This is a genomic window from Streptomyces sp. NPDC058691 (assembly GCF_042714775.1).
Taxonomy (GTDB): Bacteria; Actinomycetota; Actinomycetes; order Streptomycetales; family Streptomycetaceae; genus Actinacidiphila.
On the sequence record NZ_JBHXSO010000009.1, the window covers coordinates 96,603 to 150,219 of the forward strand.

61 protein-coding genes, 1 tRNA gene and 1 pseudogene (1 of these 63 running past the window's edge) are annotated in these 53,617 nt (G+C 72.1%); 34 read left to right on the plus strand and 29 right to left on the minus strand.

From position 1 onward, the window contains the following. From ACFWVC_RS08985 to ACFWVC_RS08995, 3 genes are all read right to left on the minus strand, one after another. Nucleotides 1-235, minus strand: a 235-nt coding sequence (locus tag ACFWVC_RS08985) for a hypothetical protein (RefSeq protein ID WP_384280714.1), incomplete at its 3' end; no start/stop codon positions are given. Between the two features lie 258 nt (nt 236-493). Further along, entirely contained in the window at nt 494-976 is a 483-nt protein-coding gene (locus ACFWVC_RS08990) for a hypothetical protein (RefSeq protein WP_384280716.1), read from the minus strand. Between the two features lie 93 nt (nt 977-1,069). Continuing rightward, nucleotides 1,070-3,136: a putative Ig domain-containing protein gene (locus tag ACFWVC_RS08995; protein WP_384280718.1), complete on the minus strand. Its 2,067-nt coding sequence runs from the start codon at nt 3,134-3,136 to the stop codon at nt 1,070-1,072. A gap of 391 nt (nt 3,137-3,527) precedes the next feature. Between ACFWVC_RS08995 and ACFWVC_RS09000 the strand changes: the two genes are divergently transcribed. The 10 genes from ACFWVC_RS09000 to tsaA all read left to right on the plus strand — a co-directional run bounded on the left by ACFWVC_RS09000 (nt 3,528) and on the right by tsaA (nt 11,938). After that, entirely contained in the window at nt 3,528-4,331 is an 804-nt protein-coding gene (locus ACFWVC_RS09000; RefSeq protein ID WP_384280721.1) for a MerR family transcriptional regulator, read from the plus strand. Next, on the plus strand, nt 4,328-5,203 hold the full coding sequence (locus tag ACFWVC_RS09005; RefSeq protein WP_384280726.1) for a hypothetical protein: 876 nt from the start codon (nt 4,328-4,330) through the stop codon (nt 5,201-5,203). Before ACFWVC_RS09000 ends, ACFWVC_RS09005 begins: the two co-directional genes overlap by 4 nt. Nucleotides 5,204-5,308: 105 nt before the next feature. Continuing rightward, nucleotides 5,309-6,127, plus strand: a complete 819-nt coding sequence (locus tag ACFWVC_RS09010; RefSeq protein ID WP_384280730.1) for a putative protein N(5)-glutamine methyltransferase — start codon at nt 5,309-5,311, stop codon at nt 6,125-6,127. Nucleotides 6,128-6,815: 688 nt separating this feature from the next. Beyond that, nucleotides 6,816-7,280: a transglycosylase SLT domain-containing protein gene (locus ACFWVC_RS09015; RefSeq protein ID WP_384280735.1), complete on the plus strand. Its 465-nt coding sequence runs from the start codon at nt 6,816-6,818 to the stop codon at nt 7,278-7,280. 179 nt (nt 7,281-7,459) lie between these two features. Then, nucleotides 7,460-7,900, plus strand: a complete 441-nt coding sequence (locus ACFWVC_RS09020) for a GntR family transcriptional regulator (RefSeq protein ID WP_384280741.1) — start codon at nt 7,460-7,462, stop codon at nt 7,898-7,900. A gap of 8 nt (nt 7,901-7,908) precedes the next feature. Further along, nucleotides 7,909-8,832 carry an ATP-binding cassette domain-containing protein gene (locus tag ACFWVC_RS09025; protein ID WP_384280745.1) on the plus strand — a complete coding sequence of 308 codons (924 nt, stop codon included), beginning with the start codon at nt 7,909-7,911 and terminating at the stop codon, nt 8,830-8,832. Continuing rightward, on the plus strand, nt 8,829-9,833 hold the full coding sequence (locus tag ACFWVC_RS09030; protein WP_384280749.1) for an ABC transporter permease subunit: 1,005 nt from the start codon (nt 8,829-8,831) through the stop codon (nt 9,831-9,833). Before ACFWVC_RS09025 ends, ACFWVC_RS09030 begins: the two co-directional genes overlap by 4 nt. 119 nt (nt 9,834-9,952) lie before the next feature. Next, a complete protein-coding gene (locus ACFWVC_RS09035; protein ID WP_384280751.1) occupies nt 9,953-10,744 on the plus strand; it encodes a maleylpyruvate isomerase family mycothiol-dependent enzyme in 792 nt (263 codons plus the stop codon). 58 nt (nt 10,745-10,802) lie between these two features. Then, nucleotides 10,803-11,504, plus strand: a complete 702-nt coding sequence (locus ACFWVC_RS09040) for a Clp protease N-terminal domain-containing protein (RefSeq protein WP_384280756.1) — start codon at nt 10,803-10,805, stop codon at nt 11,502-11,504. Continuing rightward, on the plus strand, nt 11,501-11,938 hold the full coding sequence (tsaA, locus tag ACFWVC_RS09045; RefSeq protein ID WP_384280758.1) for a tRNA (N6-threonylcarbamoyladenosine(37)-N6)-methyltransferase TrmO: 438 nt from the start codon (nt 11,501-11,503) through the stop codon (nt 11,936-11,938). The genes ACFWVC_RS09040 and tsaA overlap by 4 nt, the downstream gene beginning before the upstream one ends. 63 nt (nt 11,939-12,001) lie before the next feature. On the opposite strand, the gene ACFWVC_RS09050 is transcribed toward tsaA, so the two are convergent. Together ACFWVC_RS09050 and ACFWVC_RS09055 are read right to left on the minus strand one after the other, a co-directional pair. After that, nucleotides 12,002-12,859: a class II glutamine amidotransferase gene (locus tag ACFWVC_RS09050; protein WP_384280759.1), complete on the minus strand. Its 858-nt coding sequence runs from the start codon at nt 12,857-12,859 to the stop codon at nt 12,002-12,004. A gap of 120 nt (nt 12,860-12,979) precedes the next feature. Further along, the gene (locus tag ACFWVC_RS09055) at nt 12,980-13,396 is read right to left on the minus strand and encodes a hypothetical protein (RefSeq protein WP_384280761.1); all 417 of its coding nucleotides are present in this window, start codon (nt 13,394-13,396) and stop codon (nt 12,980-12,982) included. A 78-nt stretch (nt 13,397-13,474) separates the two neighbouring features. Here ACFWVC_RS09055 and ACFWVC_RS09060 point away from each other — a divergent pair, with 78 nt between their 5' ends. Both ACFWVC_RS09060 and ACFWVC_RS09065 read left to right on the plus strand, forming a co-directional pair. After that, the gene (locus tag ACFWVC_RS09060) at nt 13,475-14,434 is read left to right on the plus strand and encodes a LysR substrate-binding domain-containing protein (RefSeq protein ID WP_384280763.1); all 960 of its coding nucleotides are present in this window, start codon (nt 13,475-13,477) and stop codon (nt 14,432-14,434) included. A gap of 115 nt (nt 14,435-14,549) precedes the next feature. Further along, entirely contained in the window at nt 14,550-15,728 is a 1,179-nt protein-coding gene (locus ACFWVC_RS09065) for an NAD-dependent formate dehydrogenase (RefSeq protein WP_384280765.1), read from the plus strand. Between the two features lie 60 nt (nt 15,729-15,788). Here ACFWVC_RS09065 and ACFWVC_RS09070 read toward each other — a convergent pair whose 3' ends face one another. From ACFWVC_RS09070 to ACFWVC_RS09090, 5 genes are all read right to left on the minus strand, one after another. Beyond that, complete coding sequence (locus ACFWVC_RS09070; protein ID WP_384280767.1) at nt 15,789-16,187, minus strand: molybdopterin-binding protein; 399 nt, start codon at nt 16,185-16,187, stop codon at nt 15,789-15,791. Between the two features lie 83 nt (nt 16,188-16,270). After that, on the minus strand, nt 16,271-17,467 hold the full coding sequence (locus ACFWVC_RS09075) for an ABC transporter permease (protein ID WP_384280769.1): 1,197 nt from the start codon (nt 17,465-17,467) through the stop codon (nt 16,271-16,273). After that, the gene (locus ACFWVC_RS09080; protein WP_384280771.1) at nt 17,464-18,174 is read right to left on the minus strand and encodes an ABC transporter ATP-binding protein; all 711 of its coding nucleotides are present in this window, start codon (nt 18,172-18,174) and stop codon (nt 17,464-17,466) included. The genes ACFWVC_RS09075 and ACFWVC_RS09080 overlap by 4 nt, the downstream gene beginning before the upstream one ends. After that, nucleotides 18,171-19,304, minus strand: a complete 1,134-nt coding sequence (locus ACFWVC_RS09085; RefSeq protein WP_384280773.1) for a hypothetical protein — start codon at nt 19,302-19,304, stop codon at nt 18,171-18,173. The genes ACFWVC_RS09080 and ACFWVC_RS09085 overlap by 4 nt, the downstream gene beginning before the upstream one ends. Further along, nucleotides 19,288-19,896, minus strand: coding sequence for a hypothetical protein (locus ACFWVC_RS09090; RefSeq protein WP_384280775.1), 609 nt, complete (start codon nt 19,894-19,896; stop codon nt 19,288-19,290). Before ACFWVC_RS09090 ends, ACFWVC_RS09085 begins: the two co-directional genes overlap by 17 nt. A 123-nt stretch (nt 19,897-20,019) precedes the next feature. Between ACFWVC_RS09090 and ACFWVC_RS09095 the strand changes: the two genes are divergently transcribed. Together ACFWVC_RS09095 and ACFWVC_RS09100 are read left to right on the plus strand one after the other, a co-directional pair. After that, nucleotides 20,020-20,718, plus strand: coding sequence for a response regulator transcription factor (locus tag ACFWVC_RS09095; protein WP_384280777.1), 699 nt, complete (start codon nt 20,020-20,022; stop codon nt 20,716-20,718). Next, nucleotides 20,715-22,595, plus strand: coding sequence for a sensor histidine kinase (locus ACFWVC_RS09100; RefSeq protein ID WP_384280779.1), 1,881 nt, complete (start codon nt 20,715-20,717; stop codon nt 22,593-22,595). The genes ACFWVC_RS09095 and ACFWVC_RS09100 overlap by 4 nt, the downstream gene beginning before the upstream one ends. On the opposite strand, the gene ACFWVC_RS09105 is transcribed toward ACFWVC_RS09100, so the two are convergent. Then, nucleotides 22,534-23,499 (minus strand): DUF1152 domain-containing protein, encoded by a 966-nt coding sequence (locus tag ACFWVC_RS09105; protein ID WP_384280781.1) that lies wholly within the window; start codon nt 23,497-23,499, stop codon nt 22,534-22,536. The two genes, ACFWVC_RS09100 and ACFWVC_RS09105, sit on opposite strands and share 62 nt — an antisense overlap. Before the next feature lie 228 nt (nt 23,500-23,727). On the opposite strand from ACFWVC_RS09105, the gene ACFWVC_RS09110 reads away from it, so the two are divergent. Beyond that, the gene (locus ACFWVC_RS09110) at nt 23,728-24,132 is read left to right on the plus strand and encodes a hypothetical protein (protein ID WP_384280783.1); all 405 of its coding nucleotides are present in this window, start codon (nt 23,728-23,730) and stop codon (nt 24,130-24,132) included. Between the two features lie 98 nt (nt 24,133-24,230). Then, nucleotides 24,231-24,548 carry a hypothetical protein gene (locus tag ACFWVC_RS09115; protein ID WP_384280785.1) on the plus strand — a complete coding sequence of 106 codons (318 nt, stop codon included), beginning with the start codon at nt 24,231-24,233 and terminating at the stop codon, nt 24,546-24,548. Between the two features lie 47 nt (nt 24,549-24,595). Here the strand turns inward: ACFWVC_RS09115 and ACFWVC_RS09120 are convergent, their stop codons facing one another. The 4 genes from ACFWVC_RS09120 to ACFWVC_RS09135 form a co-directional block, all read right to left on the minus strand. Next, nucleotides 24,596-26,401, minus strand: coding sequence for a sulfatase (locus ACFWVC_RS09120; RefSeq protein ID WP_384280787.1), 1,806 nt, complete (start codon nt 26,399-26,401; stop codon nt 24,596-24,598). A gap of 166 nt (nt 26,402-26,567) precedes the next feature. After that, entirely contained in the window at nt 26,568-27,080 is a 513-nt protein-coding gene (locus ACFWVC_RS09125; protein WP_384280789.1) for a hypothetical protein, read from the minus strand. 5 nt (nt 27,081-27,085) lie between these two features. After that, complete coding sequence (locus tag ACFWVC_RS09130; protein WP_384280894.1) at nt 27,086-28,666, minus strand: sensor histidine kinase; 1,581 nt, start codon at nt 28,664-28,666, stop codon at nt 27,086-27,088. 32 nt (nt 28,667-28,698) lie between these two features. Beyond that, nucleotides 28,699-29,364 carry a response regulator transcription factor gene (locus ACFWVC_RS09135; RefSeq protein ID WP_384280791.1) on the minus strand — a complete coding sequence of 222 codons (666 nt, stop codon included), beginning with the start codon at nt 29,362-29,364 and terminating at the stop codon, nt 28,699-28,701. A 146-nt stretch (nt 29,365-29,510) separates the two neighbouring features. Between ACFWVC_RS09135 and ACFWVC_RS09140 the strand changes: the two genes are divergently transcribed. From ACFWVC_RS09140 to ACFWVC_RS09155, 4 genes are all read left to right on the plus strand, one after another. After that, the gene (locus ACFWVC_RS09140) at nt 29,511-30,284 is read left to right on the plus strand and encodes a PepSY domain-containing protein (RefSeq protein WP_384280793.1); all 774 of its coding nucleotides are present in this window, start codon (nt 29,511-29,513) and stop codon (nt 30,282-30,284) included. A gap of 191 nt (nt 30,285-30,475) precedes the next feature. Further along, nucleotides 30,476-31,249: an isocitrate lyase/phosphoenolpyruvate mutase family protein gene (locus ACFWVC_RS09145; protein WP_384280795.1), complete on the plus strand. Its 774-nt coding sequence runs from the start codon at nt 30,476-30,478 to the stop codon at nt 31,247-31,249. 118 nt (nt 31,250-31,367) lie between these two features. Continuing rightward, nucleotides 31,368-31,583: a hypothetical protein gene (locus ACFWVC_RS09150; protein ID WP_384280797.1), complete on the plus strand. Its 216-nt coding sequence runs from the start codon at nt 31,368-31,370 to the stop codon at nt 31,581-31,583. Between the two features lie 108 nt (nt 31,584-31,691). Beyond that, a complete protein-coding gene (locus tag ACFWVC_RS09155) occupies nt 31,692-32,603 on the plus strand; it encodes a DUF4232 domain-containing protein (RefSeq protein WP_384280799.1) in 912 nt (303 codons plus the stop codon). Between the two features lie 82 nt (nt 32,604-32,685). Here the strand turns inward: ACFWVC_RS09155 and ACFWVC_RS09160 are convergent, their stop codons facing one another. After that, the gene (locus ACFWVC_RS09160) at nt 32,686-33,117 is read right to left on the minus strand and encodes a hypothetical protein (RefSeq protein WP_384280896.1); all 432 of its coding nucleotides are present in this window, start codon (nt 33,115-33,117) and stop codon (nt 32,686-32,688) included. 408 nt (nt 33,118-33,525) lie between these two features. Here ACFWVC_RS09160 and ACFWVC_RS09165 point away from each other — a divergent pair, with 408 nt between their 5' ends. From ACFWVC_RS09165 to ACFWVC_RS09185, 5 genes are all read left to right on the plus strand, one after another. Continuing rightward, nucleotides 33,526-33,810 (plus strand): FmdB family zinc ribbon protein, encoded by a 285-nt coding sequence (locus tag ACFWVC_RS09165; RefSeq protein WP_384280801.1) that lies wholly within the window; start codon nt 33,526-33,528, stop codon nt 33,808-33,810. A 45-nt stretch (nt 33,811-33,855) separates the two neighbouring features. Then, on the plus strand, nt 33,856-34,476 hold the full coding sequence (locus tag ACFWVC_RS09170; RefSeq protein ID WP_384280803.1) for an AmiS/UreI family transporter: 621 nt from the start codon (nt 33,856-33,858) through the stop codon (nt 34,474-34,476). Between the two features lie 82 nt (nt 34,477-34,558). Continuing rightward, nucleotides 34,559-35,809, plus strand: a complete 1,251-nt coding sequence (fmdA, locus tag ACFWVC_RS09175) for a formamidase (RefSeq protein ID WP_384280805.1) — start codon at nt 34,559-34,561, stop codon at nt 35,807-35,809. A gap of 139 nt (nt 35,810-35,948) precedes the next feature. Beyond that, nucleotides 35,949-36,686 carry a carbonic anhydrase gene (locus ACFWVC_RS09180; protein ID WP_384280807.1) on the plus strand — a complete coding sequence of 246 codons (738 nt, stop codon included), beginning with the start codon at nt 35,949-35,951 and terminating at the stop codon, nt 36,684-36,686. 45 nt (nt 36,687-36,731) lie between these two features. Next, nucleotides 36,732-37,127, plus strand: a complete 396-nt coding sequence (locus ACFWVC_RS09185; protein WP_384280809.1) for a VOC family protein — start codon at nt 36,732-36,734, stop codon at nt 37,125-37,127. A gap of 10 nt (nt 37,128-37,137) precedes the next feature. On the opposite strand, the gene ACFWVC_RS09190 is transcribed toward ACFWVC_RS09185, so the two are convergent. Further along, nucleotides 37,138-37,953: a hypothetical protein gene (locus ACFWVC_RS09190; RefSeq protein ID WP_384280811.1), complete on the minus strand. Its 816-nt coding sequence runs from the start codon at nt 37,951-37,953 to the stop codon at nt 37,138-37,140. A gap of 262 nt (nt 37,954-38,215) precedes the next feature. Here ACFWVC_RS09190 and ACFWVC_RS09195 point away from each other — a divergent pair. Continuing rightward, nucleotides 38,216-38,404: pseudogene (locus ACFWVC_RS09195) on the plus strand (ABC transporter permease); the annotation flags it as partial. Between the two features lie 48 nt (nt 38,405-38,452). Here the strand turns inward: ACFWVC_RS09195 and ACFWVC_RS09200 are convergent. From ACFWVC_RS09200 to ACFWVC_RS09215, 4 genes are all read right to left on the minus strand, one after another. Beyond that, entirely contained in the window at nt 38,453-38,800 is a 348-nt protein-coding gene (locus ACFWVC_RS09200; protein ID WP_384280813.1) for a MerR family transcriptional regulator, read from the minus strand. A 179-nt stretch (nt 38,801-38,979) separates the two neighbouring features. Continuing rightward, nucleotides 38,980-39,288 (minus strand): SCO5918 family protein, encoded by a 309-nt coding sequence (locus ACFWVC_RS09205; protein ID WP_384280815.1) that lies wholly within the window; start codon nt 39,286-39,288, stop codon nt 38,980-38,982. A gap of 74 nt (nt 39,289-39,362) precedes the next feature. Further along, the gene (locus ACFWVC_RS09210) at nt 39,363-40,877 is read right to left on the minus strand and encodes a DEAD/DEAH box helicase (protein WP_384280818.1); all 1,515 of its coding nucleotides are present in this window, start codon (nt 40,875-40,877) and stop codon (nt 39,363-39,365) included. Nucleotides 40,878-41,253: 376 nt separating this feature from the next. Beyond that, entirely contained in the window at nt 41,254-41,457 is a 204-nt protein-coding gene (locus ACFWVC_RS09215) for a cold-shock protein (protein WP_272118185.1), read from the minus strand. A 554-nt stretch (nt 41,458-42,011) separates the two neighbouring features. On the opposite strand from ACFWVC_RS09215, the gene ACFWVC_RS09220 reads away from it, so the two are divergent. Next, nucleotides 42,012-42,236 (plus strand): hypothetical protein, encoded by a 225-nt coding sequence (locus tag ACFWVC_RS09220; protein WP_384280820.1) that lies wholly within the window; start codon nt 42,012-42,014, stop codon nt 42,234-42,236. Between the two features lie 756 nt (nt 42,237-42,992). Here the strand turns inward: ACFWVC_RS09220 and ACFWVC_RS09225 are convergent. From ACFWVC_RS09225 to ACFWVC_RS09245, 5 genes are all read right to left on the minus strand, one after another. After that, the gene (locus tag ACFWVC_RS09225) at nt 42,993-43,163 is read right to left on the minus strand and encodes a hypothetical protein (protein WP_384280823.1); all 171 of its coding nucleotides are present in this window, start codon (nt 43,161-43,163) and stop codon (nt 42,993-42,995) included. A 34-nt stretch (nt 43,164-43,197) separates the two neighbouring features. Then, a complete protein-coding gene (locus ACFWVC_RS09230; protein ID WP_384280825.1) occupies nt 43,198-43,554 on the minus strand; it encodes a PRC-barrel domain-containing protein in 357 nt (118 codons plus the stop codon). Nucleotides 43,555-43,791: 237 nt separating this feature from the next. After that, a complete protein-coding gene (locus ACFWVC_RS09235) occupies nt 43,792-43,968 on the minus strand; it encodes a hypothetical protein (protein WP_384280827.1) in 177 nt (58 codons plus the stop codon). 4 nt (nt 43,969-43,972) lie between these two features. Then, nucleotides 43,973-44,530 (minus strand): DUF5994 family protein, encoded by a 558-nt coding sequence (locus ACFWVC_RS09240; protein WP_384280829.1) that lies wholly within the window; start codon nt 44,528-44,530, stop codon nt 43,973-43,975. A gap of 149 nt (nt 44,531-44,679) precedes the next feature. Beyond that, a complete protein-coding gene (locus tag ACFWVC_RS09245; RefSeq protein ID WP_384280831.1) occupies nt 44,680-44,925 on the minus strand; it encodes a hypothetical protein in 246 nt (81 codons plus the stop codon). Between the two features lie 155 nt (nt 44,926-45,080). Here ACFWVC_RS09245 and ACFWVC_RS09250 point away from each other — a divergent pair, with 155 nt between their 5' ends. From ACFWVC_RS09250 to ACFWVC_RS09260, 3 genes are all read left to right on the plus strand, one after another. Then, a complete protein-coding gene (locus ACFWVC_RS09250) occupies nt 45,081-45,884 on the plus strand; it encodes a vWA domain-containing protein (RefSeq protein WP_384280833.1) in 804 nt (267 codons plus the stop codon). A 174-nt stretch (nt 45,885-46,058) separates the two neighbouring features. Further along, on the plus strand, nt 46,059-46,574 hold the full coding sequence (locus ACFWVC_RS09255; RefSeq protein ID WP_384280835.1) for a SigE family RNA polymerase sigma factor: 516 nt from the start codon (nt 46,059-46,061) through the stop codon (nt 46,572-46,574). Nucleotides 46,575-46,627: 53 nt separating this feature from the next. Then, entirely contained in the window at nt 46,628-47,899 is a 1,272-nt protein-coding gene (locus ACFWVC_RS09260; RefSeq protein WP_384280836.1) for a hypothetical protein, read from the plus strand. Between the two features lie 125 nt (nt 47,900-48,024). Here ACFWVC_RS09260 and ACFWVC_RS09265 read toward each other — a convergent pair whose 3' ends face one another. Further along, nucleotides 48,025-49,695 (minus strand): esterase-like activity of phytase family protein, encoded by a 1,671-nt coding sequence (locus ACFWVC_RS09265; RefSeq protein WP_384280837.1) that lies wholly within the window; start codon nt 49,693-49,695, stop codon nt 48,025-48,027. Between the two features lie 449 nt (nt 49,696-50,144). Between ACFWVC_RS09265 and ACFWVC_RS09270 the strand changes: the two genes are divergently transcribed. Both ACFWVC_RS09270 and ACFWVC_RS09275 read left to right on the plus strand, forming a co-directional pair. Next, nucleotides 50,145-50,315: a hypothetical protein gene (locus ACFWVC_RS09270; protein WP_384280838.1), complete on the plus strand. Its 171-nt coding sequence runs from the start codon at nt 50,145-50,147 to the stop codon at nt 50,313-50,315. A gap of 61 nt (nt 50,316-50,376) precedes the next feature. Continuing rightward, nucleotides 50,377-51,453, plus strand: coding sequence for a zinc-dependent alcohol dehydrogenase family protein (locus ACFWVC_RS09275; RefSeq protein WP_384280839.1), 1,077 nt, complete (start codon nt 50,377-50,379; stop codon nt 51,451-51,453). A gap of 179 nt (nt 51,454-51,632) precedes the next feature. Here ACFWVC_RS09275 and ACFWVC_RS09280 read toward each other — a convergent pair whose 3' ends face one another. Together ACFWVC_RS09280 and ACFWVC_RS09285 are read right to left on the minus strand one after the other, a co-directional pair. Beyond that, nucleotides 51,633-52,064 (minus strand): hypothetical protein, encoded by a 432-nt coding sequence (locus ACFWVC_RS09280; protein WP_384280841.1) that lies wholly within the window; start codon nt 52,062-52,064, stop codon nt 51,633-51,635. Between the two features lie 300 nt (nt 52,065-52,364). Next, nucleotides 52,365-52,438 (minus strand) — tRNA-Gly (locus tag ACFWVC_RS09285). A gap of 355 nt (nt 52,439-52,793) precedes the next feature. Between ACFWVC_RS09285 and ACFWVC_RS09290 the strand changes: the two genes are divergently transcribed. Beyond that, nucleotides 52,794-52,973, plus strand: a complete 180-nt coding sequence (locus tag ACFWVC_RS09290) for a hypothetical protein (RefSeq protein WP_384280842.1) — start codon at nt 52,794-52,796, stop codon at nt 52,971-52,973. 70 nt (nt 52,974-53,043) lie between these two features. After that, nucleotides 53,044-53,617 carry the 5' portion of a dCTP deaminase gene (gene dcd / locus ACFWVC_RS09295; protein ID WP_384280843.1) on the plus strand. 2 nt of this gene lie beyond the right edge of the window, so 574 of the gene's 576 nt are visible here — the first part of the coding sequence; its start codon is at nt 53,044-53,046; only part of the stop codon is in view: it crosses the right edge, with 1 base visible at nt 53,617.

The window sequence follows — 53,617 nt, forward strand, 5'->3', positions numbered from 1 at the left end:
TCGAGCCGAGGGTGCCGGTGACGGTGACCTCGGTGCCGGGGAGGGCGGTGGCCGGGGCGTTCACCGTGAGAGTGGTGGCGGCGAGGGCCTGGTCCTCCAGGCTGAACGAGGTCACCGGCGGGACGGCGGTCCCGCCGTCGGTGGCGGCAGCCGGCGTGGCCGTGACACCGAGCAGGGATGCGGTGGCGAGCAGGACGGACAGAGCCGTCCCGCTGGCGATGTGGCGGGTGCGCAAGCTGGTTCCCCCCAGGCAGGCGTGGAATCCGGAAGTCTTCCGGCGAGGTGTGGGTGCGCCGCGGGGCGCGGGCGTCCGTGAAGGTGCTCCGGCGCGCCGTCGTCGGCGGCAAGGGGAAACGCTACGTCATGCTTATGACAGCGAGCCACCGCATATGGCGCCCATGCCGATCCGTTACCACGGCTTCGTCGGGCGCTGGCCGTACTGTGCCCGATTCGATGCAGGGATACGTACAACCATTGTGCGGGGCAGGCGTGTTCAGCCCTGTGCGACCCGTACGGTGACGGTCCATTCCCGCAACCCGAGGCAGGCCACCTGGTCCGGGGCGGTGGGCTGGGCGCACAGCGGCTGGGTGGCGGTGAGGCGGGCCGTGCCGGGGGCGATGGCCTGGTAGGCGGCGAGGGTGTCGCCGCGGGGGGCGCCGATGCCCGCGTTGCCGGCCCGCAGGGCGCCGCCCTTGAGCGTGACGGGGGACCAGGGGCGGTCGGCGCTGCCGTCGAGCGTGACGCGGACCGTGGCGCCGGTGCCCACGCAGAGGGTGCGGCCGGTGTCGGCGGCGGTGAGGTCGAGCCGGGTGGGGCACGGCTTCACGCCGGTGGCCGGGCCGCCGCCCGGCCGGTCGCCGCCGCCGCTGCCGCAGGCGGTGAGCACGAGTGCCGCGACGGCCGCCGCGGCGATGACAGTCGGTCGGTGCGGTCGGTGCGGTCGGTGCGGTCGGTGCGGTCGGTGCGGTCGGTGCATGGGTGAGCCTCCTTTTCACTGTGACGTGTCCCGGACGTAAAAGGGTCCCGGCCGCCTCACGGCGACCGGGACCCCACGCGCGGAGGAAGGGGCTCAGCCCGTGGTCAGGGCGGTGTCGTCGATCACGAAACTCGTCTGCAGGGAGGAGTCCTCGGTGCCGCCGAACTTCAGGGCGACGGTGGAGCCCGCGAAGGAGGACAGGTCGAAGCTCTTCTGGACGTATCCGGTGGCCTTGTTGAGGTTGGAGTACGTGGCCAGGGTGGTGGACCCGGCCGTGACGGTGAGCTTGTCGTAGGCCGAGGTCGTGGTGGTCTCGGCGGTGTCGATGTGCAGCCAGAAGGTGAGGGTGGCCCGGCAGCCGCTCGGGACGGTCACCGACTGGGAGAGCGTGTCGGTGTGCGTGGAGCCGTAGCCGTCCAGCCATGCCTTGTACGAGCCGCCGTGCGCGGCCTCGCCGGTGTCACTGGTGATGACACCGCTGGAGGCGGTCCAGCTGGTGGCGCCGGACTCGAAGCCGGGGTTGGCCAGCAGCTGGGAGGCCGTGCAGGTGCCGCCGCCGGCCGGCGTGATCGTCCAGCCGAAGGAGGCCGAGCCGGAGGCGCCGGTGGAGTCGGCGGCGGTGACGGTGGTCTGGTAGGTGCCGGCGGCGGTCGGGGTGCCGGAGATCAGGCCGGTCGAGGCGTTGACGGACAGCCCGGCGGGCAGGCCGCTCGCGCTGTAGGTGAGCGCGGCGCCCGCGCTGTCGGTGGCCGAGATCTGCAGGCTGCGGGCGGTGCCGACGGTGCCGCTCTGGCTGCCCGGGTTGGTGACGGTGACCGTGTTGCCGCTGCTGGTGCCGTTCTTGAAGGCGGTGACGCCGTTCGGGGTGCCGAGGCCGGTCGGGCCGTCGTAGCCGGCCTTGGCGGTGCACAGGTAGGAGCTGGAGCAGCTGCCGTTGGCGCCGGTCGTCACGTCGTAGAGGTTGGCGGTGTGGGCGTAGGGGTACGACGCCGGGTTGCTGCCCGCGGCCGGGGCGCCGCCCAGGGCGTACACGCCCGCGATGAGCGGGGAGGAGGCGCTGGTGCCGCCGTAGACCGCCCAGCCGGAGCCGCCGTAGGTGTCGTACACCGCGACACCGGTGGCGGGGTCGGCCACCGCGGAGACGTCGGCGACGGTGCGCTTGGCGCAGCCGGTGTCGGTCTGCCAGGTGGGCTTGGTGTCGTACGCGGAGCAGCCCGAGCCGGTGCCGTCGCCGCCCGAGGTGGTGCCCCAGACCTTCTCGGTCCAGCCGCGGGTGGTCGACGACGTGCTCAGCGAGGTGCCGCCGACGGCGGTCACGTAGCGGGAGGCCGCCGGGTACTCGGCGCCGTAGCCGGAGTCGCCGGCGGAGACGGTGATGGCGACGCCCGGGTGGTTGAAGTAGGCGCTGTCGTACGACGGGTCGGCCGACTCCTCGTCGCCACCGTAGCTGTTGGAGACGAACTTCGCGCCGAGCGCGACGGCCTCGTTCACGGCCGCGCCGAGGTCCTCCATGCTCGCGGAGTCCGCCTCGACCAGCAGGATGTTGCAGCTCGGGCAGGCGGCGCTGACCATGTCGAGGTCGAGGGCTATCTCACCCGCCCAACCGCTGTCGGGGCTGGGCAGGTTGGTGGTGCTGCCGGTCTGGCCGACCTTCTTGAAGCAGCCGTTGGCGGTCGTGCAGGCCGACAGCCCGTACTGGGAGCGGTAGGTGGACAGGTCGGTGGCGGCGTTGGGGTCGTCGTAGGCGTCGACGATGGCCACGGTGAGGCCGGCGCCGCCGGTCGACGGCAGGTTGTAGGCGCTGTGCAGGTTGGCCGGGCCCAGGCCGGACGGGGTGGCCTGGGGCGACAGCGTGTCGTCGCGCTTCATCGCGATGTCGGTACGGCGCTGGGCGAGGCAGCTGACGTGGCCGGCCGCGGGGGCGGCGCACAGGTGCTTCGTCGGCACGTGGGAGCCCGCCGTGCCGGTGGAGTGCACCGCCTGGGCCTGCGGGGACTGGAGGGCCCGGGCGTTCTGGACGTCGCGGGCCGAGCTGTGGGGGGTGTGGGGCGCGGCGGCCTGGGCCGCGGGACCCGCGGCCAGCAGGCCGCTGACGGCCAGGGCGAGCGCGGGCAGGGCCGCGGCGACCGATCGTCTCAGTCGGTGCGTGGAGAGGTGCACGAGGTGCCTCCGTCGAGTGCCGGGAGTGGGGGTGTCACGGCGCGGTGCGGGTGGCGCGGGTGGCGCGGGTCCTGGGCAGCCGTCGAGATGCGATGTCGAGTGCGGTCATGCGCATGTCATATCGACACGCGTAGACCGCCCCTGTGCTGCGGCTGCGTACGGGTGATGACGGGTGACCCGCCGAAGCTATTGCAGGTCCGCCGTCGCCGGACAGCGGGGGAGAAAGATCTTTACCGCTGCTTGAGGGGCGTTTGCCCGGACCGAGACGGGAACCCTACGGAAATCGGGTCGCCCGTCCACCGGCCCGGTTTCCGTAGGGTTTCCCCTGTACGCCCCGCTGTGGCCGCGCCGGCCTTGACCTTGCCGCAACGTCAAGGTCTCTACTGGCCCCATGCGCATCGGAGAACTCGCCGCCCTCGCCGGGGTCAGCACCCGCACGGTCCGGCACTACCACCGCATCGGGCTGCTGCCCGAACCCGCACGCCGCGTCAACGGTTACCGCGACTACGGGCTGCGCGACGCCGTCGAGCTCGCCCGCGTCCGGCGGCTGGCCGAACTCGGCCTCGGCCTGGAGGAGATCGGGGACGTGCTCGCCGACGACGCCGGCAAGGACCTGGCGGAGGTCCTCGCCGAACTCGACGCCGACCTCGCCCGCCAGGAGGAGGCCATCCGCGACCGCCGCGCGCGCCTGGCGGAACTGCTGCGCCAGGCCGGCACCGGCGGGCTGCCCGCGGAGGGGCCCGTCTCCCCCGAACTCGCCGCGCTCTTCGCCGACATGGCCCGCGTCACCGCGGACCTGCCCGGACCCGAACCCGCGATGGCGGCCAGGGAACGCGAACTGCTCGCCCTTCTCGAAACGGCGGCCACCCCGCAGACCCGGGGCTGGCTGACCGGCCTGCTGCGCTCCATGGACACCGGCCCCGACGCGATGCGCCGCGCGTACGCGGTCTACGCGCTGATGGACGAACTGGCCGGGGCCCCCGTCGACGACCCCCGGGTCGGCGAGGCCGCGCGGGCCATCGCCGACGCCGTACCGGACGAGATCGTCGCCGCGATGGCCGGCACCGGCGAGGACGACGTGGTGGAGGCCGCCGGGCAGGACGGCTTCGTCGCCGCGTTCCTCGACGACCACGCCCCCGCCCAGGCCGAGGCCGTACGGCAGGCGATCCGGCTGATGCGGGAGCGTGCCCGATGAGGCGCGCTCGGGGCTGGGCACTGGGCCTGCTGCTCTGCGCCGAGGCCGTGCTCGCCGCATGCCTGCTGGCCGGGGTGCCGGTGCCGCCGCCGGTGCTCCGGGGCACGGAGCTCTGCCTGGCCGCTGTGGCCGTGTGGCGGCTGCCGCGCCTGGTGCGGGCCCACCGCGCGGCGCGGCGTCGGGGTCTGTCGCGCCGGGCGGCGCTGCGGACGGCCGTACGGGACGCGGTGCCGGTGCCCGTGCGACGGCTGGTGCGCCATGAACTGGCCCTGGCGGCAAGCCTGCTGCGCTGGATCGCGCGGCGGCCGCGGCACGGCGTGGGCAAGGGCGCGACCCCGGTCCCGTACACCGGGGCGCAGACGGCGACCGTCTACGGCATGCTCTTCGTCTCCGTCGTCGAGACCGTGCTGCTGGCGCTGGTCATCCCCTGGCCCGCCGTGCACGCCGTCACGCTCGTCCTCGACCTGTGGGGCTGCTTCTTCGTCCTGGCGCTGCACGCGGCCTGCGTGGTCCGCCCGCACGTCGTCGAGGCGGACGGCTCGCTGCGCGTGCGGTACGGCGCGCTCGTCGACATCCGCGTGCCCGCCGGGCACATAGCGGCGGCGCGTGTCGACCGGCGCTTCCCCGACGGACGGCTGGTGACGCTCACCGAGGACGGCGCGGCCGACCTGATCGTCGGCGGGCAGACCACCGTGACCGTCGAGCTGACCGAACCGGTCACCTTCCTGCGCCCGCTGGGCGCCCCCGCCCGGGCCCGCGTGCTGCGCTTCCACGCCGACGACCCCCGGGCGGCCGTCGCCGCCCTGGGGTGTGCGGGGCGCGGCGGCTCGGGTAACGTGGCCGCGCCAGCAGTGGACGGACCGAGGAGGTGAGACCCATTACCGCCATGTCAGGTTGGGTGCTCCCCTCGTACGGCCCCGCTGCCATCCCGGCGTAGGAGACCGCGAGAGCGCCCTTCGGCATCCCGAAAGGCCCTCATGCCCGCATTGCCTCCTCTTTCCGAACCCGAACCCGTCTTGCCTGACCGGCAGGCAGTCGTCGCCGCGCTGCGCGCCGCCGGCTGCGTCTTCGCCGAGGACGAGGCGCGGCTGCTCCTTTCCTCGGCCGGGACCCCCGCCGAACTCGCCGTCATGGTCGAGCGCCGCGCGGCCGGCCTCCCCCTCGAACAGGTCCTTGGCTGGGCCGAGTTCCGCGGCCTGCGCATCGCCGTCGACCCCGGTGTCTTCGTGCCGCGGCGCCGTACCGAGTTCCTCGCCGGCGAGGCGGCCCGCCTGGCCCGCGCCGGCGCGGTCGTCGTCGACCTGTGCTGCGGCTCGGGCGCGGTGGGCGCCGCGCTGGCCGCCGAGGTGGAACGGCCGCTGCTGTACGCCGTCGACATCGACCCCGCCGCGGTCGCCTGCGCCCGGCGGAACCTCGCCGCCGCGGGGGGCGTCGTGCGCGAGGGCGATCTCTACGAGCCGTTGCCCGCGGAACTGCGCGGCCGCGTCGACGTGCTGGTCGCCAACGCCCCGTACGTCCCGACCGACGCGGTCGGCCTCCTGCCCGCCGAGGCCCGCGACCACGAACCGCGTACCGCCCTCGACGGCGGCCACGACGGCCTCGACATCCTCCGCCGGGTCACCGCTCGCGCCCCCGACTGGCTGGCCCCGGGCGGCCACCTCCTCTTCGAGACCGGGGAGCGGCAGGCCGCGGCCGCGGTCGACGCCGTCACCCGGGCCGGTCTCCGTGCGCGCGTCGCGGCATCCGCGGAATTGCACGCCACCGTGGTCGTCGGCACCGCGACCCCGTTCTCGTAAGGGTCCGCGGAGAAAAGTCCTCGCCGGAATGGGACCAAGGTCCCGCCGGTGCGATGGCGAAAGGCCCGGCCGCCGTGAGGCGGAAAGTAATAAAGCGGGAATGCGCGAAAGGGAGAAAGTCCCGGCACCCGGAGTGGAAAGTCCTCGCGCCTCGGGTGGAAAGTCGGGCCCGCACGGAAAGGGAAATCCGGCGCTCTCTCCGCCCGGGTCCCGCGCTTCCCCTTTCCGCCGCGCCCGCGCGGGCACGGGTGCGCGCGTGAGGGGGCGCCCCGCAGGGTCGTCGTCCGGCTGCGTCAAGGCCCGGACGGCGGCCCTCGGCGCGTTCGCCCACGTCCACGAGGGGGTGACGGCCCCCGTTCGTGCGCCACCCGCCTCCGAGCGTGACCACGCAGCGCAATCGTGCGGGAGCGCAGCGCAACATGGGCCGGAAATTCGTGACCGGGGCCACGTGGCGCCGGTCACGCGATGGGGGGTTTGTGGGGGTTTGCGTGTGACGTGGCAGATATGGCGTGCGCCACAATCCTGGCCGCTTAGTAGTCGCCGGCCCCGAATCCCCTTCCGGCGACTGGGCGGCGGGACTTTGGACCCGGAGGCGCCTACTAATCGCGGTAGTAATAGGGGGCATTGACCCCCGGTTGGAATTCGGCCAACAATTCATGGCGTACCCCACGGAAAAGGAACCAAACGAATGCAGATCTCCGCCATGACGAAGTTCGCCTCCGCCGCCAAGGCCAAGAAGATCTCCCTCGGCGTCGTCGCTGCCAGCGCCGCCGTCGTCGCCGGTGGTGTGGCGATGGCACCCACCGCTTCCGCCGCTACGACGTACTCCGGCTCCGGCTCCGTCAACGCCTGGATCAACCAGAGCCTGGAGATCATGCACAAGAACGGCATCCCGGGCACGTACAACGGCATCTACAAGAACCTGATGCGCGAGTCCTCCGGCAACCCCCAGGCCATCAACAACTGGGACAGCAACGCCGCCAAGGGCATCCCGTCGAAGGGCCTCATGCAGGTCATCGACCCGACGTTCAGGACGTACCACGTGTCCGGAACCTCGAACAACATCTACGACCCGGTCGCGAACATCACCGCCGCCTGCAACTACGCGGCGCACCGCTACGGTTCGATCGACAACGTCAACTCGGCCTACTGAGGTCGCGCGCCACAGCGCCCACAAGAAGTGCCCGTGAAGAGTGCCCCCGGCAGTGCCACTGCCGGGGGGCGCTCTTTTTTGCGTCCCCGGACCGGCTCCGGGTCCCTGCTTGACACCACCGAGGGCCTCGGAGCATCATCGTTCCACTAATCAAGTAGTGGAATGGTGGTGCTGGGAACGTGGAGTTCCGCATCGACCGGCGGAGCGGCGTCGCCGCCTACCAGCAGATCGTCCAGCAGACCAAGCAGGCGCTGCGGCTGGGCGTGCTGGTGCCGGGGGACCGGCTGCCGACCGCCAAAGAGGTCGCGGAGAGCAGCGCGGTCAACCCCAACACGACGCTGAAGGCCTATCGCGAGCTGGAGCGGGAGGGGCTCGTCGAGCCCCGGCCCGGACTGGGGACGTTCGTCCGCCGGTCGCTGGCCCGCCCGCAGGCCGGGCCGGACTCGCCGCTGCGTGGCGAGTTGGACGCGTGGATGCTCCGGGCGCAGGCCGCCGGCCTGGAGCGCGACGACGTGGTCGCCCTGGTCACGTCGGTGATGGAGCAGCGGTACGCCGGCCACTTGGCGACCGCCGCGGACACGGGAACGCACGGGAACACGGAAAGCGGGAAGCACGGATGAATGAGGGCATGGATCTTCCGGGACCCCCGGAGGAGTCCGCGATCGAGGCCTTCGGCGTCGGGAAGAAGTACCGGCGCGGCTGGGCGCTGCAGGACTGCTCCTTCCGGCTGCCGGCCGGCCGGATCTGCGGTCTGGTGGGGCCCAACGGAGCGGGCAAGACGACGATGATGAGCATCGCCGCCAATCTGCTGGCGCCGACCGAGGGCACGGTGCGGGTGTTCGGCGCGGCCCCGGAGTCGGCGGAGGCCGGCCGCCGGGTCGCCTTCCTCGCCCAGGAGAAGCCGCTGTACCGGCGCTTCACCGTGGCCGAGACGCTGCGTATGGGCCGCGAGCTGAACCCCGGCTGGGACCAGGCGGCCGCCGAAGGCATCGTGCGTTCCGGCAATGTGCCCCTCAACGCGCGGATCGGCACCCTCTCGGGCGGCCAGCGCACCCGTGTCGCCTTCGCCGTCGCGTTCGGCAAGCGCCCTGACCTGCTGCTGCTGGACGAGCCGCTGTCCGATCTCGACCCGCTCGTGCGCCACGAGATGATGAGCCTGCTGATGGCCGAGGTCGCCGAGCACGGCACGACCGTCCTCATGTCCTCGCACATGCTCGCCGAGCTGGGCAGCATCTGCGACTACCTCATGGTCATCGCCGGCGGTGGCCTCCGGCTCGCGGGCGACGTGGACGAGCTGCTGACCGCCCACACCCTGCTGACCGGTGTCGCCGACGGCGGGCCGGGTCTGCCGGCCGGCCTGGAGCGCCACACCCTCGTCGAGTCCCGGGTCAGCGGGCGGCAGTTCACCGCCCTCATACGCCCCGACGGTCCCGTCGGGGCCCCGTGGGAGACGGACACCCCGAACCTGGAGGAACTCCTGCTCGCCTACCTGCGCAACCCCGGGGCACCTGCGCTGATCAGCCCCACGGCCCGGGTGGCGGTGGCGGCATGAGCACCATGACCGATTCCACGACCCCCGTCGCCGCCCCGGCCGGGGGGACCCGGCGCCCGCATCTGAGCGGCATGACCTGGCTGGTGTGGCGGCAGCACCGGGCGGCGTACTGGACCCTGATCGCCCTGACCGTGGTCGGAGTGGCCGGTATCGCCTGGCGGCGGTCCGCCCTGACGGACTACCTCGCACAGTACGGCTGGCCCCACCTGAAGTCCGACGACTGGGCCCAGGGTTTCAACGCCTACTCCCAGCAACTGAGCCAGGCCGGTCTGGCCCTCAGTTTCATCCCCATCCTTCTCGCCGTCTTCGTCGGTGCCCCGCTGCTCGCCCCGGACCTGGAGAACGGCACCGCGAAGCTGATCGCCGCCCAGTCCGTGAGCCGGGTGCGGTGGATCGCCAACAAGCTCGTCATCACCGGGCTCCTCCTGGTGATCGGCACGACGCTGCTCTCGGTCGCGTACGCCTGGTGGTGGGAGCCGGCGAAGAGCCAGGCCGGCTGGACCGACAGCACCTACTTCGACACCACCGGTCCGGTGCCGGTGGCGCTGACCCTGTTCCTCGTCGCGGTGGGTGTCCTGATCGGCATGCTGCTGCGGCGCACGCTGACGGCGATGGTGGTGACCTTCTTCTTCGCGGTCTTCACGGAGGTCGTCTGGGGCATGACCCGGCTGCAGCTGGGCACCTCGGTCACCGTGTCCACCCACCACGCCGCGGGTCTGCCGGGCCAGTCTCCCGGGCTGCCGGCCGGCGCGTACGAGATCGACTCCAACTTCGTCACCGGCTCCGGCAAGCTGATGGGCTGGGGCACGTGCGCCAAGGAGGCGAACGAGAAGGCCGTCGAGGTCTGCCTGCGCAAGGCGGACGTGGTCGGCTGGTCGACGGAGTACCTGCCCATCTCGCAGCTGTCGCCGATGCAGTGGCTGGGCGCGGGCATCCTGTTCGCCCTCACCGCCGCCGTCGTCGCGGTCATCGTCCTGCGGGGCCGCAGGCGACTGGTCTGAGCCCGGCCCTTCCGCCCGCCTTCCGGACCCGGCCCACGCCCCTCACCAGGGGCGGGGCCGGGTCCGCGGCGCGTCACGGGTCTTTACAGACGTACCCGCCTCGGCCACTCTTCTCCTCCATGACGTCCGCCCCGCCGCAGGTCACCGCAGCCGTCCACGCCACCGCCGAGCGGATCGCCGAACTGCTCCGCCCCTGCGCGGACCCGTCCGTGCGCATCCCCGGGGCGCAGTGGACGGTGGGCGAGGCGGCGGCGCACCTGGTGATGGCCAACGAACTGATGGCGGAGCTCGCCGAGGGCCACGAGCGGCCCTACGGCGACGGCACGGCGGGCAGCCTCGCGGCCGCCAACGCGGCCTCGCTCCAGGCGTTCCCCGAGCGCGACCCGGCCGTACTGGCCGAGGGCATCGTGCGCCATGCCCGGGCGTTCACCGACGCGGCGGCCGGCCGCCCGGGGGAGCAGCCCGTGGTCACCCCGCTCGGGCCGATGGACCTGGCCACCCTCGGGTCGTACCTGGTGGCCCACATGCTCGGGCACGGCTGGGACATCGCCGCCGCGCTGCGCCGCCCGCACATGATCGACACGGCGGCCGTGGAGGCGACCGTGCCGTTCGTCATGGCCGCCATGCCCCGCGTCCTCAGCGCCGCGGCCGCCGGCCACACCGCCCGCTACGACCTGCGGGTCCGCGGCGGTTCGCGCTTCGCCGTCACCTTCACCGACGGCGCCGCGGAGGTCACGCCCGAGCTCCAGGGCCGCCCCGATGTGACGATCGTCGCCGAGCCCGTGACGTTCCTGCTCATCGCGCTCGGCCGCCGCACCGCCACGGGTGCCGTCGCCCGCGGCAAGATCCTCGCCTGGGGCCGCAAGCCGTGGCTCGCGCCGCGCTTCCCCTCGCTGTTCACCGCGCCCTGAGGCGCGAATCGTCAACTTCGGGTTGACGGTCTCGCATGCGTCAACCTAACGTTGACGCATGACGCAACCCATCCGGCTCGACGACCTCATCGAGGCCATCAAGAAGGCCCACCCCGACGCGCTCGACCAGCTCTCCGACGCGGTCCTCGCCGCGGAGCACCTCGGCGAGGTGGCCGACCACCTCATCGGCCACTTCGTCGACCAGGCCCGCCGCTCCGGCGCCTCCTGGACCGACATCGGCAAGAGCATGGGTGTCACCAAGCAGGCCGCCCAGAAGCGCTTCGTCCCCGACCTCGACCCCAGCCAGGGCTTCAGCCGCTTCACCCCCCGCGCGCGCAACACCGTCATGGCCGCCCACACCGAGGCCCGCACCGCGGGCAACGCCGAGGTCACCCCCGAGCACCTCGCCCTCGGCCTGCTCGCCGAGCCCGAGGGCATCGCCGCCCGCGTCTTCACCGCGCAGGGCCACGCCCTCCCCGCCGTCCGCGAACACCTCGCCGCCGCCCTGCCTCCCGCCGCCGGCCAGGTCCCCGAGGTCGTCCCCTACGACCTCCGCTCCCGCAAGGCCCTCGAACTCACCTTCCGCCAGGCCCTGCGCCTCGGCCACAACTACATCGGCACCGAGCACATCCTGCTCGCCCTCCTCGAACTCGAGGACGGCACCGGCCCCCTCACCTCCCTCGGCATCGACAAGTTCACGACGGAGACCGCCGTCACCGAGATGGTCGCCGCCGCGGCGGCCGCCCGCGGCGGGGAGTGACCGGGCCCGCGTCCGGCCGGGACGGGGCGGAGTACGTCCTGCGGCCCGTCGGGCGGGTGGAGTCGTCGCTGAGGCACAGGCGGGACGCGCCGAAGCAGGCGGACGAGGGGGCGCCGGAGGCGTGGCTGGTGTTCGAGCCGGCGGTGGCGGAGGGGCTGCGCGGGCTGCGGGCCGGCATGGAGGTGCTGGTGCTCACCTGGCTGGACCGGGCGCGCCGGGACGTGCTGGAGGTGCGGCCGCGCGGCGAGCCGGACCGGCCGCTGACCGGGGTGTTCGGCACACGGTCGCCGGACCGGCCGAATCCGCTGGGGCTGCACCGCGTGGAGATCGCGGAGATCGAGGGCTTGCGCGTGCGGGTGCGCCGGCTGGAGGCGCTGGACGGCACGCCCGTGGTGGACGTCAAGCCCGTGCTCGGGCGGTTCGACGAGCGGTGACCAGGGGTCCCGGGCGGCGCCGCGACGGCGTCCGGGACCTCGTCGCGTACCCGGGGGTGTGCATCACACGGGGGCGGTGTCGCGCGGGTCGACGGGCAGCGGCGTGAAGGGCAGCAGCTCGTCGCGGCCCGGCTGCACGACGTTGTACGTGCTCTCGGGCATCTCGTGCCAGGCGTCCGGCAGGTCGCCCAGGGGTTCGGAGACCACCAGCCGGGTCGACGGGGAGACGTCCTGGAGCCACCAGAGGTCGGGGTGCAGCTCCTCCAGGGACTTCACGCGGCTGCTGTAGAACAGCGAGCGCGAACTGCCCTCGCTGGAGTAGCGGAACGCCCACAGCCGTTCGCCGTCGGTCACCGCCACGGTCATCTGCACCGGGAACTCCACCCCGTGCTCGTGGCCGACCCGTTCCACCAGGCCCACCATGCGGGCGACGGCGTTCGGCGCGTCCTGGTCCAGGCCGAGGCTGAGGGCGAGCAGGAACATCACCTCGGAGTCGGTGGACCCCTCCAGGCGTGAGAACAGCACGGGGTCGATGGCGAGCGACAGGTCGCGGCGCAGCCGGTGGAAGTCGGTGATCGCGCCGTTGTGCATCCACAGCCAGCGGCCCAGCCGGAAGGGGTGGCAGTTGGTCTGCTGGATCGCGCTGCCCGTGGAGGCCCGCACATGGGCGAAGAAGGTCGGCGAGGTGACGTGGTGCGCGATCTCCCGCAGATTGCGGTTGTTCCAGGCCGGGCCGGTGTCGCGGATGATCGCCGGTGTCTCCAGCCCGGGGGAGTACCAGCCGATGCCGAAGCCGTCGCCGTTGGTCGTCTCGACGCCCATGCGGGAGTGCAGGCTCTGGTCGATCAGAGAGTGCTGGGGCTTGTACAGAAGGTTGTCGAGCAGCATCGGCGTGCCCGTGTAGGCCAGCCACCGGCACATCAGCACCACCCTCTTCCCCGGGCGTCCCCTCGTTCTCCCCCTTCTACTTCTTTACCCCTCCTCGCGCCCCGCCGCAGGGCGAGACCCGGGGCGGGGCGGCCGCCCGGCAGGCCCGGCGGCTCATTCGGTGACGAGGCACTCGTCGTCCTTGGTCCCCGTGGGCGCGCACAGAGCGACGTCCCACTCCCCCTCGGCCCCGTCCTTCGGGCCGTCCAGGACGACGGCCGCCGTGGCGCGCGTGACGGCGTCGAAGCAGGTGGGGTTCTGCGCGACCGAGGTGGCAAGGATGCGTGTGCGGGCCGCCTCGAAGGAGTACCACCGGCTGGAGTCGATGCCGGAGTCCTCGTTCCCTTCGTGCTGTGCCTTACGCACCTGCGCGGTGAGCGTCGTGAACGCCTTGCGCGCGTCGGCGCAGGACGCCGTGCGCTCCTCGGCGGCGCTGTCCTGCGACGCCCCCAGCACGTAGCCGCCCGCGGCCAGTGCCACCGCCGCCACCCCCGCCGCGCCGCTGACCAGTGTGATCCGTGTTCTCCCCATGCCGCGGATGCTATGCCGCCGGTTCAGGAGCCGTCGCGGGGGGAGTCCTGGAGCCGCCGGATCCGTAGGCTCCGCGGCATGCTGCTTCGTCAACTGGAGTACCTGGTCGCGCTCGCCCGTGAACGGCACTTCGCGCGCGCCGCGGAGGCCTGCTACGTCTCGCAGCCCTCGCTGTCCGCGGCGATACGGAAACTGGAGCACGAGCTCGGGGTGCCGATCGTCATGCGCGGCCGCCGCTTCGAGGGCCTGACGCCCGAGGGCGAACGGGTGCTGGCCTGGGGGCACCGCATCCTGGCGGAGCGGGACGCGCTGCGGCAGGAACTGTCGGAGATGCGGGGCGGGTTGAGCGGCACGCTGCGGATGGGCGCGGTCCCCACCGCGCTGACCGCCGCGTCGCTGCTGACCACGCCGTTCTGCACGCGGCACCCGCGGGCGCGGGTGAGCCTGGAGTCGCTGTCCTCGGGGGACATCACGCGCCGGCTGGCCGACTTCGAGCTCGACGTGGCGATGACGTACCTGGATGACGACACCCTTGTCCACGTGCGGAAGTTCCCGCTGTACGAGGAGCGTTACGTCCTGCTGACGCCCGCGGACGGCGCGCCCGGTCCCGGTCCCGGACCCGGCCCCGGACCGGACCCGGCGCAGGAGGTGAGCTGGGCGCAGGTCGCGGCCCTGCCGCTGTGCCTGCTGTCGCCGCGGATGCGCAACCGGCGGATCATCGACGGCTGTTTCGCCGCCGAGGGCGTGACGGCGGTCCCGGCGGTGGAGTCGGACACGGTGGCGGGCCTGTACGCGCACCTGGTGGGCGGCCGCTGGTCGAGTGTCATCTCGCACGCATGGCTGCACATGTTCGGGGTGCCCGACGGCATGCGGGTGGTGCCGCTGCGGGGTCCGGCGCGGGGACCGCGGGTGGGGCTGGTCGTCGCGGACCACGAGCCGGGGTCGGTCCTCGGCGGGGCGCTGCTGGAGGTGGCCCGCGAGGCGGGCGTGCGGGACGCGCTGGACGAACTGCTGCGCAGCCACCTCGGACGGCGCTGAGCGCCGGTGATAGGCGCGGGCTATCCCGGCATAGCCACAATCGCTTTGACCTGCGGATTCTCCGGCGAGGATCGTGAAAGGCACCTTCCGGTAACGGTATTGAGGAGCCGCGATCATGGCCAAGGTGCTGTGCGTCCTGTACGACGACCCGACCGACGGATACCCGACCACGTACGCCCGCGACGACCTGCCCCGCATCGACCACTACCCCGGCGGCCAGACCACGCCCACCCCGCAGGACACCGACTTCACCCCGGGGCAGCTGCTCGGCAGCGTCACCGGCGAACTCGGCCTGCGCCGCTTCCTGGAGAGCCGCGGCCACACGCTGGTGGTCACCTCCGACAAGGACGGCGACGGGTCGGTCTTCGACCGCGAACTGCCGGACGCCGACGTCGTGATCTCGCAGCCCTTCTGGCCCGCCTACCTCACCCCCGAGCGGATCGCCGCCGCCAAGAACCTCAAGCTGGCGGTCACCGCGGGCATCGGCTCGGACCACGTGGACCTGGACGCGGCGATCGCGCACGGGGTGACTGTGGCCGAGGTGACGTACTGCAACAGCATCAGCGTCGCCGAGCACGTGGTGATGATGACGCTGTCCCTGGTGCGCAACTACCTGCCCTCCCACAAGGTCGTGCTGGACGGGGGCTGGAACATCGCCGACTGCGTGGCCCGCAGCTACGACCTGGAGGGCATGCACGTCGGCACGGTCGCGGCCGGCCGGATCGGGCTCGCGGTGCTGCGCCGGCTGGCGCCCTTCGACGTGAAGCTGCACTACACCGACCGGCACCGGCTCCCGGAGGAGACCGAGCGCGAGCTCGGCCTGACCTGGCACGCCGACACCGCCTCGATGGTGCCGCACTGCGACGTGGTCACCATCAACGCGCCGCTGCACCCGGAGACCGAGGGCCTGTTCGGGGACGAGCTGATCGGCACCATGAAGCGCGGCGCGTACCTGATCAACACCGCGCGGGCCCGGATCGCCGACCGGGACGCCATCGACCGGGCGCTGCGCAGCGGCCGGTTGGCCGGCTACGCGGGCGACGTCTGGTACCCGCAACCCGCCCCGGCCGACCACCCCTGGCGGACCATGCCGCACCACGGCATGACCCCGCACATCTCCGGCTCCTCGCTCTCGGCGCAGGCCCGTTACGCCGCCGGCACCCGGGAGATCCTGGAGTCCTGGCTGGACGGCAGGCCGATCCGCGACGAGTACCTGATCGTCGACGGCGGGGCGCTGGCCGGGACCGGCGCGCACTCGTACTCGACCTCCGCGTCGGCGGGCAGCGCGTCCTGAGAAGGGCCGGCGGGGGAACGGCCGGCGGAAGACGGGCCGGGGGGAGGCGGGCCGGCGGGGTCAGACCCGGTCGATGTGCACGCTGGTGGACTTCACGCGGGCGGTGGCCTCCATGCCGACCTCCAGGCCGAGTTCCTCCACGGCCTCCCGGGTGAGCAGGGAGACCAGCCGGTGCGGGCCGGCCTGGATCTCCACCTGGGCCGCGACGTCGCCGAGCTTCACGGCGATGACGATGCCGGGGAAGGCGTTGCGGACCGAGGTGTGCGACACCTCCTCCTCGCCGCCTCCCCCGGTGCGGGCGAGCTCCACCGAGAACGCGGCGAGGTCGCGGCCGTCGATGAGCCGGCGGCCGCCCTCGTCGCGGTGCGTGGTGACCCGGCCGGCGTCGGCCCACCGGCGCGCGGTGTCGGGGCTGACGCCGAGCAGCCGGGCTGCCTGGCCGATGGTGTAGGAGGGCATGTCGGATTCCTCTCGCCTCGGCCCGACGATATCCCGCCCCCCGCCCCGGGGGCGGGCTGTCGTCGCCCGCCCCCGGGGTCGCGTCACACCGCCGCCAGGGCCTCCGTCGGGGGCAGCCGCGAGGCGCGCACCGCGGGGTAGACGCCGGCGGCCGCGCCCACGACGACCGCGCCGAGCACGCCCGCGGCGAGCGCGAGCGGCGGCAGGACCGGCGGCCATGAACGGGAGAGCGCGTAGCCGGCCGTCGCCGCAGCGCCCAGTACGGTGCCGGTCAGCCCGCCCAGGACGGACAGGGCGACGGACTCCGTGAGGAACTGCCCGCGGATCTGGCGCCGGTTGGCGCCCAGGGCCCGGCGCAGTCCGATCTCCCGGCGCCGCTCCAGCACCGAGACCACCATGGTGTTGGCCACGCCGATCCCGCCGACCAGCAGGGCGACCCCTGCCAGACCCAGGAAGAGGGCCGAGAAGGTGTGCTGCGTGGCGCGCTTGGCGGCCAGCGCGTCCGAGGGGCGGCTGACCTGCACCAGGCCGGGCAGTTCGGGGTTGACGGCGGCGGGCAGCACGTCGCGCACCGCCTCGATGCGCGACTCGACCGCCTTCACGTAGATCACCGTCGGATGGCCGTCGAAGCCGAGCGTGGAGCGGGCCGCGTCCCAGCCGACCAGGACGGAGGTCTCCAGCTCGGGCGTCAGCGGCATCGGCCGGAGCACGCCGATCACGGTGAACGCGTGGCCGTCGATGGACACCAGCGGCTCGCTGCCCGGGACGATCCGGTCGAAGCCCAGCCGGGACGCGGCGCGGTGGCCCAGTACGGCGGTCGGGAAGCGCTCGGTGGCGGGGCTGAGGAACCGCCCCGACCGCACGCTGCCGCCGATCGTGCCCAGCAGGTCGGTCCTGGCGGCCAGGACGCTCATCCCGATCGAGTCGTTGGGATCGGCAAGGTCGGAACGCCGCACCGTCGCATGGGTGTTGGCGACCGCGGTCGCGCTGGTGACGGGACCGATGCGGGCGGCCATGGCGTCGGCGGCCTCGGGGAGCCGGGCCTCCGGTCCGCTGCCCGACGGCGGCGGCTGCGCGCGCAGCATGTTGGTGCCCAGCGCGGACAGTTCGTCCATCAGCGCCCGCTGGCTGGAGGCGGGGATGCCGGTGACCACGACGAGCGTCGCGATGCCGATCGCGATGCCCAGCGCGGACAGCGCGGCCCGGGTCCTGCGGGTGCGCAGGCCCAGCAGGCCGAGCCGCAGGACGTCCAGGGGGGCGAGTCTGATGCGCTGGTTCACGCGGGGCTCCCGGCGGGGGTGCGGGCGGTGTCGGAGGACACCCGGCCGTCGCGCAGCTCGACCCGGCGCGGCAGCCGGGCGGCGACGTCCCGGTCGTGGGTGATGACCGCGATGGTGGTGCCCTCCCGGTTGAGCGCGGTCAGCAGGTCCAGCACCGCCTGCCCGTTCCTGCTGTCCAGGGCCCCGGTCGGCTCGTCGGCGAGCACCAGCGCGGGCTCGTTGACCAGCGCGCGGGCGATGGCGACGCGCTGCCTTTCGCCGCCGGACAACTGGTGCGGCAGATGGCGGGTGCGGTGCGCCAGGCCCACCCGGGCCAGCGCCTCCTCGGCGCGCGGGCGCCGCAGCCGGCGCGGGACGCCCGCGTACAGCAGGCCGGTGGCGACGTTCTCCGTCGCGTCGAGGCCGTCGGTGAGGTGGAAGTGCTGGAAGACGAAGCCGAGCAGCCGGGCGCGCAGCGCGGACAGCCGGCCGTCGTCCAGCCCGGAGACGGCGTGCCCGGCGATCTCGACGGTGCCGGAGGTCGGCCGGTCCAGGGTGCCCATGATGTGCAGCAGCGTGGACTTGCCGGACCCCGACGGGCCGAGGATGGCCAGCAACTCCCCTTCCCCGACGGTGAGCGACACCCGGTCCAGGGCCGTGACGCCGCCGGGGTAGGCCTTGCTCACCTCGTGCACGAGGAGCACGGGCGCTGCGGGGGGCCGGCTCATGACGCCGTCACCACGGTCATGCCCTCGCTCACGCCCGGCCCGCTGATCTCGACCAGGCCGTCGGAGAACATCCCGGTCTCCACCGCGGCCAGCGCACCCCCGGGCCGCTGCACCGCGTACCCGCCCTCGCGGAGCGCGACGAGCGCGGTGACGGGCACGGTGAGGACGCCCTTGCGCTCGGTGCTGGTGAAGAGGACCTGCACGGAGGCTGAGTCCAGCGCCTTCACGTCCGCGGGCCGCAGCGGCGTGACGGTGACGGCGACCGTGGCGGGGCCGGTCTGCGCCTGCTGCTCGTCGGCGGAGCCGCCCTGGACCACGCGCGAGACCGCGGTGACCGTGGCGGGGATCCTCCGGTCGTCGGGCAGCGTGACGGTGACGGCCTGGCCGGTGCGGACACCGCCCACGTCGGTGGCGTCCACGGTGACCGACACCGACGTGGCCGTGGACGTGTACGTCAGCAGTTCCCCCGCGACGGGGTCCCCCAGTGCGGCGGTGACGGTGTTCACGCGCACCGGTCGCGGCAGGACCACGGCTTGGCCGGGCGTGAGCGTGCCGGTCGCCTTCTGCCCCGTGTCGCGCTGCCACCGCCGCAGCGCGTCGCTGAGGGCGGGCGTGAACTCGTCGCCCTGTGCCTCGTGACGGGACGAGCGGCCGGCGGCCGGCTCGCCGGTGTTGCCGGTGTCGTACCCCAGGGCTCGCAGGTTGCCGGCGAGCACGGTGACGTCGTGGCCGCGCAGCCCCGGCTTGTCCAGTGCCCGGAAGAACGGGGTGTCCCCGAGGAGGACGGGGACGGGACGGTCGTCCACCCAGTACAGGGGCTTGCCCCGGACCGTGGTGGCGCCCGGCGCGGGCAGCCGGGTCACGATGCCCGCGCCGCTGCCCTTGAGGGTGTGCGGCAGGCCGTAGCCGAGCGTGCCGGGCAGGGTGCGGCTGGTGGACAGGTCGGCCCTGGCCACCTTGGTGGTGTGGACGCGGACCGGCTGCTCGGGCGCCGCCTCGTGACTGCCGGACCGCGCGTTCCAGGCGACGGTGCCCGCGCCGGCCGTGCCGGCGGTCAGCAGCACCGCCAGGGCCACCGTGAGCCGGCGCCGGCGGCGGGCGGGAAGGCGGTGCTCAGCTGTTCTTGCCACCGAAAGCCTCCACCTTGCAGTGCAGATCCAGGTTCGCCGCCTTCTCCGGGCTCAGGGTGTTCTCGCCGGCGTACGTCCATCCGGTGTTGCCGGGCAGTGCCGTGACGTGCAGGCCCCCGTCGTTGAGGCACGCGACGTAGTCGCGGTAGTCCTCGTCGAAGTCCGGGTTGGTCTCGCGCTCGGTCTCGGGCGGCTGGAGGGGCATCTTCCCGGCACAGGCCTTCTCCGCGGCCTTGGCGGTGGGGCTGTTGTCGTTCTGGTCGACGGAGTAGGGGCCGCGCCCGAGGATCATCTTGTGCCCGTGCTCTTTCAGGCACTTCCAGTAGCCCTCCCAGTAGACCTGCGTCTCGGCGTCGGTCATGTCCAGGCGCAGCTGTGGCCGGCCCTGGTCGGGGTCCGTGGAAGGGGCCGCTGCGGTAGGGGAGGTGTCCCCGGCGGCGGGTGCGGACGCGGTCTGCAGCGAGGCGACGTCGTCCTTGCCGGCGGCGGTGTCACCGGCCGGGGAGGAGGAGCCGCCGCAGCCGGCCAGCAGCAGCACTGAGGCGAGGACGGCGGCGGCCCCCGCCGGGCGGGGGATGCGTGAACGGGTCATGCCGCCCCATCGTGGGCGGCGAATGTGGGGAACCTGTCAGGAAGCGTTCGCGGTCCCTTGGTCCCGTCCCGGAAGCGCTGCCGGCCACGGAAACGCGCCATTTGTCATACCTATACTCCCGGCATGAGCGCACGCATCCTGGTCGCCGAGGACGACATCAAGCAGGCCCAGCTGGTCCGCCTCTACCTGGAGCACGAGGGCCACACGGTGACCGTCGTCCACGACGGCCGGGCCGCGCTGGAGGAACTGCGCCGCGACCCGCCGCACCTGCTCGTCCTGGACGTGATGATGCCCAAGGTCGACGGGCTCGACGTCTGCCGCATCCTGCGCCGCGAGTCCGACCTGCCGGTGCTCATGCTGACCGCCCGCTGCACCGAGGACGACCTGCTGCTCGGCCTGGACCTGGGCGCCGACGACTACATGGCCAAGCCCTACAGCCCGCGCGAACTGGTCGCCCGGGTGAGGACCCTGCTGCGGCGGACCCGCCCCGCGCCCGCCGCGGCTCCCCGCCCGGACCCCGTGCTGACCGCGGCCGGCCTCGCCGTCGACCCGGTACGCCACGAGGTGAGCTGCGACGGCGCGCCGGTCGACTGCACTCCGGGGGAGTTCCGGCTGCTGGAGACGCTTGCCGAGCAGCCCGGCCGGGTCTTCACCCGCGAGCAGATACTGGCCCAACTGCACGGCACCGGCCGGTACTTCACCGTACGGACGGTGGACACCCACGTGATGAACCTGCGCCGCAAGATCGAGCCCGACCCCGCCCGCCCGGTCCGCCTGCTCACCGTCTACGGCGTGGGCTACAAGCTCGCGGGGGACGTGTGAGGCGGCCCGGCCTGCGCGGCAGCCTGGTCCTGCGGCTGCTCGTCCTGTCCGTGCTGATATCCGTCTGCTCGATCGCCGCGACCGCCTGGCTCGCGGTCCGCACCACCGCCCGGGCGATCCACCAGGAGCAGGGCCAGGCCTTCGCCGACGACGCGCGGATCTACGACGCGCTGCTGGGCCTCGCGGCGCGGCAGGGCGACTGGCGGGGGGCGCAGCCGCTGGTCGACCGGCTGGCCCGGGAGACCGGGCACCGTATCGCCCTCACCGACCAGAACCGCCGGCCGTTCGCCGACTCGGCCGACCCCGCGGACCCGGGCGATTCCGGCGGTTCGTCCGGCTCCCGCTCCGCGCCGCTGCCGGACCGGGCGTCGGCGACCGTGGACCCCCTCGCCGTGGACTCCGTCTTCGTGCCCGGCGCGGTCGACTCCGACCGCATCGACCCGCGCGCGGTCGGCCCGTTCCGGCTGCCCCGCGCGGAACGCGATCACCTGAGGGGCCTGGCCCAGCGGCAGGCGGCCTGCCTGCACGACGTCCTCGGCATCGACGCCACCGTCACCACCACGCCCAGCGGGCGGCCGCGGCTGCAGACCTACCCCGCCCCGCCGCCCGAAGGCTCCCGCTGCGAGGTGGCCGGCCTGGACCTGCCCACGGCCACCGAGGCCCGCGCGCTCGCCCGGCTCAACGCCCTGGCCGACACCTGCCTGGCCCGCCGGGACGCAGCGCCCGTCCACCTCGCCCTCGACCTGAGCTGGACGACCACCGGGTCCCGCTCCGCGACGGCACGGCACACGGAGGCGCAGTGCCTGGCCACCGCCCGTCGTGAGCAACTCACCCCCTACGTCGCCCCGCCCGCGCTGCTCTTCGTCGGCGCTCCCGACCCGGAGGCCGCCGTCCCCTCCTCCCCCTTCGACCTGTCCGAGCCCAACCGGGTGCGCATCGCCGGGGTCGTGGGGAGCGTCCTGCTGCTCACCGTCGCCGTCACCGTCGTCCTGGGCCTGCGACTCGTCCGGCCGCTGCGGGCGCTGACCGGGGCGGCCCGCCGGTTCAAGGACGGCGACGCCTCCGCGCGCGTGGCGGTCACCGGCCGCGACGAGATCAGCCGGCTCGCGGAGGTCTTCAACGACATGTCCCGGCGCCGGGCCGAACTGGAGCAACTGCGCACCGCCATGGTCGGCGACGTGGCCCATGAGCTGCGGACCCCGCTCAGCACCATCCGCGGCTGGCTGGAGGCCGCCGAGGACGGCATCGTCCCCGCCGACCGGGCGCTGATCTCCTCGCTGCTGGAGGAGGCGCTGCTGCTCCAGCACGTCGTCGACGACCTCCAGGACCTCGCAGCCGCCGACGCCGGCGAACTGCGGCTCCACAAGGGCCCGGTGGACCTCGCCGACCTGCTGCGCCAGGTCGCCGGCGCGCACCGCGGCCGCGCCGACAAGGCCGGGGTCGTCCTCGCCGTGGACACCGCGGACGATCTCGGCGACCTGCACGCCGACCCCGTCCGGCTGCGCCAGGCGGTCGGCAACCTGGTCTCCAACGCCGTCCGCCACACCCCGGCCGGCGGAACCGTCACCCTGCGCGGCCGGCGCACCGGGGACATCGCCGTCGTCGCGGTCGCCGACACCGGCACCGGCATCGGCCCCGAGGACCTGCCGCACGTCTTCGACCGCTTCTGGCGTGCCGAGAAGTCCCGCAGCCGCAGCACCGGCGGCAGCGGCCTCGGCCTCGCCATCGTCCGCAACCTCGCGCACGCCCACGGTGGCACGGTCACCGCCGAGAGCACCCGCGGCGCCGGCTCGGTCTTCACCCTGCGGCTGCCGGTCAGTGGGGAAACGTCCGGGGCGGCCGCTGCAGCGGCAGGCCGTCGCGGAACTCCTCGATGACCGAACTGATCTGCCGGGTGAGCTGCGTGCCCTCCAGCCGGTCGAGATAGAGGTTGCGGCGGGCCAGCCCCACGGCGTCCACGCAGAAGTACAGCGCCATCAGCGGATTGACGAACAACTCGCTGTGCCGGGTGCGCTCGGTGAACCGCACATTCCCGAACTCGCCCCGCACGGCGGCGGCTATGGAGCCGTTGACGATGCTCGGGTGGTCGGGTGTCGCGGCCTGCGCGTCGGCGACCGCGTCCAGGTAGAGCGCTCCCTCGCGGCTGTCGCGCGGCAGGGAGAACGCGCCGAGGTAGGCGCCGTCCCGCTCCAGGGCGGCCAGATTCTCCAGCACCAGCGCGTGGTTGACGCCGTGGTAGGCGTCCACCCCGAAGCCGAGGCACACCACGAGGCGCTCCGCCACGCCGGTCAGGCCGTGGACCGCGCCGAGGCTCGCCATGTCCTCCTCGGGGGTGCCGAGACCGTGCTCGTCGCCCCGCATCAGGATGTCGGTGCCGCCGTCGGCCAGCACGATCGCGTCGACGCCGCCCACGTGCGCGATCAGCGCCCGGTAGGCCGCGCGCAGCGGCTCCACGCCCGTCCGCTCCAGCGCGTACACCGTGGACGGCATCCCCCGCGCCTCCAGCCATCGCGCCAGGGTGCGTTCCGGGAAGTACGTGCCGCGCGCCACCGTGTCCGGGCGGATCGCGGCGACGCCCGGCTCCACCCACACCTCCGGGTCCAGGCCGTACAGGTCCGCGAACGACAGGTTGGCCAACGTCACCTGCTTGCCGGCCGCGCGCAGTGCCAGCGCGAGGGGGAGCCCCGCGTACACGTCGAATCCGCCGCCCGCTCCGGCCACGAGCACCCGCCGGGCGTCCCGCAGCCGGGTGAAGAGGGCCGGCTCGTCAAGGGAGAACACCGGGGGACGGTAACAGCCCTTCCGGCGCCGCCGCCCGGGGGAGGCGTTGGGCCGTTCGGGGGAAAACCGCGGCGGCGGCGCGGGCCCGGGCAGGGGAGCGGGCGGCCGACCGCCGGACGAGGTGGGACAAGCGGTGTATAACCGCGGTGTCGGAGTCGTACGACGGGCCCACCGACGCAGGGGCCGCAGGGGTCGCAGGTTCGCAGGGGTCGAGGGATACGGGGAACGGTGAAGAGGATCGCCCAACTGGGAGTCGTCGTCGCGGGAGCCCTCGGCGCGCTGGGCACCGCGCCCGGGGAGGCCGCCGCCCAGGTGGGCCACCCGGAGCCGTCGCTGCTGCACGCGGTCGCGGGCGCGGACGTCGGCACGGTGCTCCAGGCGGGGCCCAACGTGGTCTGCGGGCCGCTGATCGGCTTCACCTACCACGGTCCCGTGACCTGCGTGAACGGCCCGATCCGCAGTGGCAACAGCCGCAACAGCGGGAATTTCGTCAATCGCGGCAACCCCAACAACAGCGGCAACCTGTCGAGCTCCAACGGCTCCACCGGCTCCAACAACGAGGTCAACGGCGACGCCGTGGACAGCGGCAACTCCACCCAGCTCAACCGGGGCCAGGGCGGCCGGGGCCGCTAGCCGGAAGCGCCGAGTGGTCGGGCACGGGAGCTCGTCGGACAATGATGGCGCATGTGCTGATTCCGCCCACGGGGGGCGTGAGGATCGAGAGGTCTGCGATGACACGAGCCGTGCGATACGCCCTGGTGACCGCCGGTGCGGGGACCCTGCTGCTGTGCGGTACCGCGCCGGCGCTCGCCGCCGGGACCGCCGACGTCCGCGCCCGCTGCACGCCCACCGCCCGGATCTGCACCAACGGCCCGGTGAACAGCGGAAACATGAACAACAGCCAGAACGTCACGATCAACGGGACGGCGAACTACAGCGGCAACCCCGACATCGCCATGGGCTCCACGAACAGCAACAACACGTACGAGGGCCCGGGCGACAACAGCTGGAACAACGTCCAGCAGATCACCCGGGTCCTCGGCGGCTGACCGCGGGCCGCGCCCGTCCGCGTTCGGTCCGCCCGGCGAAGGCCGCGCTACGGCGTGGCCTTCGCCCCGTACGTGCTCAGGAACCGGTTGCGGAAGGTGTCCATCCGCCACACCGGCGCGTCCGGGTGGGGCTGGAGCCCGTCCTGCCAGCCCCAGCCGGACATGCGGTCGAGGACGTCCTTGTCGTGGGCGACGATGGCGATCGGCACGTCGTGGCTGGCGTTCTCCCCGCTGACGACCGGCGCGGGCTGGTGGTCGCCGAGGAAGACCAGCACGGTGTTGTCGTTGCCGTACCGCTCCACCCACGACACCAGGCTGTTCACCGAGTACTCGATGGACCGGGCGTACTCGGTGCGGATCTGGTGCTTGTCCTTCCACACCTCGTCGGGGTTCTTGCCCTCCTTGTTGATGGCGTTGAAGACCGAGCCGTCGCCGAGCTCGTCCCAGCCGACCGTCTTCGGGATCGGCGCCCAGGGACGGTGGCTGGAGACCAGGATGATCTCGCTCATCAGCGGCTTGTCGTGCTGCTTGCCGTGCTCCAGCCGCTGGAACGCCTCCAGGCTGTACTGGTCCGGCACCGGCGACCAGCTGAAGTTGGGGCCCTTGTAACCGAGGTGCATGGAGTCGTAGATGTTGTCCAGGCCGTAGAACTTCCCCTCCGGCCAGGACCGGATGACGCCCGGCATGATGCCCACCGTGCGCCAGGCGTCGGCCTTCTTGAACGCCCCGGTGAGGGTGAGCCGGTTGCTGGAGGTGAGGGTGCGGTAGCGCTGCTGGTTGTCGATCCACAACCCGGACAGGAACGTCGAGTGCGCCAGCCAGCTCCCGCCGCCGAAGGTCGGCGAGGTGAGGAACGCGCTCCGCGAGGAGAATCCGGCCGCCTGGAGCCGGCGCGTCCCGTCCGCGAGCATCGCGTTCACCTGGGGCGCCATCTCCGGGGACTCGACCGCGCTGCGGCCGTAGCTCTCCACGAAGGCGAAGATGACGTCCTTGCCGCGCAGCCCGCTCAGCAACTGGTCCGGCGGCACGTCGGCGAACGGGTCGACGGCCGCCTCCTTCGCGAACTTCTTCCCGTCCTCCAGACTCGCGTGCACCTGCTGGACGTGGACCGCCGCCTGGTCCGCCGTGTCCTTCGCGGCCAGCGGGTCGCCGGCGATCTGCACGCCGAATGCCGCCAGCGCGATCCACAGCGTCCCCAGCACCAGCGTGGTGCGGGTGGCCACGACGCTGTGCCGGGTGACGACGTTGCTCATCCGCACGACGGCCAGGGTCATCAGGACCAGCAGGACCACCACCAGCAGCACCGCCCCGACGAGGGCGGCGATGGCGAGCGCCTGGCCGGAGGTCTCCTTCAGGTACTCCTCGCCGTCGCTGACCAGGATCCAGTCCAGCACCGGGTCGAAGCGGCGGGCGAGCACCGAGTAGAAGCCCATGTCGAGGAACTTCAGGACGGTCAGCAGACCGAGGGCGACACCGCCCGTGATCGCCGCGATCCGCCGCGGCCGCGGCGGCAGGAGCAGCACCAGCGCCACTCCGAAGAGGGCCTCGGCGGGGATCCGCGTGAACTGCACGACCGACAGCTTGTTCAGCGCGTCCGGCAGCATCAGGGCACCGAACACGAGCACCGCGGCCAGCACGGTCGTCGTCTTCGCCACGCCCCGCGCCGCCCGCGGGTGCCGGGCCCGCCAGCCGCGCCGGGCCTTCTCCTCGGGGGGCGCGGCATCGGTCTCGCCGGTCCCTCCGGCCTCGGCCGGTTCCCCGGTGTCCCCGGCGTCCCCGGGGACACCGGCTTCGTCCGGCGGCTCGTCCTTGCCCGTGGCCGGTGGCTGTTGAGAGCGCGTGAAGAGCGACAACCCGAAGATCCTTCCGTGCGAGGCCCCGCTTGGCGGCGTGGTGGGCCGGGGAGCTGGACCGCCGCTTCTACGGTGCTGTACGACCTCAGGGTGCGCGGGGTTCAACCGTCCCGCGGGTTTTGCCTCTCCATTGCCACAAACTGACCCATGATGCCCATGACGGCCGTCAGCGGTAGTCCTCGGGGTGGCCCTGCATCCAGCGGTTGATCCGGTCGCGGGTCCCGACCAGCAGATCCTGGTGCTTCTTCAGGTTCTCGAAGGTGACGTCGCCGTGCAGGGTGCCGCGCAGCTCCGCGGTCCACGCGAGCGGTTCGCGGAAGTGGCCGCGGCCTTGGGGGTCCGCCTTCATCGCCGCGTCGAGGCCGTCGAGTTCGTCGTGCACCCGGGTCAGGAAGTACTCGCACTCGCCTGGCGTCGTGCACCCGTCGTTGTAGGTCGCCTGCAGCGTGGCGAAGGCGTCGCGCACCTTCTCCACGGGCTCCTCGTACGCCTCGGTCGCCGTCACCGGCACGGAGGGGCTTGCGGAGGCGGTCGCCGAGGACGTCGCCGAGGCGGGCGCGGAGGCGGGCGCGCCGGCCCGGGCCTCGTCCGGACCGGAGGAGCACGAGAGCAGGAGCGCCGCGAGCGGGGCGGCGAGCAGGGCGGCCCCGGCGGACCGCAGGGTACGAGTGGTGATCACAGGGCCTAGGACTCCCGGGGCTTCCCCACGGTTGCGTTCGCGCGAGCGCCCTGGCCGGTCGCCATGGGCAGGTTCAGTTCGAAGAGCGCGCCGCCGGAGGGCGCCTCGCCCGCGGTGAGCGTGCCGCCGTGGCGCCGTGCCACGTCGCGGGCGATGGCCAGGCCCAGGCCCGCGCCGCCGTCGTCGCGGCTGCGCGCGTCGTCCAGCCGTACGAACCGCTCGAAGATCCGCTCCCGTTCGGCGGCCGGCACACCGCCGCCGTCGTCCGCGACGGTGAGGACGATCCGGTCGCCCTGCCGCCGTACGCGCACGGCGACCTCGGTGCGCGCGTGCCGTTGCGCGTTGTCCACGAGGTTGCCGATCACCCGGGCCAACTGACTCCGCGACCCGGCCACTTCGCACCCCTCGCCGGCCTCGGCGGACACCGGGGCGCGGTCGGCGGGGCGGCGCCCCACCTCCTCGCGGGCCAGCGCGCCCAGGTCGACCCGCCCCTGCCCCGGCCGCTCCCCCGCGTCGAGCCGGGCGAGCAGCAGCAGGTCGGCCGCGAGGTGCTGCAGCCGCTCGGTGTCCTTGACCGCGCCGGGCACGTCGAGCAGCTGCGGGTGCGCCGAGCCCACCTCCAGCTGGGTGCGCAACGAGGCGATGGGGCTGCGCAGTTCGTGCGAGGCGTCGGCGACGAAGCGGCGCTGCCGGTCGACGGCGGCCTCCAGCGCGGTCAGCGTCTCGTTGGTGGTGCGTGCCAGCCGGGCCACCTCGTCGTGCGAGGCGGGTTCCGGCACGCGCCGGGAGAGGTCCTCGGAGGCGGTGATCGCCGCCATCTCGCGCCGGATGCCCTCGACCGGGGCCAGCGCGCGCCGTGTCACCAGCCAGGTGACCCCGCCGACGACCAGCAGCACCAGCGGCAGTCCCGCCAGCATCGCCAGCCCGGTGCTGCGGACGGCGGTCTCGCGGGCCGCCAGTGAGGCGCCCGCGTGGACGAACACCGTCCGGCCGTCGAGGTCCGTGGCCTGCACCGTGGCGAACCGGTAGGGGGCGCTCCGCCCGTCGATGACCGCCCGCCCGGAGCTCGCCCGGGCCTTGCCGTCGATGGTCCCGACGGTCGGGTCGCCCGCCCGGGGCGTCGCGCTGTCGTCCGCCCCATGGCCGCCCTGTCCGTGGTCGTCCGCCCCACTGTCGTCGCTGCCGCGGCCCCGGCCTCTGCCGTGCCCGCCGCCATGGTCGTCGGCGGGCTCGGCGTTCGACGTGGTCACAGGCGTCGGGGTCGGCGTCGGGGACGGAGCGGCCGGGGACGCGGCGGGCCGCTGCACCCGGACGGCGCTCACACCGGTGCCGCTGATGCTCTTCAGCCCCGCGCCGACCGCCAGCAGCCGGTCGTTCTCGTCCGTCACCTGCACCGGCACCCCCTTCGGCAGCCCCAACTTCGCGTTGTCCCCGCGCCATGTGGCGACCCCGAGGGCGATGCTGCGGGCCGTGTCGTTGGCCTGGTTCTGCGCCTGCTCCGTGAGGTTCGTACGCAGCGACATCAGCACCGCGAGCCCCGCGGCCACCAGCACGACCGCCACCACGGCCGTCGCCCCCAGCACCATCGTGGCCTGGACGGACCCGAACAGCCGCCGCCTCACGACGCCACCACCATCCGGTAACCGGCGCCGCGCACGGTCTGGATGGTGTCCGCGCCGAGCTTGCGGCGCAGCGTGCTGACGTAGACCTCGACGATGTTCGGGTCGCCGTCGTAGGCGAAGTCCCAGACGTGCTCCAGGATCTCGGGCTTGCCGACCACCTGCCCGGCCCGTGTCGCGAGCTGTTCCAGCACGGCGAACTCCTTCGCGGTGAGCGTCACTTCCGTCTCGTCCCGGCACACCCGGCGGGTGGCGGTGTCGATGACCAGCGCCCCGACGCGCAGCACCGGCGACGCGCCCGCGGAACCGCGGCGGCGCAGCAGCGCCTTCACGCGGGCCACGAGCACGACGTACGAGAACGGCTTGGTCAGGTAGTCGTCGGCCCCGGTGTCCAGGCCCTCCGCCTCGTCGTACTCGCCGTCCTTGGCCGTGAGCATCAGGATCGGCACGTCGTGGCCCGCGGCGCGCAGGGCGGCGCAGACGCGGTAGCCGTTGAGACCCGGCAGCATGATGTCGAGCACCACCAGGTCGTGGACGCCTTCGGCGGCCAAGTGGAGCCCCTCGTTCCCGTCGTGGACGACGTCCACGGCGAAGCCCTCGGCCCGCAGGCCCTTCGCCAGCGAGAGCGCGAGCCGCTTCTCGTCCTCCACGATCAACAGGCGCATGCGCCCAGCCTCCCAAATGGAACCTGAAGGGATCTTCAGGTGGCTTCAGGTCCCCTTCAGCTTCCCCTCGGCACATTGGCGTCACGGCACAGACCGGACACAGACCCGACACAGGCCGGCATCGCCCGGCCGGGGAGGCATCCGTCATGAAGCGCACCACCACCACCATCGCCACCGCCCTCGTGGCCGCCGTGCTCATCGGCGGCGGCAGCTATTCGGCGCTCGCCACGGGCGGCGGTCACCGGCACGGCACGGGCGCCGAGGACCGGCCCGCGGTGACGGCGTCGCCGTCGTCGGCCGGGTCGTCATCGGCGTCTCCGTCGTCGGCCCCGGCGCCGTCGTCCGTGACGGCCGTGCGGGCGGCCGCCGCGGCGCAGAGCAAGCACCCGGGCACCGTCGCCTCCGTCGAGCGCGACCGCTCCGGCCACTGGGAGGTGGAACTCCTCGGCCGCGACGGCACGTGGCACCACCTGCTGGTCGACCCCGCCTCCGGCGCCGTCACCGCGGACGGCCGCCGCCAGGACGACTCCGCCCGCACCGCGCTGTCCGCCGCCCGCGTGACCGCCGCCCAGGCCGCGACCGCTGCCCTGGCCGTCGCCCCGGGCACCGTCACCAAGGTCGACCTCGACGCCGACCACCCTGGCTACTGGGAGGTGTACGTCGTCGGCGCCGACGCCGTCCGCCGCGAACTCCGCGTCGACGCCCGCACGGGCGCCGTCACCACGGACCGGCGCGGCGGTGGGGACGACCACGGCGGTGCCACTCGCGGCGGTGGGGACGATCGTCCGGGCGACGACCACGGTGTCCACAGGGGTGGGGACGATCACGGCGTGCACGTCGGCGGCGACGACCGCGCCGGTGACGACCACGGTCGCGGTCGTGGCCGGGGCCGCGGCGGTCACGGCGGCGACGATCACTGACGCGCAGGAACGCGTGACGGGACGGACCGGGCCGCGCATGTCAGTGGCGCGGTCTACCGTTCCGTTGCACGAGGGGCCGGTTCGTCGTTCCCGGTGAGGATGCCGCGGAACACGGCGGGAGGGGGGTGGCCTGCTCGGCCACCCCCCTCCCGCCGCGCCTCCGCTCGTGACACATGAAAGGCGGCCCGCTCATGACCTTCCGTGATCTGCACCTCACGGGCGACCTGCCCCTCCTCCTCCCCAACGCCTGGGACGTCGCCTCGGCGCTCGCGTTCGCGGAGGCGGGGTTCCCCGCGGTCGGCACGACCAGCTTCGGGGTCGCGGCGGCCGCGGGCCACGCCGACGGCGGCCGGGCCACGAAGGACGCGACCGCCTCTCTCGCCCGCGCCCTCGCGTCGCTGCCCGTCCATGTCACCGCGGACATCGAGGACGGCTACGACGAGGACCCCGAGGCGGTCGCCGCGTACGCCGCCGCCCTCGGCGTGGACGGCGTCAACATCGAGGACAGCACGGCCGGCCGGCTGATCGCGCCGGACGCCCACGCCCGCAAGGTCCGCGCGGTGAGGCACCGCGCCCCGGAGCTGTTCGTTAACGCCCGGGTGGACACCTACTGGTTGGGCCAGGACGCCGGCCTCGCCGAGACGCTGCGGCGCGCGACGGCCTATGTCGAGGCGGGCGCGGACGGGGTCTTCGTGCCCGGCGCGACCGATCCGGAGGACCTGCGGCGGCTGGCCGCGGAGATCCCGGTCCCCGTCAACGTCCTTGTGGCGCCGGGTCTTTCGCTCGCGGACCTGGGTGCCCTGGGCATCCGCCGCGTCAGCACCGGCTCCCTGCCCTACCGCTCCGCGATCGACGCCGCGGTCGGCACGGCGACCGCAGTCCGCGACGGCCGGCCGGTCCCCGCGGCGACTCCCTACCCCGAGATGCAGCGCCGGCTCGTGCGGTACGAGGAATCCGCCCGCTGACCGCGGTTCCTGGGCCGGACGGGTGAAGCCGGGTGCGGGAACGCAACCGGCGCTTCCCCGGCGGTAGTCCTGCACGGCAAGTCCGGTCGATTCCGTCCGAGATCCGAGGGGAAACACCATGAGCCTTCTCGATGCTCCGCCGCGGTCACACGACACCACCCCCGCCCTCTCCGCCGTCGACGCCCGCTGGGTCGACCTCCATGCCGCCCTCATCGCGGCCGGCGTCCCCCCGCTCCCCGGCGACAGCTCCGCCGTCCGCGCTCTCGCCCGGAGTCTCGACGACGCCACGGTCGGCGCCGTCGTCGCCTGGATCGACAGCGCCGCCGCCCGCTGACGGGCGGCGGCTCCTCAGGCGGGTGAGCCCACGGCTGTGACGAGGGTGTTACCGGAACTGTGGCCTCCACCACGGCCGGTACGGTGCGCACCCTGATGAGGTGACCGGATGCGCACCCTTCCCCTCACCCCCCTCACCGTGCCTGCCGTGCTCGCGGGCGTCCTGGTCCTCACGGCGTGCGGAACGCGGTTGGCGGGTGCCCCCGGCGACGGCGTCCCGCAGGCGACCGGGCCGTCGTGCCGGCCCGCACCGGCCACCCCGACGCCCGGGGGCGAGGAGACGGACGCCGCCGGCATCGTCGGCTCGAACGTGGCGTCCCCCGCCTGCGCCCCGGCGATCCAGGTCACGAATCACGAGGCCGAGCCGTTCACCTACACCGTCACCCTCTCGTTCGTCACCGGCTCCGGAGCGGCGATGGCGAGCACCGAGCAGACCGTCCCGGCGGTCGGCCCCGGCCGCACCGTGAAGCGGCCGGTGGACCTCGCCGCCGATGGCGCACGGGGTGGGGACCTCCCCCTGTACGTCAAGGTCCTCCAGGTCCGCAGCGTCCCGACGGACGAGGCGCCCGCGCCGGCCGGGCCCTGCCCGTCCTCCGGGGTGCGTGTCACCGCCGACCAGGGCGACGCCGCCATGGGACTGCGGGTCGTGGGGCTGCACCTGGAGAACTGCTCGAAGGCCCCCTACCGCGTCGAGGGCTACCCGCGACTGCAACTCCTCGACGCGGCCCACCGGCCCGTCACCGGCATCAAGATCCTTCGCGGCAGCGAGACCCGCTCCGTGACGACCGGCTTCGACGACCCGCCCCGCCCTTTGACCCTCCAGCCCGGCGAGACCGCCTCCGCCGGGCTGATCTGGCGCAACACCGTCACCTTTGGCGACCCCGTCAACGCTCCCTACGTCCGGGTCCGTGCCGCGCCCGGCGCGAGCCCCGTGATGGTGACGCCGGAACTCGACCTCGGCACGACCGGGAAGCTCGGCGTGAGCGCGTGGCAGAAGTCCTCGATCGACGCCTGGCGCTGAGCCTCCCGCCGCACGGCGACGGCCCCGACCGGGACACGGTCGGGGCCATCGCTCCGGTGTGCGGCGTCAGTTCGGCGCCGGGTCAGTTCGCGGCGGGCTGCCCGCCGATCTCGCATGCCTGGCAGGGCGGCCGGCCGCAGGTGCACTGGGTGATCGCCGCCAGCACACCGTGATCGTGGTAGAGGCACTCGTCCCGGCAGGTGTGGCGGGGGATGAAGCCCGCCTGGATCTCGCCGGGCCAGGGCTCGTGCCCCTCGCGGCAGCGCGCGAACCGCTCCGGGTCGGTGGCGTGCAGCTCGCGCATCGCGGAGCGGGCCTCCTCCTCCAGTTCCCGTACCCGCGTCACGAGGGCCTTGAGCTCGGCGGCGATGCCGGCGTAGTGGTCGGCCCCGGTCCGTACGTGGGCGGCGCGCAGCGCCATTGCCGCGTTGCCGAGGAAGCGGCCGGCGTCCTGGAGGTCGGTCACGTGGTGCAGCTGAATGCCTGTCACACCCCGGACCCACACGGCGTCCATCGTCACGTCTCCACCTTTCCGGCGTTCATCGGTGTTCCGCACGCCGTAGTCGCCGCGTTTGTCGGGAAAGGCGGCCGAATATCGACGCTAAATCCGCGGGTGATAAGCGTCCAGGAAAAGCGCAGTGAATCGCCTCACAAGGTGCGCACCGCGAAGCGGGGTTCGGCGGAATGTGCGGGGGCGGTCACGCGGAGATACGGCGGGCCGGGCTGCGAACAGGGCCGAAAGTCCCGGGAAATGAGGGTCTCAAGGGATCCCACGAGGTCCCAGGGTCCTCTTGAGTCACCTTGACAAGGGTGGTGCGGTGGCGTCTCCTGGAAGGAGGGATCGTTCCCCGGCCGGCGCCATGGAAATGGGCGCGTGCGCCGAGGTCGGCCGAAGTGTGTGCCGTTTCACGGAGGCATCTGCATGGCGACCTATGAATACTTCTGCGATCGCTGCGGCCCTTTCGAGGTCGGGCTCGCGATCGGCACCGCGCCCGACGCCCACGGCTGCCCCGTGTGCGCGGATCCGGCGCGAAGGGTCTTCTCCGCGCCCTCGTTCGCCATGACGCCGCACTCGGCCGGCTCCGCCAGGGAGCGGGAGGAACGGTCCCGCGAGGCCCCGGACGTCGTGTCCGCCGTGCCGTCCCGCCCGCGCCGCCGGCCCGAACCGGCCCCGCATCCCGCGCTCTCGCGGCTGCCCCGGCCCTGACGGGGCGGAGTTCCGTCCTCACACGTACCTGGGAGGTGCGTCCCCGTGGCCAACGTGGGACTGCTCTTCGTCGGTGCGGTCCTGTTCATGAACGGCCTGCTGCTGCTGGGGAAGGCCGACCCCCGGTCCGCGGCGGTGTTCAATCTCTTCATCGGCGCACTGCAGGTCCTCACGCCGACCTATCTCATCTTCACGGCCGGCAATGACCAGGACAAGATTCTCTCGGCGTCCGGTATCTACCTGTTCGGATTCACCTACCTCTACGTGGGCATCGTGTTGCTCGCCGGCATGGACAACATCTGCGTCGGCTATTACTCGCTGTTCGTCGCGGTGGTGGCCCTGGGGTACTCGTTCGCCAATTTCCACCTCCTGAAGGACTACCCGTTCGGGGTGATCTGGCTGTACTGGTCATTCCTGTGGGGTCTGTTCTTCCTGCTGTTCGGTCTCCGGCGGACGGAACTCACCACATATGTGGGCTGGGTGACGGCCATCGAGGGCTGGATCACCGGCGTGATCCCCGCGGCGCTGCTGCTGTCCGGCTACTGGAAGCACACCACGGAGATCGCCATCGCCCTGGGCGCGTTCGCCGTCGTGGTGTTCGGCGCGCTGTGGCCCCTCACCCGGAAGTCACGGCAGGCGGCCCGGATCGCGGGCGGGACGTCGTGACCGGCCATGAGCGGGCCCGACCGGACATGAACGGACCTGAACGGACCTGAACGGTTCTGAGGAAAGACGAGGAGAGGCTGTCATGCCCGACGTAGTTTTCAGCGTCGACCAGACCGAGTCGATGCGGGAGCAGGCCACGCCAGGACACAACAGGTGGCACCCCGACGTCCCGAACGTCGCCATGGTGAAACCCGGGTCCGAGTTCCGGATGGAGTGCCGTGACTGGACCGACTGCCAGATCGGCAACAACGACTCCGCCAACGACGTCCGCGACATCGACCTGACCGTCCCCCACATGCTCAGCGGCCCGATCGGTGTCGAGGGCGCGGAACCCGGCGACCTCCTCGTCGTCGACATCCTCGACCTCGGCCCCGTACCGCAGCAGACCGGGGACGCGGCGGGCCAGGGCTGGGGCTACACCGGCATCTTCGCCAAGGCCAACGGCGGCGGCTTCCTGACCGACTACTTCCCGGACGCGTACAAGGCGGTCTGGGACTTCCACGGCCAGCAGGCGGTCTCCCGGCACATCCCCGGCATCCGCTTCACCGGCATCACCCACCCCGGACTCTTCGGCACCGCGCCCTCCGCCGAACTGCTCGCCCGGTGGAACGCCCGCGAGCAGTCGCTGATCGACACCGACCCGCAGCGCGTCCCGCCGCTCGCCAACCCCCCGGACGCCGCCAACGCCCTCGCCGGCACGGCCACCGGCAGCCTCGCCGCACGCATCGCGGCGGAAGGCGCCCGCACGGTGCCGGCCCGCGAGAACGGCGGCAACCACGACATCAAGAACTTCACGCGCGGCTCGCGGGTCTTCTACCCCGTGCATGTGAAGGACGCCAAGCTCTCCGGCGGCGACCTGCACTTCAGCCAGGGCGACGGGGAGATCACCTTCTGCGGCGCCATCGAGATGGGCGGCTTCATCGACTTCCACGTCGACCTGATCAAGGGCGGCATGGAGACGTACGGCATCTCCACCAACCCCGTCTTCATGCCGGGCAACGTCGAGCCCCGCTATTCGGACTTCCTCACCTTCATCGGGATCTCCGTCGACCAGGACACGGACACCAACTACTACCTCGACGCGACGATGGCGTACCGCCGCGCCTGCCTCAACGCCGTCGAGTACCTCAAGCGCTTCGGCTACAGCGGCGAGCAGGCCTACCTCCTGCTCGGCTCCGCCCCCATCGAGGGACGCATCAGCGGCATCGTCGACATCCCCAACGCCTGCTGCTCCCTCTACCTGCCGACCGCCATGTTCGACTTCGACGTCCGTCCCTCCGCCTCCGGTCCCCTCCGCGCCGACCGCGGCCGGGCCGCCCTGACCACCACCTGACTCCTCTCACGGCGTGGGCCGTCGGTGTTAATGGGGCGCGCGTCCGTCCGTGCCTGCCGCCGGATCGGCCGTACCGGGCCGAGGATTCGCCGTGGTCAAGGCGTACCGACGGGCTCGGCGGCAGTGAGGGGAACAACCGATGGACAGCGCAGGACACCCGCAGCGCAGGACGCTGCTCACCGGCGGCCTGGTGGTCGCCGCCGGCGCGCTCTCGGCGTGCTCGTCGACGAGCCTCGCGCCGAGCGCGATGACGTCCTCACCGGGGCAGTCCCGTCCGGCCACGCCCGCCGCGGCCTTCGAGCGGCTGATGGACGGCAACAAGCGCTGGGTGAACGGGAACCTCCAGCATCCCGACCGGGATCCCAGCCGCCGGGAGTTCGTCGCCATGAAGCAGGAGCCCTTCGGGGCGGTCCTCTCCTGCATCGACTCCCGCGTACCGCCCGAGCTGCTCTTCGACACCGGCCTCGGCGACCTGTACGTGATGCGCACCGGCGGCCAGGCGGTCGGTCCCGTGGTCATCGGTTCCGTCGAGTACGGGCCGATGACCGGCGGCACCCCGCTGGTCGTCGTCCTCGGCCACCAGCGCTGCGGTGCCATCGACGCGGCGTACAAGGCGATGCACGGAGGCACGACGCTGCCCGGCAACCTGGAGGCGATCTCCCAGGCGCTGCGTCCCGCGTACGAGCAGGCGGTCAAGAAGGGCGGCTCCGACCCGGTCGAGACGATGACCCGGGCCCAGATCAAGCTCACCGCGGACAACCTCCGCGCCAACCGCGACCTCGCCCCCCTGGTGAAGAAGGGCAGCCTCGCCGTGGTCGGCGCCTACTACTCGCTGGACACCGGGAAGGTACAGGTCCTCACCGGCGCGCCCTCCTGAGCGCTGTCCATGGACAGGGCCGGGGTCCTGGGACAGACTGCGCCCGTGCGATCCCGAAGCAGTGGCATGTGGTGGGGAACCGCGATCGAGGCCCCGGATCCCGGCGCCCTGGCGAGGTTCTATTCCGCGTTGCTCGGCTGGCCCATCGGGCACGAGGAGCCGGGAACGGCCGTCGTCGTCGTGCCCGGGGGTTCCGCCTATCTGGTGTTCCAGCAGGCCGCCGACTACCGGCCGCCCGTCTGGCCGCCCGCCGACGGGCACCAGCGGCCGATGATGCACTTCGACTTCCAGGTCGGCGACCTCGATTCCGCCGTCGCCGAGGCGGTCGCCCTCGGCGCCTCGCCGGCCGCGCACCAGCCCCAGGAGAACGTCCGCGTGCTCCTCGACCCGGCCGGCCACCCGTTCTGCCTCTGCCGGGAGGCGGACGAGGCCGGCTCCTGAGGGCGCCGGGTCAGCCGGTGGTGCGGGGGAACGCCGTCTCCAGGGCCCGGGTGACCGTGGCGAGCGTGCCGTCCGAAGGGCCGCGCATGCAGACGGAGACCTGCATCCCGAAGGGCTTGCCGGTGGGGGCCGAGTGGCCGTAACCCCAGCCGGTGGTCCCCACGCTGCCGCGCAGTACGCGGCAGCCCTTCCCGGCGGGTGCGGGGCTTGTCATCCTGAGTGGCGCCGCGCCGGCCGCCTTGCCCGTCGCATCGCTCCAGAAGGCCATCAGCACGCCGCCCTCGTGCAGTGACGGCAAAGGCCCGCAGTTGGCGAACACTTCGTCCGGGGTGCCGGTGCAGACGGCGTGGGCCGGAGCGCTCAGGGGTTGCGAGGACACGTAGCCCACCGGATTCCCGTGCGGGTCGACGACTTCCAGCGCGTGCCAGCCGCGCGGCACCCGCAGCGTCAGCCCGAAGAGTTTCGTCAGGCGGACGGTCGTGAGCTCCGCGTCCTCGTTCGCGGTGGCAGAGGGCGAGGGCGAGGGCGGTGGCGTGGCCGTGTCCGCGGCCGTGGACGAGGGCGGGCCCGCGGGTGTCACACCCCCGTCCGTCCCCGCTTGCGGCGACCGCGGCCCCGGTACGACGGCGGTGAGGGCCACGACGACGGCGAGCGAGGCGGCCGCGCCCAACAACGCCGCGATCCGGCGGCGCCTGCGCCGCCGGATCCGCAGCCTGACCCGGACCAGCCGGTCGGCGGGCGTGGCCGGTTGCGGCACGGTGTCCCTCAGAAGGAGCCGCACGGCCCGCTCCGCCTCGCTCCACCGCTCATCAGCCGTGGTGTGCATGTGCCTCACTCCCCTTCGCAGGCAGTGGCGTTGCCGCACGATCCGTACGCGGCAGTGCCCACGCTCGCCTCAACCGGGCGGAGGCCCCTTTCGGTTGCCCGCGGGGGGAGAGATCCCGCGGCGTCTCCATGCCTGCGCCCGCCGTGATCCGCGCCACATCGCGGACGGGGGCCACGCCCTGGCCGCCGGTCCACCGGGTTCAGGAGATCGACGGGGCGGACCACCCCCGTTCGAGCGTCTCCGAACGATGTGATGGAACGACATCGTCGGCGCCATCGGCATCGCCAACGTCACCCTCGTGACGGTGATGGAACGCGTCGGTGAGATCGGCCTGCGCCGTGCCCTCGGCGCCCCGGTCGCCGGTGCCCTCGTCGGGCTCCTCGCGGGGCTCCACCCCTCGCTGCGGGCGGCCCGGATGGAACCGGTGGACGCCCTGCGCGCGCCCTCCTGAGCCGGTGCGGATGTGTCCCGGAACGGTTCGGCCGGTCCGGTGCCGAGGTCACCCGGCGGTGCCGGAGGCGCCGCGTTCCTCGGCCGCCGCGCGGCGGAACTCCGCGTTGATGCGCTGGGCCTCCTCGAGTTGGTCCTCGAGGATGATGATGCGGCAGGCGGCCTCGACCGGCGTGCCCTGGTCGACGAGTTCCCGGGCGCGTGCGGCGATCCGCAGCTGGTAGCGGGAGTACCGGCGGTGTCCGCCCTCCGAGCGCAGCGGGGTGATGAGGCGGGCCTCGCCGATCGAGCGGAGGAAACCCGGGGTGGTGCCGAGCATCTCGGCGGCCCGTCCCATCGTGTAGGCGGGGTAGTCGTCGTCATCGAGACGATCACTGAGCGGAGTGTCCTCGGTCATTCTCACCTCGTTGTACGACGCGTCGAGAGGCCCCGGTGCCTCACGGCGCCAGGGCCCCGGAGGAAATTCAACACCATTTCCCCGCCCCACAGCGGTGACGACCTACCGCTCGAACGGGCCTCTGACGCGACGAGGGCCCGACCGGCATGCGCCGGTCGGGCCCTTTCTCCGCCTGTCGGTCACACCTGCGCGGGGATGCCGAGCAGCGCCGACGCCTCCTCCAGCGGGGTGGGGGCGGGCGCGGGTGAGGCTTCGGCGAGGGTCCGGCAGGTGAAACCGAGGCGGGTCATCGCCCGGGTCACCTCCGCGGCCGTGAAGTCACGCCGGTCCTGCCGGGTGATGACTTCGCCCACTTGCTTCACGGGGTACTGACGGCGGCCGATGATCACGGACTCACCCGTGACCGGTTCGGGCTTGACCCCCTTCATCGACGCCAGCACACCGTTCTTGGTCAGTTCGAAGGGGAAACGGGCGATGACACAGCGCATGGTGCCTCACAGGTGGAGAGGGAACGGACTGACCGGCCGAGGAGGGTCCGGGCGGCAGGGCGGTACACCCAGCCCTATGCTGCCGCGTCGAAGGTGGACCGCCGAGTCGGGCGGCGGGCCGGCCGGCCGGTCCGGCGGTTCTCGGCGGTGCCGTGGTTCTCCGATGTGCGGCTGCGCCGGCCGCGGGGCGCGGGGACGCCGCGCCCCGTGCGCTCGGCCACCGGTGCGGCGATGACGACCGGGACGCCCGACGGGGTCCGCGCGCCGGTGATGCGGCTCAGCTCGGCCTCGCCGGAGCGGACCTGGGTGGTCCGGGGGCGGATCCCTGCGTGCAGCATGAGGCGGTCCATGTCGCGGCGCTGGTCGGGCGTGACCAGGGTGACGACCAGGCCGGACTCTCCGGCGCGGGCGGTGCGGCCGCCGCGGTGGAGGTAGTCCTTGTGGTCGGTGGGCGGGTCCACGTTGACCACCAGGTCGAGGTTGTCGACGTGGATCCCGCGTGCCGCGACATTGGTCGCCACCAGCACCGTCACATGCCCGGTCTTGAACTGCGCCAGGGTCCGGGTGCGTTGGGGCTGCGACTTCCCGCCGTGCAGCGCGGCGGCCCGCACGCCGCTGTTCAGCAGGTGGGTGGTGAGCCGGTCGACGGCGCGCTTGGTGTCCAGGAACATGATCACGCGGCCCTCGCGCGCCGCGATCTCCGTCGTCGTCTGGTTCTTGTCCGCGCTGTGCACATGGAGTACGTGGTGCTCCATCGTGGTGACCGCGCCCGCGGACGGGTCGACGGAGTGCACCACCGGGTCGGACAGGTAGCGGCGCACCAGGAGATCGACATTGCGGTCCAGGGTGGCCGAGAACAGCATCCGCTGCCCGTCCGGGCGCACCTGGTCCAGCAGCTCCGTGACCTGCGGCATGAAGCCCATGTCGGCCATCTGGTCGGCCTCGTCCAGGACGGTGATGCCGACCCGGTCCAGGCGGCAGTCGCCCCGCGAGATGAGGTCCTTCAGCCGGCCCGGCGTCGCGACGACGACCTCCGCGCCGCTGCGCAGCGCACCGGCCTGCCTGCCGATCGACATCCCGCCGACCACGGTGGCGAGCCGCAGCTGCAGCGAGCGGGCGTACGGGGTGAGCGCGTCGGTGACCTGCTGCGCCAGCTCCCGGGTGGGCACCAGCACCAGGGCCAGCGGCTGCCGGGGCTCGGCCCGCAGGCCGGCGGTACGCGCCAGCAGCGCCAGGCCGAAGGCGAGGGTCTTGCCGGATCCGGTGCGCCCGCGGCCGAGCACGTCACGGCCCGCGAGCGAGTTCGGCAGCGTCGCCCCCTGGATCGGGAACGGCACGGTCACGCCTTCGCTGACGAGCGCGGCCAGCAGCTGCCTCGGCATGTCGAGATCGGCGAACGCCTCGACGGCGGGCAGCGCGGGGGTGGTCGTCACCGGCAGGGCGAACTCCCCCTGCGGCGTGGCGGGACGGCGTCGCTGACCGCCCGAACGGCTCGGAGCGCCTGAGCGGTTGGGATTGAAGGTCTTACCGGAGCCGGAACTGCTGTTACGGGTACGGGTGAAACGGTCGTTCGTACGTGTGCGGTTCACAGAGAACCTTCCTCGAAGCGGCACGCATCAAGGAATTTCTGCGGCGATGAACAGCACAGAGAATCGCGAGATCGGGCCGGGAAAGATGCGAAAGCGGATCCGGCCCGGCGTGGAACGCTCGTGGGCCGAGGCGCCGGGAGAGCCGGCGCGATCCTGGTCGGAGAAAGCGGGGCGGGCAGTGCGCGGAAAGTTCCGGCGGACATATGCCCGAAGCGTCGGGGGAGACATCTGCCATACGGTGAATTCACCGGCCCCCCGAAATCCTGCCGCCCCTGGGAGCGTCGCGGTGCGACGTGGGGGCTGCGCCCCGAAGGGCAACGCGCCAAGGCCCGCACCCCATGGTGCGGGCCCCAGCGGCGAACTGCGCGTGTGGTGATCAGGCGGGAACGATGTTCTCGGCCGTCGGGCCCTTCTGGCCCTGCGCGATGTCGAAGCTCACCTTCTGGCCTTCCAGCAGCTCGCGGAAACCCTGGGCGGCGATGTTCGAGTAGTGGGCGAACACGTCAGGCCCGCCACCGTCCTGCTCGATGAAGCCGAAGCCCTTTTCCGCGTTGAACCACTTGACGGTGCCAGTAGTCATGTGTCAGATCTCCTTCGGGCAGTGCCCGGAATCCGCACTGTGCGGACTCCGCGTCGCTGTGATGATGACCCTGCCCGGGAAATGACCGGAAAAGCACGGCACTTCCATCGGCGTGGAAACCGGTGAAGGCACCGGAAGTTCTTGGGTATCACAACTGCAACTGCTTCGACAGTAGCACGGAGCGATCGTCCGTGCGCGCTGGATAATTACGCTCCGCCTGTTGCGTCAGAAACCCTCACCGCGCGTCGCATCAATTTCTCGCTTCGCGGCGACAGATATCGCCCTCCCCCGGTCGCGGTTTCCCCCCGGGGCCGGTGGGCCGCGGCCGCTTCGCACGGCGCCCCGGCACGCCCCTGCGACACGCTCGGAGCGCGCCCCGTAGGGTGCGCGGCGGGGTGGGCGAGTTTCCGCGCCGCCGAGGCCGCGCGTGGGCGTCTGTGAGGCCGTTGCGGCAGGTCAGCGCGGAGGAAGTGCCTCCGTACGCCCGCATGTCCGGCGATCGGGCGCATGTTCGAGCCTATGCGCCAGGCATCCCACCACGCATACTGGCTGCAATGACGAAAAGATCCGCGCCCCCGCGCCACTTGCCCACGAGCCCCTTCAAGGCGCCCGCCGACCCGGTCCTCAAGAGCTTCGCCGTGGGGGACCGCGTCTCCCACGACCAGCACGGCCTTGGAAAAGTCATGGCCGAGGAGGCCGCGGGCGGGGCACTGCTCGTCGACTTCGGTTCCCAACTGACCCGCATCGTCAGCCCCTACTACGGCATGCACAAGCTCTGATCACGCGACTCCTCACCGGTGGCCTCGACTCCCGTCGGGCCACCCGTTCGCGTGTCAGGCCGGAGCTTCCCGGATGCTCCGGCATGCTCTTCTCCGACCGGCGCCCGGCGTTGCCGCGGTGGCGGTCATCAGGCTGTCCGGGATCACGCGGATCGGGACACCCTCCGGGCGGGCCGCACGGACCTGCGTGAGCGGCGACGCCGCGGCGGCCGCAGCCGGCCCCGGCCTCCGTCACGGTGGTCGCGCCGGTCGCGAAGCGCGGAAAGCGGTGCGGACGGGAGAGGGATGGCCGCCCCCGTCGTGACCGAGGGGCGCGGGCCGTGCTCGTGGGTTCCCGTGTGTGGTGTGTGGCGTACATGGATCATGGTCACTCCCAGGGTGTTCGGCTCGTCCGCATCGGACACCGACCGGAAGTGAACAAGCCGACGCGCATCGCGCGTTCGGCCACAGCTCGGCCTGCTGAGGATGATCGGCAGAAGAAGTCCGCGTTCACGGCGGCGCAGGGCGTCCGGCCGGCCCGAGGCGGCGTACAGCGGCTTCGGGGAGGACCTCACCCGCGCGGCGGCGGGGGATGCGTCGTGGATCGTACGGTCGAGGATCACGTTCATGGCGTTCACATGCCTGCTCGGCTATCGCCGAAAACGACGCCGACACGGAAGCCGGAGTGCGAAGTGCCCTCGGTGACTCAACCGTACTCCGCACGGGAGCCCTCCGCGGCAGCCGCCGCACGGCACGGGCGCGGAGCTTCGCGGGCTGTCATCGCAGGGGGCGATCACGCATGCGCCGGTACGACCGCATGCCGAAGAAGACGATGTCGGCCACGATGATCACGATGCCGACGAGCAAGAGGTAGGACAGGCTCTCGGCCGCCACACCGATGATTCCCAGGATGACGGCCACGAGGAGCAGGAACAGGAAGATCGCCATGCGGCTTGCCTCCCCTCTGTCGGGGTCATGGGCGTCAGCGGCGCGAGAGCTGCCGTTCGCCGTTGGCGCCCGGCCGGTAGGCCAGGTCGTAGTGGTGGAAGATCGCTTCTTCCTGTTCGACGGGCAGGACGTCGTCGGTGCCGATGGCGGGGGCCTTCCTCACCAGTCCCTTGGGGTGCGCGACCTTGACGTAGCCCGGTCCCAGAATCGCCTCGTCGAGAGGAACGAAGACCAGGCGCTGCCGGCTGAGCAGTCCGGTGCGGACGGTGGCCATGGCGGGTTCGTCGGTGGAGGTGTCCACGTAGATCGCCTCCAGTGAGCCGATCTTGTGCCCCTTCGGGTCGACGACATCGTGGTCGCGCCACTCTCGGATGTCAGTGGAATGGATCATGTCCTGCTCCCTGCGGGCGCTTGGGCGATGCCGCAACGGCCCCGGCGTGTACACACCGGGGCCGCCCTTCCGGGCCGGTCGCACGTGAGAGTGCCCCGGCCCACTTTCAGGGTAGGCCAGGCGGGCATTTCGGGCATCGGGGGTTATTTGGTGGCTTTCAAGGCGGTGCGGTCCCTTCGGGTCGAGACGGCAGACCGGAGGGTGGGGCGCCGTGCGCCCCACCCGTTTCCCCACCGGTCAGAGGAAGGTCTGTGTCGTCCGGTGTCCGCGGTGTCGCCTCCCGACGCCGCGCTCGACGTCACCGAACCGGTAGTCGGCGATGCGTGCCGCGTGCTGGACGTTAAGCCGATGAATCAGCCACATGCCGACGCCGCTCATGGCGAGGGTCACCGCGATGAGGACGGCGGTCTCCATCGGTTCACCTCCCCGAACCTGCGGGCAGCGGGACGACCGGCGGCCCGAAGGGCGACATGCACGCCCCGCCCTCGGTTTCCCAGTCCTCTTCCCTGTCGTGGGCGTTCCGCGCGCCGCCCGTGCCGGTCTCGGCCGCCATCAGCGTGCCGGCGGTCAGGAGGCTGCCCGGAAGCGCGGCGGCTGCCATCAGGCGGGCCGCGGCGGCCGGCTCCGTCTCGGGCGGGATCACGAGCAGGTCCCATCGGCCCACTGTTCGGGACAACAGGATCACCTTGTCCGGGTCCTGCTCCCTGAACCAGCCCACGTGCACGGTGTGACCGGTGACGGGCACCTTGCGGGGGACGGCGGGCCAACGGGTGGGGTTCACCGTGATGTTGGTGATGCGCCCCCAGGTGCCATCCAATGTGTCGCACAGCGGTGGGAGTTCGGCGTCGAGGTCACGGGAGCGGGGCCACCAGGCTCCGTCCAGCTGACCCGCGAGCGCGGTCCGGGGTGTGAGGGACAGACGTGCCGGAAGGGCCGGTGCGAGGTCGTGGGGGGTGCGATCGACGAGAGTGGTCATGACGCGGACCCGTCCCCGGGCTGCCCTGTGGCAGCCCGGCGGTGTTGATCGCCAGAAACGACACCCGCAAGGAGGCCGGTGTACGAAATGCTCCCGGTACTGCAACCGTACTCCCGTCCATGGGCCAAAAGGCGTGTATGGACAGGTATTTAGGAGCCCTCGACGAAGAGGACGGACCACGCATAGCCGCTCAAGCCGTCGTGCGGGACCCGCCGGACCTCTCTGACCTGGCAACCGTCGTGGGCGTACTTGCGGGCGAACCGGTCGAGGCGCTGCGCCTCGGTGAGGTCCTCCATGGAAAGCGGTGCTCCGACGACGAGGTCTTCGTGGATGACCTCCTCCTGCCCGGCACCGTTCGAGCAGGAGGAGCAGTGATGTGTTTTAGGTAGGGACATGAGGCCAGTGTCCTCCTCACACGGCTGCCCTGACGCTCATGGTGCAGATGGCCGCAGTGCGCGGGTCGGCGCGATCACCCGCGGCGGGTCCCGGATCGGGGGACGCCGGTCGAATGCCGGACGCGAGACGGCCGGCAGGAGGACAATCACGGCGCATGGTCATCGACTACCGCAAGCGCCCCCGCGTCGACTACCGCAAGCCGCCCGGGCCATCCCTCGGCACTCCCGGCGCCATCAGTCTGGAGAAGGTCGCGGCCCGGGCTCCCGGGCTGGTCAGCCTCTACAAGACCGCCGCGGTCTCCCTGGCCAAGCACGCCGTCGGCGGGCAGCGTGCCGCCGTGTACCTGGTCCTGGACCGCTCCGGGAGCATGCGCCCGTACTACCGCGACGGCTCGGTGCAGCACCTGGCGGAGCAGACCCTCGCCCTGGCGGCCAACCTCGACGACGACGGGGTCGTGCCGGTCGTCTTCTTTTCCACGGGCATCGACGGGACCGCCGAGATCAGCCTCGACGCCTACCGGGACCGCATCAACCCGCTGCATGAGTCGATGGGGCACATGGGGCGCACCAATTACCACGTCGCCATGCAGGCCGTCATCGACCACTACGAGTCCTGCGGAGCCGGCGATCCCGCCTTCGTCGTCTTCCAGACCGACGGCTCCCCCACGTCCAAGGCCGCCGCGGAGCATGTGCTGTGCACGGCGGCGAGACTGCCGATCTTCTGGCAGTTCGTCGGCTTCGGGGACGACGAGTTCCGCTTCCTCCACAAGCTCGACGATCTCCCGGTGCCCGGCCGTCGCGCGGTGGACAACGCCGGCTTCTTCGCCGCGGGCCCGTCGCCCCGGACCATCCCGGACTCCGACCACTACGACCGGCTGCTGCGGGAATTCCCCGTGTGGCTGTCGGCCGCCCGCGCCGCGGGCATCGTCAAGGACGCCGTTCCGCCACGGCCGGAATGACACCTCGTGAGCGACGCGGGCCGGAGCCCGCGTCGACCGCGTACGTGAGGCTCCCGGCGCGGGCAAGGCCGGAGCCACACCGTTCCCAGCCGGGCCGCCGCCGCTGTTGAAACATTTCCGGGCCCCACCGCATCAATGAGGTGAGGGCGTTGTCGCAGAGCACGGGGGCGCGGGATGGGAACGAGATGGGCGGACGACTACGCGGAGTTCGCCGAGGCGCGCGCGGCGCATCTCTACCGATCCGCATGCCTGCTCACCGGCGGTGACACGCATTTCGCCGAGGATCTGGTCCAGGAGACCCTCGGCCGCCTGTACGCCAACTGGAAACGGGTCTCCCGCGTCGGCAACCCCGCCGGCTACGCCCAGACCACCCTCACCCGGGTCTTCCTGGCCCACCAGCGGCGTCGCAGCAGCAAGGAACGAGCCACGGAAGTCCTCCCGGACCTCCCCGATCCGCGGAGCGCCGGCCAGGACACCCTCCTGCGGCTGACCCTGGTCGAGGCGCTGGCCCAACTGCCCGCCAAGGACCGGGCGGTGGTCTTCCTGCGCTACTGGGAGGACCGCAGCATCGAGGAGACCGCCGATGTGATGGACGCCAGCTCGGCGGCGGTGCGTACGCGCTGCGTCCGGGCCCTGGCCCGTCTTCGGGTGCTGCTCGGGGACGCCATCGACGAGTACGCCTCCCCCTGATCGGCCGCACGCCACCCCCATCCCGACAACCGTGCAGAGACGGCGGTTTTGCCATGCCCGTTGAAGACCACCAGGAACACGACGATCGCTTCGAGGACCGGCTCGGCGACGCCCTCCGCCACGCCGGTGAAGACTTCGAGGCGGACCGGAGAGCCCTCACCGCCGCCGGCACGGCACGCGGCCGCAGGCTCGTGCGCCGGCGCAGGGCCGCCATCGCGGCGGGCGTCGCCGCGGTCGCCTTCGCCGGAGTGGGCGGGGCACTGCTCGTGCCCTCGTCCGGCGACGGGCACGGGCAGCAGTCCGTGGCCGCGGACCGGGCGATCCAGTCCCCGCCCGCGGAGGACGACGGTGAGATCTCCGCCGCCGATCTCGTCCGCACCCTCAAGGGACTGCTTCCCGAGGGGGAGTTCCGCGAGGAGCAGGGGCGCGGCGTCGGTCTGGGCCCGGGGCCGTACGCCCAGGTCGTGTACGACGACGGCAAGGGAGGCGGGGCGGTCGCCGTCGGGCTGAACCGCGTCGACCCGGACAGCGAGATGTCCCGCCAGGTCACCACCTGCCCGGACAGGACGCAGGTCCCGCACGACAGCTGCTCCACGACCACGCTGCCCGACGGCTCGACGCTCATGCTCTTCCAGGGATACGAGTACCCGGACCGCCGTGTGGACACGAAGTGGTGGGCCGCGGACCTCGTCACGCCTCAGGGACAGCTCGTCAACGTGAGCGAGTGGAACGCCGAGGCCGAGAAGGACGCTCCGGTCAGCAGGGAAGAACCGCCCTTGTCCTTGGCGCAGTTGCAGAAGGTGGCCACCGCCGCCGCCTGGCGCGCGGCCATTGACACCATTCCCGAGGAGGTCCGGAGCCCGCGGGCCCCCACGACCGAGATGGCGGAGGCCGACGGCGCCGCGATCACTCGGACCCTCGTCGCCCTGCTCCCCACGGGGGTCGCGGTGGTCACGAAGGGCCGTCCGGAAGCCGGCTACGGGTACCTCGTGATCGACGACGGGAAGGGAAGGAGCCTGGTCCAGATCAACGTGCAGTCCGACATGTCGGATGCCGCGGACGAGCTCTACGGAGCCGACCCCGAGATCCTGCCCGACGGCACGAAGGTCGCGACGAGCCAGGGACCCGGTGAGAAGGGCGGCTCAGGGGTCGTCATGTGGACCGTCGACACGATGCGGACCGACGGCATGCGGGTGGTGGTCAGCGCCTTCAACTCCGGCAGTCAGCACGACGCCGCGACGCGCGACACCCCCGCGCTCACGATGAAGCAGCTCAGGGCGATCGCCACCAGCGCCAAGTGGCGAAAGCTGATCCGATCCTCCTGAGATGACCGACGCCACCGGCTGGGGTGGCTGCGAGGCGCTGTACCGACGGTCAGGAACGACAGCCCCCGGGCCCGCGGCTCCACCGTGAGCCGCGGGCCCGGGGGGCGCGGGTGCCGCCGCGCGCGTCAGCGCACGTGGACCGTCACCGTGACGGTCTTGAGGACCGCGGGCAGCTTCGTGGTGTCGACCTTCAGGATCTCGCCGTTGTCGGTCCGGCCCGTGGGCGGCAGCGTCTTCTGGTGGACGGTCCACTTCCCGTCGGGGTCGACGGCGATGCTGTCGATGCCGAAGTCGTCGTCGTTGGCCAGGTACAGCGTCCGGCCGCCGTCCGTGGTGGCGACGCCCTCGACCTTGTCGTGCGCGAAGAACGCGCCGGTGGGGTCGAGCTGGCTGACCAGCGTGCCGACGTTGACGTAGGGCTGCTTCTGCGCGACGTTCACGCCGGCGCCGGTGAGCGCGGCGAGCGCGGCGTTGGTGCCGCTCGTCCCGACGAACGCCTCGGGGGACTTGCCGCCGATCGTCAGGCCGCTGACGTCGGTGGCGCCGTTGATGTCGACCTCGTCGAGGCTCTTCTGGGCGAACGGCTCGAAGGCGCCGTCGCGCTCGTCGATGAGGAACTTCGTGTCGGACAGCGCGGTGATCTCGCTGTTGGCCGCGCCCGTGCTCGCCGGGTTGTCCAGCAGGTAGAGGTACTGCTTGGTCTGGTACGTGCGCAGGTTGACCGTGACGATGCGGGTGGGCGCGACGTTGGCGGCCTTGGCGCTGCCGAGATCCGGCTGCTGCAGCGCGGACTGCATGACGCCCACCAGGGTCGAGCCGTCGGGGGTGACCGTCAGGCCCTCCATGCCCTTGTTCTTCGCGCGGAAGGCGAGTTCGGCCGGCAGGTAGCCGATGACCTTGTGGGACGCGTTGTCCGGGCTGTTCCTGTACGGGGTCAGCCGGCCCAGCTCGTAGCCGTTCTTGTCGAAGTGCGTGATGTAGGGGCCGTACTCGTCCGAGACCCAGAACGTGCCGTCGGGCAGCGCCACCAGGCCCTCGGAGTCGTAGCCGTAGGGGTCCTTGGCGATGGGCGTGGGCGTGCCGCCGTTGGCGTTCGTCGCGGCGACGTCGTCGATGACCTCGCTCGTGTCGTGCGGCGGGCGGCCGCTGTACTTCACGCCGCCTAGGCTCTTCGGGCCCTTGAGGGTGACCTGCTTGAGCAGTTCGGCCTTGCCGTCCACGAGCTTGAACTCGCCGATCTCGGGCGTGAAGTCCGGGACCATCTCGGACTTGTTGCCGTCGGGGGCGTCGGCGTTCGGGCCGCGGTCGGTGAGGCCGTAGAAGTGGCCCGGCTTGCCCGGCACCGGGGCGAGGGAGGAGCCGAAGCCCTCACCGGAGAGCTCGGTGGTGGTGCCACCGGGGCCGGCCACCTCGCCGAGCGGCGCCAAGGGGGCCCCGTTCGCCTGGGCGTCCTTGAACAGCTGCACCGCGTCGGTCGTGGTGTACGTGAAGGTGTCCGTGCCCGTGAAGCCGGCCTTCGGCGTGTACGTGAACGTGCCGTCCGCGTCGACCGTCACCGTGCCGTCGGACGGACTGGTGTGCCGCACGACCGCGGTCGCGCCGTGGTCGTTGCGCAGAACGTCGCCCGTCACCTTGCCGTGGCCGGAGAAGGTGTCGGCGACCGCCCCGAAGTCGTGCGACTGGGCCGACAGCCAGCCGGAGTGGGCCGCGGCCGTGCCCGTGCCCACCACGGCGACGGTGGCACCGATCGCGATGGCGAGTCTGATGCGCTTGTGTGAGAAGCGTCGTGAAGTCATACCCCTGAACCTGACGGTCAGTGGTGAATTTTGTGTCGAGCTTCGATGAACGCTCGTCCTGGGAGGAACCGTTTTTGCAAGCCCTTTCCGACTTGCCGCGCTTTCGCTGACCGTCTTCGCCCCCCGGGTCCGCATCGCCACCGGCCGGCAGGCTGCAAGGGCGTCTTCTGGAGCCGCCCTGGGGCAAGACCGGCCGCGGGGGCCCGTGGCGCGATGGCGCGGGGCGCTGTCAGCGCGCGGCCGACTTCCGGGGTGTCCAGCTCTGTAGTGCGGCTGCATCCCTGGTTCTGTCCGGGGGCGGCCCGGGTTCGGCCCGGGACCTATCCGACGGCCATGCTCCCTAGTCCTTGCTCTGTCAAGTAAAGACATAGGTGAACGTGCTACGGTTATTTCATCGGACTTGTTGGGGTCGCCCGTACGGGCTGATTCCTTACCGGACCGGTTGGAAAATGACCGACAAGACGACACCGATGTATCTGGGCCAGGACTTCGTCCATTTCGGCGAGTACGGGGAGAATGGCTTCGTCGAGGATTACACGTCGACGGTGCGCGGTGAGCGGATCGCAAACATCGCTGTCGTCTACAAGAACCCAGCGGGACAGACGCAGTATCTCGGGTGAACCACCGCCCACTGCCGCCCGCCCGTCGCCCGACGCCGAGCGCGACTGAAGGAGAGATCTCATGCCCAAGCCACCCACCATGCGCGCGCTCGTGGCCGGAAAGGTCGGCGAGCCGGCCGATGTCCTGCGGCTGGAATCACGGCCTGTTCCCACGCCGGAAGCCGGTCAGGCGTTGATCCGCGTGAAGGCGACTCCGATTCACGCCAGCGATCTGCACGTGCTGCGTGGCCGTTACGGATTCTCCCCCGAATTCCCCACCGTCGGGGGCCACATGGAATGTGTGGGCCGTATCGAGGCCCTGGGCCCGGATACCGAGGGACTGGAAATCGGCGAGCGCGTGGTGGCCATGGCCGTCCCCGCGGTACCCGGTCCGCCGGTGGCCGGCACCTGGCAGGAATACGTCGTCGCCGATGCCCGAAGGCTCCTGCCGGTCCCCGACGACCTGAGCGACTCCAGCGCCTCCCAACTCGCCGTCAACCCTCTGACCGCGCTGCTGCTGGTGACCCGTGAACTCGACGTACAGCCGGGCGAATGGCTGCTGCAGACGGCCGCGGGCTCCACCGTCGGCCGGCTCGTCATCCAGCTGGCCAGGCATCTGGGTATTCGCACGATCAATGTCGTGCGGCGGCGCGATGCCGTCGAGGAGATCAAGGCGCTCGGCGGTGACGAGGTCATCTGCACCGAGGACGAGGACCTGATGCAGCGTGTGGCCGAGATCGCGGGACCGGACGGCGTCCGCAAGGCCATCGACTGCGTCGCGGGCCACGTGGGTGCCCAGGTGTCCCAGGCATTGGCTCCCGGAGGACAGCTCGTGGTCTACGGCGCCCTCTCCACCCATCGGCAGACCGACCCGGCCGCGCTGACGATCCCGCTGTTCGCGCGCTCGGTCATCTACGACACCAAGGCGGTCCGCGGCTTCTGGCTGAACCGCTGGTTCGGCAACGCCTCGCCCGCGGACGCGCTGCGCGCGCTGTCCGAGGTCCGCGACCTCGTCGCCGACGGAGTGCTGAGCATCCCCCAGGGCCGTCCCTTCGCGCTCGAGAGCTTCACCGAAGCCATCTCCTTCGCCGAAGCACCCGGACACGACGGCAAACCGCTCTTCGTCTTCGACGACGCCCGGGACGAACACGACAGCTAGAACGCGGTACAGGCTTTCACCGTTCGCGCCGCCACGGCCGACGTGGGCGCCGGACGGGGACCCTGGCCTGCCCATACGACAGCGTTCGAGTCGGCCGCTGTCGTCGTCTGTCCCCATTGAGCGCCCTGGCACGGCCCACAGACGGCCCCGGTCGGATGTGCCGGGATAGCGGCACAGTCTCAACCGACCAGCGTCTCGAAGCCTGAGCCATCGCAGTAAGAGACCGCACGGCTCTCGGCACCTGTGTCGCCGTCAACGGCTGCTGCGGTGTCATTGAGAATGTGGCTGCCATTACGATCCAGGCCCTCACGATCCAGTACCTTCGCAGCGGCGACAGCCGCATACCCGGACACTTCAAAATCGTCGAACTCGCTGGACTGACCGCTTTGATCGTCATCCCCGGCGACATCTTGAGCGCTCGCAGCCATGACCCTCCTGGCGTCCTGCCAAGCGCCCAGCTCGGTGCAGTAGTTCTGCTGCCACCCCTTGACCTTGGCCGGCTCGGCAGACGAGCAACTGCTGATCAGGCAGACGACGACGGTAGTTGTCGGTACCACCCGCTGGAACCACATCCGCAACTCACCTGGCATCAGCCGCTCAGCGATCCCCATTCACACAGACTATCGAACGGGCTTTGGGTGACCGAGCTGGTCCGCTCAGCTGACTGAAAGCGCCGCTGCTCAGCCTGAAACTGGGATACGGCGCCGGATCCGGTGGGGCCGATTATGGTCCGAGCGGGCCAGTCCTCTGCGCGGGCTGTGGTGACCTATCAGCGTCGGACCTGGATCGGCAGAGGGAAGCCGCGGCGGGTCTGGGCCGCCTGCTCCGGGAGCGGCGCGCACGGGAGACGAGACGCTTGATCCGGTCTGGACAACAAAGAAGCCCCGGGCGGCTGGCCTGGGGCTTTCTGGTGGAGCGGGTGACGAGAATCGAACTCGCGCTCTGAGCTTGGGAAGCTCATGTTCTACCATTAAACTACACCCGCGTAAGACGCCCGTTGAGGCGGCTCATCGTCGGACACTGTACCCCATGGTCGGCCCCGGACGCATGCGTCCGGGGCCGACGTGTTGCCGGGGCGGATCCGGCCGGGGGCAGGTCAGGGCCCGGTGAGAGCCCGGACGGGGTCCCGGCAGGTCCCCCGCAGCGGTCGGGTGGGGGCGTGGTGAAGGGGTTGTGGCGGGGCGTCTCGCGGAGTGGCGGAGCGTGCGCGGCGAGGGTGATCGGGCGTACGGTGTGGGCCGGTTGCCCGGTCCCGGGTGGGCGGAGTGCCGCATGAGGCGAGGGTGGGTTCATCCCCTAATGTGGCTTTCGTCGTTGAGGTACCGGGGAGAAGGGGAGCGATGGATCGCACCGTCGTTCGTTGTGCCGAAGGGCACGTTTTCAGCACCGCCACGCTGCCGATGCAGAACCTGGGAGCCGGACGGCTGGGCCCGGGCCGGTTGATCAGGTGCCCGCAGTGCGCGCGGATGCGGAGTGTGGTGCCGGTGTCGGTGGCAGTCCCGGCCGAGGACGAGAAGTAGGCAGGCCGGACGGGATCGGGGGCCCGTGGCCGATTCGGCCATGGGCCCCACCGCCGCGTAATCTGCTGGTGTGCTGCTCTCAGACAAGGACATCCGGACCGAGATCGACAACGGACGGGTCAGGGTCGACCCGTTCGAGCCGACCATGGTCCAGCCGTCGAGCATCGACGTGCGGCTGGACCGCTTCTTTCGGGTGTTCGAGAACCACCGGTACCCGCACATCGATCCGGCCGTCGAGCAGCCGGACCTGACGCGGTTGGTGGAGCCGGACGGGGACGACGCGTTCATCCTCCACCCCGGGGAGTTCGTGCTGGCGTCCACGTACGAAGTGATCTCGCTGCCGGACGACATCGCCTCCCGTCTGGAGGGCAAGTCCAGCCTCGGCCGCCTGGGGCTGCTGACGCACTCGACGGCGGGCTTCATCGACCCCGGCTTCTCGGGGCACGTGACCCTGGAGCTGTCGAACGTCGCGACGCTGCCGATCAAGCTCTGGCCCGGGATGAAGATCGGGCAGCTGTGCCTGTTCCGGCTGACCTCGGCGGCGGAGTTCCCGTACGGCTCGGACAAGCACGGCTCGCGCTATCAGGGGCAGCGGGGCCCGACGCCCTCGCGGTCGTACCTCAACTTCCACCGGACGCAGGTGT

Bases quoted from the DNA above. Each gene is read 5' to 3' on its own strand.
- ACFWVC_RS09155 (WP_384280799.1), top strand. From the start codon at position 31,692: ATGCGCACCCTTCCCCTCACCCCCCTCACCGTGCCTGCCGTGCTCGCG.
- ACFWVC_RS09070 (WP_384280767.1), bottom strand. From the start codon at position 16,187: ATGCCCTCCTACACCATCGGCCAGGCAGCCCGGCTGCTCGGCGTCAGC.
- ACFWVC_RS09005 (WP_384280726.1), top strand. From the start codon at position 4,328: ATGAGGCGCGCTCGGGGCTGGGCACTGGGCCTGCTGCTCTGCGCCGAG.
- ACFWVC_RS09240 (WP_384280829.1), bottom strand. From the start codon at position 44,530: ATGACCACTCTCGTCGATCGCACCCCCCACGACCTCGCACCGGCCCTT.
- ACFWVC_RS09090 (WP_384280775.1), bottom strand. From the start codon at position 19,896: ATGACCCGTTCACGCATCCCCCGCCCGGCGGGGGCCGCCGCCGTCCTC.
- ACFWVC_RS09290 (WP_384280842.1), top strand. From the start codon at position 52,794: ATGGATCGCACCGTCGTTCGTTGTGCCGAAGGGCACGTTTTCAGCACC.
- ACFWVC_RS09025 (WP_384280745.1), top strand. From the start codon at position 7,909: ATGGATCTTCCGGGACCCCCGGAGGAGTCCGCGATCGAGGCCTTCGGC.
- ACFWVC_RS09040 (WP_384280756.1), top strand. From the start codon at position 10,803: ATGACGCAACCCATCCGGCTCGACGACCTCATCGAGGCCATCAAGAAG.
- ACFWVC_RS09015 (WP_384280735.1), top strand. From the start codon at position 6,816: ATGCAGATCTCCGCCATGACGAAGTTCGCCTCCGCCGCCAAGGCCAAG.
- ACFWVC_RS09260 (WP_384280836.1), top strand. From the start codon at position 46,628: ATGCCCGTTGAAGACCACCAGGAACACGACGATCGCTTCGAGGACCGG.
- ACFWVC_RS09235 (WP_384280827.1), bottom strand. From the start codon at position 43,968: ATGGAGACCGCCGTCCTCATCGCGGTGACCCTCGCCATGAGCGGCGTC.
- ACFWVC_RS09225 (WP_384280823.1), bottom strand. From the start codon at position 43,163: ATGGCGATCTTCCTGTTCCTGCTCCTCGTGGCCGTCATCCTGGGAATC.
- ACFWVC_RS09145 (WP_384280795.1), top strand. From the start codon at position 30,476: ATGACCTTCCGTGATCTGCACCTCACGGGCGACCTGCCCCTCCTCCTC.
- ACFWVC_RS09255 (WP_384280835.1), top strand. From the start codon at position 46,059: ATGGGAACGAGATGGGCGGACGACTACGCGGAGTTCGCCGAGGCGCGC.
- ACFWVC_RS09190 (WP_384280811.1), bottom strand. From the start codon at position 37,953: ATGCACACCACGGCTGATGAGCGGTGGAGCGAGGCGGAGCGGGCCGTG.
- ACFWVC_RS09180 (WP_384280807.1), top strand. From the start codon at position 35,949: ATGGACAGCGCAGGACACCCGCAGCGCAGGACGCTGCTCACCGGCGGC.
- ACFWVC_RS09265 (WP_384280837.1), bottom strand. From the start codon at position 49,695: ATGACTTCACGACGCTTCTCACACAAGCGCATCAGACTCGCCATCGCG.
- ACFWVC_RS09270 (WP_384280838.1), top strand. From the start codon at position 50,145: ATGACCGACAAGACGACACCGATGTATCTGGGCCAGGACTTCGTCCAT.
- ACFWVC_RS09095 (WP_384280777.1), top strand. From the start codon at position 20,020: ATGAGCGCACGCATCCTGGTCGCCGAGGACGACATCAAGCAGGCCCAG.
- ACFWVC_RS09140 (WP_384280793.1), top strand. From the start codon at position 29,511: ATGAAGCGCACCACCACCACCATCGCCACCGCCCTCGTGGCCGCCGTG.
- ACFWVC_RS09000 (WP_384280721.1), top strand. From the start codon at position 3,528: ATGCGCATCGGAGAACTCGCCGCCCTCGCCGGGGTCAGCACCCGCACG.
- ACFWVC_RS09080 (WP_384280771.1), bottom strand. From the start codon at position 18,174: ATGAGCCGGCCCCCCGCAGCGCCCGTGCTCCTCGTGCACGAGGTGAGC.
- ACFWVC_RS09115 (WP_384280785.1), top strand. From the start codon at position 24,231: ATGACACGAGCCGTGCGATACGCCCTGGTGACCGCCGGTGCGGGGACC.
- ACFWVC_RS09245 (WP_384280831.1), bottom strand. From the start codon at position 44,925: ATGTCCCTACCTAAAACACATCACTGCTCCTCCTGCTCGAACGGTGCC.
- ACFWVC_RS09215 (WP_272118185.1), bottom strand. From the start codon at position 41,457: ATGACTACTGGCACCGTCAAGTGGTTCAACGCGGAAAAGGGCTTCGGC.
- ACFWVC_RS09030 (WP_384280749.1), top strand. From the start codon at position 8,829: ATGAGCACCATGACCGATTCCACGACCCCCGTCGCCGCCCCGGCCGGG.
- ACFWVC_RS09220 (WP_384280820.1), top strand. From the start codon at position 42,012: ATGACGAAAAGATCCGCGCCCCCGCGCCACTTGCCCACGAGCCCCTTC.
- ACFWVC_RS09055 (WP_384280761.1), bottom strand. From the start codon at position 13,396: ATGGGGAGAACACGGATCACACTGGTCAGCGGCGCGGCGGGGGTGGCG.
- ACFWVC_RS09035 (WP_384280751.1), top strand. From the start codon at position 9,953: ATGACGTCCGCCCCGCCGCAGGTCACCGCAGCCGTCCACGCCACCGCC.
- ACFWVC_RS09230 (WP_384280825.1), bottom strand. From the start codon at position 43,554: ATGATCCATTCCACTGACATCCGAGAGTGGCGCGACCACGATGTCGTC.
- ACFWVC_RS08990 (WP_384280716.1), bottom strand. From the start codon at position 976: ATGCACCGACCGCACCGACCGCACCGACCGCACCGACCGCACCGACCG.
- ACFWVC_RS09280 (WP_384280841.1), bottom strand. From the start codon at position 52,064: ATGGGGATCGCTGAGCGGCTGATGCCAGGTGAGTTGCGGATGTGGTTC.
- ACFWVC_RS09200 (WP_384280813.1), bottom strand. From the start codon at position 38,800: ATGACCGAGGACACTCCGCTCAGTGATCGTCTCGATGACGACGACTAC.
- ACFWVC_RS09065 (WP_384280765.1), top strand. From the start codon at position 14,550: ATGGCCAAGGTGCTGTGCGTCCTGTACGACGACCCGACCGACGGATAC.
- ACFWVC_RS09010 (WP_384280730.1), top strand. From the start codon at position 5,309: ATGCCCGCATTGCCTCCTCTTTCCGAACCCGAACCCGTCTTGCCTGAC.
- ACFWVC_RS09275 (WP_384280839.1), top strand. From the start codon at position 50,377: ATGCCCAAGCCACCCACCATGCGCGCGCTCGTGGCCGGAAAGGTCGGC.
- ACFWVC_RS09050 (WP_384280759.1), bottom strand. From the start codon at position 12,859: ATGTGCCGGTGGCTGGCCTACACGGGCACGCCGATGCTGCTCGACAAC.
- ACFWVC_RS09250 (WP_384280833.1), top strand. From the start codon at position 45,081: ATGGTCATCGACTACCGCAAGCGCCCCCGCGTCGACTACCGCAAGCCG.
- ACFWVC_RS09060 (WP_384280763.1), top strand. From the start codon at position 13,475: ATGCTGCTTCGTCAACTGGAGTACCTGGTCGCGCTCGCCCGTGAACGG.
- ACFWVC_RS09205 (WP_384280815.1), bottom strand. From the start codon at position 39,288: ATGCGCTGTGTCATCGCCCGTTTCCCCTTCGAACTGACCAAGAACGGT.
- ACFWVC_RS09165 (WP_384280801.1), top strand. From the start codon at position 33,526: ATGGCGACCTATGAATACTTCTGCGATCGCTGCGGCCCTTTCGAGGTC.
- ACFWVC_RS09130 (WP_384280894.1), bottom strand. From the start codon at position 28,666: ATGGTGCTGGGGGCGACGGCCGTGGTGGCGGTCGTGCTGGTGGCCGCG.
- ACFWVC_RS09135 (WP_384280791.1), bottom strand. From the start codon at position 29,364: ATGCGCCTGTTGATCGTGGAGGACGAGAAGCGGCTCGCGCTCTCGCTG.
- fmdA (WP_384280805.1), top strand. From the start codon at position 34,559: ATGCCCGACGTAGTTTTCAGCGTCGACCAGACCGAGTCGATGCGGGAG.
- ACFWVC_RS09160 (WP_384280896.1), bottom strand. From the start codon at position 33,117: ATGGACGCCGTGTGGGTCCGGGGTGTGACAGGCATTCAGCTGCACCAC.
- ACFWVC_RS09150 (WP_384280797.1), top strand. From the start codon at position 31,368: ATGAGCCTTCTCGATGCTCCGCCGCGGTCACACGACACCACCCCCGCC.